A 57301-nucleotide genomic window follows, 5' to 3' on the forward strand; every position below is an offset into this window, starting at 1 on the left:
CCGAGGCGGTCCAGCCCGACCGCATCCTGCGGGTGCCCGAGGTCCCCCGGACGGCCACCGGAAAGATCCTCCGACCGGCCCTGCGGGACCTGCTGGCACCGCCGCCGCGCTGACCCGCACCCGCCCCCACCATCCGTACCCCGACCCTGGATCCCGAGGCCCGACCATGACCCTGCTGACTCCTCACGACCCCCGGACGGGCCGGCCCCGCCCGCCCTACCAGGCCGCGCGCGAGAAGGAGGTCACGGCCGCGGTCGAGGCCGCGGCGGCGGCCCAGCGAGCCTGGGCCGCGCTCCCCCCGGGGCAGCGGTCCCGGCGCCTGCTGCGGCTCGCCGACCGCATCGAGGACCGCGCCGACGCGTACGCCGAGGCCCTGCGGACCGGCACCGGGAAGCCGGCGGCGGAGGCGCGGGGCGAGGTCGAGGGCTGCGCCGACGTCCTCCGCTTCTACGCGGGCGCCGCCCGCACCGAGGTCTCCCCGGCGGCCGGCCGGCGCATGGACGGCCGCGAGAGCTGGGTCCGCTGGGAACCGCTCGGCGTGGTCGCCGCCGTCGTGCCCTGGAACTACCCGCTGATGATGGCGATGTGGCGGCTCGGCCCGGCCCTGGCCGCCGGGAACACCGTCGTCCTCAAGCCCGCCGAGACCACGCCCGAGACCGCGCTCCTCCTCGCCGAGGACGCCGCCGGACTCCTCGGCGAGGACGTCGTCCGCGTGCTCCCCGGCGACCGGGAGACCGGCGTGCTGCTCGTGGAGTCCGCCGTCGACGCCATCGCCTTCACCGGCAGCACCGCCGGCGGCCTGGACGTCGCCTACCGCGCCGGGCTGCGGCCGGTCAGCCTCGAACTCGGCGGCAACTGCGCCGCCCTGGTGCTGCCCGACGCCCCCGCGCACACCTGCGCCTCGCTGGCCGCCGCCTCCGTCTTCAACGCGGGACAGAGCTGCGCCGCCCCCGCGCGGGTGATCACGCTCCCCGAGAACCACGACGCCGTGGTCGAGGGCCTGGCCCGCGAGATGGGCCGCAAGGTCGCCGGCGTCGACTTCGGCCCGCTCAACAACCCCGACCAGGCGGCCCGCCACGACCGCATCCTGGCCGAGAGCCGGGCGGGCGTCCGGCACACGGGCCGGACCGAGCCGGGCCCGGAGCAGGACGGCGGCTACTGGCGCCCGTCCGTTGTCCTCGCCGACCTCGCCGAGGACGACCCGGCCGTGGTGGAGGAGGTCTTCGGGCCGGTGCTGACCGTGCAGCGCGCCCGGGACCTGGCGCACGCGGTCGAGCTCGCCAACGGCGTGCGCCAGGCGCTCGCCGCCAGCGTGTGGTCCTCGGACGTCTCGACCGCCCTCACGCTGGCGGGCGAGCTGGACGCCGGCGAGACCTGGGTCAACTGCCACCTCGACCAGACCCCCGAACTCCCGCACGGCGGACGCAAGTCCTCGGGCCACGGCACCGACCTGAGCACCCTGGCCCTCGCCGACTACCAGCGCCCCAAGTGCGTGACCGTACGCCTGGAATGACCCGGCCGGCACCCGCCGCCATCCGGCGGCCGGCCCTCCTCCGCCGCTCCCCAGGAGCCCTTCTCTCGCCGGCCCCAGCGCCGGAACCCCAGTAAGGAGTACCGATGAACGCGACGATGAAGCACGCCCCGGACGACGAGAACGAGGTCCACGACGTCCTCACGTTCACCGACCCGGGGAACTGCGTCGTCACCCCCGTCACCCAGTTCCCGCCGGAGATCGCGCTCGCCGTCACCGACAGCCTCCGCGGCCTCGTCCAGGACGCGCACCGCTCGGAGGCCGCCACCAAGCCCGACGCGGACGGCATCACCCGCGCCCAGACCTTCGAGGAGGGCGACGTCTACATGCTCGCCGCCCCGTACGAGGCGTACGAGGCGGACCGGTACCTGATGGACTTCTACGACGTCGTCGACCGCGACATCTGCTCCCGCATGCACCTGCACACCGGGCTCCGCTTCGTCCGGATGATGACCGGTCCCGACACCAGGATCCGGGTCTCCTCCCTCGCCCCCATCCGGATCACGGACGTCCCCGGCGTCACCCGCTTCGTCCCCGAGACCTTCGAGGACGACCACCCGGACGTGCCCGAGGGCCACCGGCGGACCCGCTACAACCTCGTCATCCCGCCGAACTCCTGGGCGGACATGCAGGTTCCGCGGGGCGTCTCGCACCAGTTCAACGCCCACGGCCCGCACGCGGTGATCGACTCCGTCCACCCGGAGGAGTCCATCGAGACGTTCCGCGAGCGCATGACCGGCTTCAAGATGATGGCCCAGACGATCTTCCTCGCCGAGGAGCAGCCGGCCTCCGAGTCCTGCGCGCTCTCCTGACCGTGCGTCCCCTCCGGCGCCGCCGCGGCGGCGCCGGAACGGACGGAAGGCGGGGAGGCACCGGTCCGGTGCCTCCCCGCCTTCCGCCGTCCCCGGGGACCCGCCTCAGCGGGCCCCGGCGAGCAGGCCCGCGACGAGCTCGGCCGCCCGGGGCGCCCCGCCCTCCGCGAGCATCGCGTCCCGCAGCCGGGCGCACGCGGCCCGGTGCGCGCCGTCGGTGAGCACCCGGTCCACGGCCTCGCGCAGCAGCTCCGCCGTGACCGTGCCGTAGGGGTTCCGCACGTCCCAGGGCGCCACCGCGGCACCGCCCTCGACCGCCGTCGCCGCGTTCGCGAACTGGTCCCCGACGCCCGGCACGGACACCATCGGGACGCCCGCGAGGATGCTCTCGGTGGTCGAGTTCATCCCGTGGTGCGTGATGAAGGCGTCGGCGTACCCCTCCAGCAGCTCGCGCTGCGGCACGAAGTCCCGCACCAGGAAGTTCGCCGGCCAGTCCGGCTCGTCCCCGGCGTCGAGCAGGGAGCCGACGGCCGTGACGACCAGCAGGTCCTCGCGGCCGCCCAGGGCCGTGACCAGCCGGTCCAGCATCGCCGTCAGGAACGCGCGGCCGGTGTCCGCGCCGCCGACCGGGCTGTGGAAGCGGAAGTCCGTCAGGACCGTGCCCAGCGAGAACAGCACCACGGACCGGCCGGCCCGCCGCGCCTCGTCCAGCACCTCGAAGGGGAAGCCGGAGGAGTCGTGCCGGACCCGCGCCTCGGTGCGCACCGGCCCCGTGAGCGCGCTGCCCGGCGTGTACCGGCCCGCCCCCACGGAGGCGCCGACGTGCACACAGGTGTCCCGGTACGGCTCCAGGGCCGCCGCCAGGCGCGGCGCGTCCGGGCCCGGCTCCCGGGACAGCTCCCGCGCGGCCGTGACCACGGACAGGTCGGGGGACGGGAACAGCACGGGCAGCAGGCCCTCGGCCAGCGGGTCCACCCCGTACCGCTCCCGGTACGTCCCGGACGCCCGGGTCAGTTCCGGGTGCGGGCGGCCGTGCTGCACGGCGAAGTCCTCGCCGAGGGCCCCGTAGCCGGGGAAGGTCACCAGGGAGACGGACGGGACGCCGTGGATCCGGGCCGCGAGCATGCCGTGGACGCCGAACACGTCGTAGAGGACGACGTCCGGCCGGAAGGCCGCCACGGCCTCCTGGTAGGCGTCGCTCACCGACAGCGGGTGGACGAAGCTCTTGAACGGCAGGTCACCGAGCCCTTCGGGCGTCGGCGGCAGGGGCACCGAGGGGACGGTCGCGTAACCGGCCCCCACGGACGCGAAGGCGTCCGCGAGGGGGTCCGGGCCGAAGCCGCGGACCTCGGTCACGTCGGACCGCCGGACCAGCTCCTCCACGATCGCGAGCAGGGGGTTGACGTGGCCGATCGCGTCGATCGGGAGTACGGCGATCCGCATGACCCGCCTCAGCCGACGACGGTCAGCGGCAGCGGGCGGCGGGTCTGGATCGCCGCCTCGATCCGGGGCGTCCGGTAGTCGCGGCCGGCGCAGGAGCCGCAGGCCGTCAGGTGGGTGTCGCGGGCGTACAGCGCGCGGATCTGCTCGCGCAGCTCCGTGCCGGACAGGTCGCCGGTCAGGTCGACCACGTCCTCCGGCGCGTCCGGGACGGCCTTGAGGTTGTGGGCGTTGGCCGAGAACGGGCAGCGGTACAGCTTGCCGTTGAGGAGGGTCACGATGTCGTTCACGCAGCAGTTGCGGAACATGTCGTCCAGCACCTCGGCGCTGCGCTCGACGTACTTGATCCGGCCCGAGTCCGTCCACACCGGTATCTTCGAGAAGTGCGTGACGCCCTCGGCGGTCAGCGTCTCCTGGAGCGCGTCGAGCTTCTTGGAGTGCTCGCCGTAGTTCGTGATCTCGACGACGACCTTCTCGTCGCGCAGGCACTCGAGGTTGGCGCCGCGCGGCACGATCGTGCCGTTGGTGTAGACGACGACCTTCTCGACCACCTCGTAGGAGACCAGCTTCTCGATCACCCGGTGGACCCGCGGGTTGACGAACGGCTCGCCGCCCAGGACGCGGAACTCGTAGATCCCGTCCACGCTGTCCATGATCCGGTCGACGGCGCTCTCCAGCAGGTCCAGGTCGCTGTGGCGCGGCTTGGCGTAGTACTGCATCAGGTTCGAGCAGTCCTGGCACTTCATCGAGCACGCCTCGGTGACCACCACGTCGAGGTACTTGAGGATCAGGGTGTCCTCGGCGTGCTCGCGGTCCTTGCGCGTCTCGTGCTTGTGCAGGGCGGCCTTGCGCTCCATCAGCACCGGGCTCATGCCGGTGTCCGCCCCGGAGTCCGAGAAGTCGAAGCCGTCGAGCAGGTCGACGCAGTCCTGGATGCGGGTGAAGCCCGCCTCGCGGGCCCGGTCGGTCATCGTCTTCAGGTAGTTCCCGCAGAGGAACACCAGGGCGTCACCGGCCAGTTCGGAGAGGTCGCCGATGGCACGGATCGGCAGTCCGCGCAGCTCGGTCCCCTGCTTGGACGCCCGGCCGTCCGCGAAGCAGGTGACGGACACGCCCAGGCGGGTCAGGACGTGGTGGGCCAGGACGCCGATGTCGCCGGCGCCGAAGAGCACGACGGGACGGGGGTCGGCCAGCAGGCTCTCGACCACGGGCGGAGGGGTGTACTCGGTCATGGCGCGCTCTTCCTCACGGCAAGGGATTTGTGGAGGTGCACGAAGCGGCGGCCCGTGTCGTCGGAGTGCACCGGGCCGCATTGCTCGAAACCGAGCGACGCGAGCAGGGCGCGGGTGCTCCGGATGTCCGGGTTGGCCTCGGCCCGCAGGGCGTCGGCCCCGAGCGAGCCGGCGAGGCGGACCGCCTCGCGCACACAGCGGACGCCGACCAGGGAGCCGGCGGCAAGACGATCGGGGGCGACGGCGAGGCGGCTCATGTAGGCGGGGCGCTCGGCGTGCGGGTGGTCCGGGGGCTCCTCGGCGCGCGGCCGGGTGTCGAGGGTGAACATGCCGACGGCCCTGCCGTCCTCGCGCAGCAGCCGGACGTGCCCCCCCGCCACCAGGGCGGCGGTGGTCTCCGGGCGCCGCACCGGCCGGGGGGTGTCCGTGGCCTCGGCCTGGTGGGCGTCGCACGCCTCCAGGAGGGCGTGCACCTCGGCGGCGTCGGCGGCAACTTCCCAGCCGCCGGTCATCCGACGACGGTGCGGGTTTCCCCGTCCACGACGAGCGCCTGGCCGTCCCGCAGGGCGACGAAGGGCACGTGGTGCTCGACGTAGTACTCGACCAGCCGGTCGATCTCCGGGGACTCGGGGTGGTCCGAGCGGTAGTGCGGCGCGAGGGCGAAGGGCAGCAGGCCGAGGCACTCCCAGTCCATCGTGGTGCCCTCGTAGCCGCTCGGCACGAGCTCCGGGTCGTCCACGTCGCCGCGGATGCCGTGCAGGTCGGGGCCGAGCAGGCAGGGGCCCGCGCTGTAACCGGCGTAGACGACGGTCTCCTCGGTGATCAGCCGCTTCAGGACCTCGTCGGCGCCGCTCGCCTGGAAGGCGCGGCGCAGGACGAACACGCTGCCGCCCCGGACGTAGACGCAGTCGGCCGCGGAGAGGACCTTCTCCAGCTCCTCGGCGCGCCCGAAGTAGTCGCGCAGGTCGACCTCGAAGGGGTCGAGGCCGATGCCGGAGAGCTCGTCCAGCTCGCGCTGGAGGGAGGCGGCGCGGCCCTCCTCGTCCTTGTAGTCGTCGGCGTTGAGGATCAGGGCGGTGCGGCGGCCGCCGTCGCCCAGCAGCCGCAGCAGCGCCTCCGGCTCGTTGCCGATCCGGAAGGAGGACAGGTAGAGCTTCATGCGGGTACGTCTCCGATCGTGTGGAACTCGTGACAGGTCCGGTGGCGGTAAGTCTGGCCCGGATCCAGGCGGACCGAAGGGAAGTCCGGACGATTCGGAGCGTCCGGCCAGGCACCCGTCTCCAGGCACAGGCCAGCCCGCGCCTGGCGGAAGTGGTCACCCGAGTAGACGCCGACGCCGCTCTGGTCGGTGCGGACGCGCATGGCCCGGCCGGACGGCCGGTGGACGACCTCGGCGGCCCAGGAGGGGTCGTCGAGGACGAAGAAGTTGTCGAGCCGGGAGCCGTCGAGCCGGCGGGGGGCCGTGTGGTCGAGCGGGGTGCCCGCGACCGGCAGCGGCGGGCCCGCCAGCGGCATCAGGCGCTCGTCGAAGGCCACGTACCGGGTGGAGTTCAGGGTGAGTTCGTGGTCGTCCACGGTCCGGCCCGGACCGCCGAGGTTCCAGAACGCGTGGTTGGTGAACCCGACGACGGTGGGCGCCGTGGTGGTCGCCCGGAAGTCGAAGGTCAGCCGGGACTCGGCGTCGATCTCGTAGCGCGCCTCGGCGGCGAGGGTCCCGGGATAGCCCTGGTCGCCGTCCGGGCTGTCCAGGCGCAGGGACAGCACCAGGCGGTCCGGCAGCACCAGCGGCTCGGCCCGCCAGACGTGCTTGTCGAAGCCCAGCGAACCGCCGTGCAGGTGGTGTCCGTCGTCGTTCCGGTCCAACTCGTGTGTCTTGCCGTCGAGTTCTATGCGGCCGCCGGTCACGCAGCGGCAGTAGCGCCCGACGGTCGCGCCCACGTAGGCGTTCAGGGCCGGGTCCTCGTAGGACCGCAGATCGGGCAGCCGGACCACGACGTTCTCCGAACGGCCTTCCCTGTCCGGCACGTTGACCTCGACCAGGGTGGCCCCGTACGTCCACACCGTGATTGCCAGGCCCCGGCCTGAATCCAGTGTGTAGGCATCCACGTCGGTGGGTCCTTGCGTCGCGTGTCCCGTGGTGGTTCCGACACGCTCGCGCAGAATCCTCAATTCTCCCCCTGGCCTGGACGAACGGCAGCGGTGGTTGATTGGATCACTCAACTCGGGCCAAAGCAAGGGTCTTTCCATGGCTTGCTTGGTCTTGTACGGTTGCCGCCAGCACATGCTGTGGGCCGCGAGGGGGAGCAAGTGATCAGATTCGGGGTCCACTCCGGACAGCAGTACGCGAACTTCGACGAATGCCTGGAACTGTGGACCCAGGCAGAGGACTTGGGCTACGACTGGGTGTCGCTCTTCGACCACCAGCGACCTCCGCTCGGCGGCCCGGACGGTCCCTGCTTCGACGGTCCCACGCTGCTGGCGGCCCTCGCCGCGCGCACCCGCCGGATCCGCTGCGGCATGCTGGTCTCCGCGGTCACCTGGCGGCATCCCGCCCTGGCCGCCTCCATCGCCGCCACGCTCGACCACGTGTCCGGCGGACGCCTGGAATTCGGCGTCGGGGCCGGCGGGGCCGACCTGGCCTACGAGCAGTACGGTCTGCCGTTCCCGCGGACCGGGGACCGCCTGGACATGCTCGACGAGGCCTGCGAGATCATGCGCGGCCTGTGGACCCGCGAGCGCGTCGACCACACGGGCAGGCACTACCGGCTCGCCGGCGCGTGCCTGGAACCCAAGCCCGTGCAGGAACGCCTGCCGCTGGTGATCGGCGGCGGGGGCGAGAAGCGCACCCTGCGGACCGTCGCCCGCCACGCCGACGTGTGGAACACCCTCGTCACCGACGTCGAGACCTACCGCCGCAAGAAGACCGTCCTGGAGACCTACTGCCGTGAGATCGGCCGCGACCCCGGCGAGATCCGGATGTCGATGACCTTCCGGGTCGTCCTCGGCGCGGACGAGGCCCGCGCCGAGGAGCGGAAGCGGGAGCGCCTGGCCCTGCTGCCGGCCGGCTCGCCCGACGTCGGCGAGTACCTGGCCTTCGGCACGGCCGAGCGCTGCGTCGAGGCGCTCCTGCCCTATGTCCGCCTGGGCGTCCGGGACTTCCTCCTCGGCCTGCGTCCCCCGGTGGACCGGGAGACCATGCGGATCTTCGCCGAGCAGGTCGCCCCCGAGCTCCGCCGGGCCGCCGCCGGGACCGACGGCCCCGCACCCGAGGACCGCGTCCGCGGCTGACCCGCGCCCGCAGCCGAACTCCGTCCACACCCGCACGCGCACCCTCCCCGAGGCGTGCCCGTGCGCACCAGCCGAGGAGCGTTGCACCATGCCGCCGAGCCGCCGCGCCGCCCGACACCCCGGGCCGACGCCGTGACCGGGACGGACTTCCGGATCGTGGACCTGACGGATCTGACGGACCTGACGGACTCGCGGGACCTGACGGATCCGGTGGGCCGGACCGACCTGACGGACTCCACGGACCTGACGGAGCTGGCGGACCTCCTGACGGGGACCGGGACGGGGGCCGCCGCGCACACCGCCTGGGACGCCGCCTCCGTCGCCCTCCTGCCGCCCCGCCTCGGCCGCCCGTACCTCCGCCCCGGGCACTGCCGCGTGGTCGTCGCCTCCGAGGCGGGCCGCCCGGTCGGCCTCCTGCCGCTGCTGCGCGGCACCCCCGGCCAGATCCCGCAGGCCCTGCTCGACCCCGGCCCGGAGACCGCCGCCGTCCTGCCCGCCGACCCCGGGGACCTGCTGTTCGTCGGCGGCTGCGTCGACCTGGTCGCCGGTGCGGCCGTGGCCGCCGGGCTGACGGAGGAGCGGCGCCGCGCGGTGCGCCGGGGCCTGGTCGACCGGGCCTGGGAACAGGCCGGACGCGACGGCCTCGTCCCGCTCGCCCTGCACGTCCGGGACGACGAGGTCGCCGACTTCCGGGGCCCCGGCCGGCGGGCCGCCGAGCTCGGCGTGACCTGTCTGCTCCGGCTGCCCGGGGACGGCTCCGACGCCTCCTACCTGGCGGGGCTCGGCCAGAGCGGCCGCCGCACCGTCCTCAAGGACCGCCGCAGGACCGCCGAGGCGGGACTCCGCTCCGAGGTCCGGCCCGCCGGGGAGCTGACGGCCGCGGCCGCGGAGCTCGTCGTCGCCGTCAAACGGCGGTACGGCGTCGAGGAGCACCCCCGGCTGGTGCGCTCCCGGCTCGCCCGCTGGGCCGCCGACCCGGCCGGCGAGCGCGTCGCCTTCGCGGTGTCCGACGAGGCCGGACCCGTGGCCGTCACCTTCGGCTGTGTGCGCGGCACCGGCCTGGAGATCTACGAGACGGGCCTCGCCGACGCGCATCCGCACCGCCACGAGGCGTACGCCGAGAGCCTGTTCCAGGCCCCGGTCGCCTTCGCGCAGGCCCGGGGGATCACCACGATCGACCTGGGCCTGGACGCGACCACCCCCAAGACCCGGCGAGGGGCGACCCTCGCACCGACCTGGGTCGTCAGGCCCGACCAGTGAGGAGACACACCATGGACACGAAGATCGACGACATCGTGCGCGCCGAGTGGTGCGAGGTGCTCGACGTGACCTCGCCCGAACCGGGCGACGACTTCTTCGAGATCGGGGGCAACTCGCTGCTGGCCGTCTCCCTGGTCGAGCGGGTCGAGTCCCGGCTCGGGGTGGAGGTGGCCCTGGAGGACTTCTTCCTCGACGGCCGCCTGGAGACCCTGGTCTCCGCCGCCCGCGCCGCGGCGAAGTGAGCCCGCGCGCCCATGTCTGCCCCCGCCCTGCCCCGGCTCGGGATCTGCCACGCCCCGGACGGCGCGGCCAACCTCCGCGAGGTCTTCCGCGCCGCCCGTGACCTGTGCGTCCCGGTGCTCCTGGTCGACGCGCGGGTCGCCGCCGCGCACCCTGACCTGGTGGCGCTGGCCTCCCGCATCCTGGAGTGCCACGTCCTGCCGGCCACCGACGACCCGGAGAGCGACCCCGGCCCGGTGACCGGCCTCGGCCTGGCCGGCGTCACCACCTTCCACGACGACGAGCTCGAACGGGCCGACGCGCTGGACCGCCTCGTCCGCGGGGCGCCCGCGCCGGCCGTCGAGGCCCCCTGGGACAAGCTGGTGCAGCGGCGGGTGCTGCACGCCGCCGGACTGTCCGCCGTGCGCGCCGCCCCCGTCGAGTCGCCCGACGACCTCCACCGGGCGTACGCGGAGCTCGGCGGCCCCTGCGTCCTCAAGCCCCGGCGGGCCGCCGGCGGCCGGGGGATCGCCTTCCTCGACGGCCCGGACGAGGTCGCCGCGCACGCCGCCGCCCGCCGGGTGTGGGACGGGATGCTGCTGGAGACCCGGATCCCGGCGGCCCCGCACCCCGCCGGCACGCCCTGGCTCGGCAGCCTGGTCTCCGTCGAGACCGTCAGCGCCGGCACCCGCCGGATCCACCTCGGCGTCCTCGACAAGCTGCCCGTCGCCGTCGGCCGCCACGAGGGCCCCGAGGGCACGGACGCGGTGAACGTCCAGGGCGACATCCTGCCCTCGGTGCTCCCCGCCGACCTCCTCGACCGCGCCCGCGACCTCACCGGCCGGGCCCTGGACGCGCTGGGGGTCCGCGACCGGGTCACCCACACCGAACTCCTCCTCACGCCCTCCGGCCTGGAGGTCATGGAGGTCAACGGCCGCCTCGCCGGCCACACCGCCCGCCTGTTCCGCCTGGTCGGCGCCCCCGACCCGGTCCGTACGGCCCTGGCCGCGGCGCTCGGCGCGGAACCGGACGCCCCCTTCGAGCCGGACGGGACGGCCGCCGGGCTCTTCCCCACCTTCCGGCACCGCACGGGCACCGTCCGCACCGCGCTGCGCCCCCGCGACCTGCGCGAACTCCCCGGCGTCCAGGCCGTGGACGAGCTCGCGGGCGACGGCGACGAGAAGGCGGCCCTCCAGTACCGGATGACCAACCTCACCGTGCGCGCCGACGACCGGCCCGGCCTCGACGGGGTCATCACCCGGGTCCTCGCCACCCTCACCGAGGGCTTCGCCGACCCGGCCGGCCTCCCGGACCCGGTCGCCGCCGCCGCGGCCCCGCCGGGCCCCGACCCCACCATGGAGCACCCGACATGCGTCTGAGGCAGTCCCTCGAACCCTTCAGGCACCGCCGGTTCGCCTACCAGTACGCGGGCTTCACCGTCTCCGTCATCGGCAACACCCTCAGCCAGGTCGCCGTCACCGTCGGCCTGCTGGAGGTGACCGGCTCCGGCGCCACCGCCGGCCTCGCCCTCAGCACCTCCACCGTCGCCCTCGTCGTCTGCATCCTCTTCGGCGGCGTCTGGGCCGACCGGCTGCCCCGGCACCTGGTCATGGCCACGATGGACTGCGTCCGCGCCGCCAGCCAGATCGGCGTCGGCGTCATGCTCCTGACGGACCGCGTCCAGCTGCCGCTCCTGCTGTTCCTCCAGGTGTGCTTCGGCGCCGCCCAGGCGTTCCACCTGCCCGCCTCCTCCGGCCTCACCCGCTTCACCGTCCCCAAGGACCAGCTCCAGCGCGCCAACACCCTGCTGTCCTTCGCCCGCAGCATGTCCGGCGTGCTCGGACCGCTGCTCGCGGGCGCGCTGATCGCGACCGTCGGCGCCGGCTGGGCGCTGATCGGCGACGGACTGTCCTTCCTGGTCAGCGGCGCCTGCGCGGCACTGATCAAGCTGCCCCGCCGGGAGACCCCGCGCGAGAAGGACAGCACCCTGCGGGAGCTCGCGGCCGGCTTCCGGCTCGTCCGCACCACCCCCTGGATCTGGACCAGCATCGTCGGCTTCATGTGCACGCACGTGGCCGTCGCCGTCTTCATGGTCGTCGGACCGGTGCTCGCCTCGCAGAACGGCACCGGCGTCTGGCAGTGGTCGCTCCTCATCGCGGCCCTCGGCGTCGGCGACGTCCTCGGCGACCTCTTCCTGCTCCGCTACCAGCCCCAGCGGCCCATGCTCGTCGCCCGGCTCGCCGAACTCCTCCTCGTCCCCATGCTGCTCCTGATGGCCTGGGGCGCCCCGCTCCCGGTCCAGGTCGTGGCCGTGGCCCTGGCCGGCGCGGGGATGACCGCCGCCGACTCCCTGTGGCTGACGACCATGCAGCACGAGGTGCCGGAGGACTCCATGTCGAAGGTCTCCTCCTACGACTGGCTCAGCTCCGTCGCCCTGCGCCCGGTCGGCTTCGCCCTCGGCGCCGCCTTCGCGGGCGGCGGCCTGGCCGTCGTCCTCGGCTGCCTCGCAGTGCTGGTCCTCGCCTCCCGTCTCGTGAGCCTCGCCCACCCGAGCGTGCGGTCCCTGCGCACCCCGGCCGACGCGCTGGTGCACTGACCCCCCACACCCCCGGAGAAACCCATGCATGACGTCGTGTCCGCGATCGAGGAGCAGGCCGGGCGCGGTCCGGACCGGATCGCCCTGCGGGTGGCGGAGCGGGAGCACACCTACGCCGAGCTGTGGCGGGCCGCCGGCGCGATCGCCGCCCGCCTCGGCCCGCGCCCCGGCCGCGTCGGGCTCCTCTTCCGCCGCGATCTCCCCACCTACGCCGCGTACCTGGGCATCCTCCGGGCCGGCGGGGCCGTCCTGCCGATCGGCCCCCGGTGGCCGCGGCAGCGGGTCCGGGACGTCCTGGCCCACGCCGCCCCCGCGACGGTCCTCGCGGACGGCGGGGACCCGGACCCGGAGACGTACGCGGGAACGCGGCTCCTCTCCGCCGCCGACCACCTGGAGGGCGGGGGACGGCCCCCGGCGGGGGAGGCGGAGCCCGGCCAGGAGGCGTACGTGCTGCACACCTCGGGCTCCACCGGCCGCCCCAAGGGCGTCCCGGTGGACCACCGGGCCCTGCGCGCCTACCTCGGCCACGTCGTCGAGCGGTACGAACTCGGCCCCGGCTGCCGGATGGCCCAGGCCGCCGACCTCACCTTCGACGCCTCGGTCTTCGAGATCCTCGCCGCGTGGACGTCCGGCGCCACCCTGGTCGCCGCCGCCGGACACTCCTGGCGCTCCCCGGTCCGCTTCCTCGCCGAGAACGCCGTCACCCACCTGGACACCGTCCCCTCGGTGATCGCCATCGCCCGCCGGATGCGCACCCTCGCCCCCGGCTCCCTCCCGGACCTGAGGTGGAGCATGTTCGGCGGCGAACAGCTCACCTACGAGGCCGCCGCCGCGTGGCGCGCGGCCGCCCCCGGCTCCGTGGTGGAGAACAACTACGGCCCCACCGAACTCGCCGGCGTCTGCGTCAACTACCGCCTGCCCGACGACCCCGCGCTCTGGCCCGACACCGGCAACGGCACCGTCCCCATCGGCACCGTCTACCCCCACCTGGAGGAGATCGTGCTCGGCCCCGACGGCCTCCCCGCCGACGACGGTGAGCTGTGCGTCCGGGGCCCGCAGCGCTTCGCCGGGTACGTCGACCCGGCCGACGACGCGGGGCGCTTCCTGAGCGGCCCGGCCCCCCACGGGCCCGTCGGGGGCCGCCCCGCGCCCGGGGACTGGTACCGCACCGGCGACCGCGTCCGCCGCCAGGACGGCCTCCTCGTGCACTGGGGCCGGATCGACCGGCAGGTCAAGCTCCGCGGCCACCGGGTCGAACTCGACGAGGTGGAGGCGGCCGTCCGCGGCCGGGCCGGGGTCCGGGAGGCCGCGGTCGTCGTCGTGGACTCCCAGCTCGTCGCCACCTACACCACCGACACGACGGACGGCGTCAGCGGCAACGACCTGCGCGCCCACGTGGCCGCGCTGCTGCCCGACTACATGGTCCCCGTCGTCTGGCGGCAGGTCGACGACCTGCCGCTCACCCAGAACGGCAAGCTCGACCGCGCCCTCCTGGAGCGCGCGTGACCGGGGCCGGGGACGTCCGCCTGTCCCACGCCCAGCAGCGGTTCCTGTGGGACGAGGAGATGGCGCCGGGCCAGGACGACAACAACGTCGTCCTCGCCTACCACCTCACCGGACCGGTCGACCCGGACGCGATGGCCGCCGCCTTCGCCGACGTGCTGCTCCGCCACGAGGTGCTGCGCACCGTCTACCTGTGGGGCGATGCCCCCGAGCCCGTCCAGCGGGTCCTGCCGCCCGAGGCCGCCGGGACCGCCCTGGAGCACGTCGCACCGGACGGCCCCGCGCTCCCGCCGGCCGAGCGCGCGGCGCTCGTGTGCGCCGACTGGTGGGACAGCCCCTTCGACCTGGAGCTGCGCCCGCCCGTCCGGGCCCGGCTCGCCGCGCTCGCCCCGGACTCCTGGCTGCTCTGCCTGAACCTCCACCACATCGCCTTCGACGGCCAGTCCGAACTGCTCCTCGCGGCGGACCTGGGCACCGCCTACGGAGCCAGGGCGGCGGGCCGCGCCCCCGCCTGGGACCCCGTCCCCGGCTACGGCACGTACGCCCGCTGGGAGGCCGGCCGCGTCCCGGACTGGGCCGGGACCGACCTGCCGTTCTGGCGGGAGGTCCTCGCGGATCCCGCCCCGGCCCTCCTCGCCCCGGCCGAGACCGACCAGGGCGGGCGCGGCGAGCACGAGATCGCGCTGGACGCGCCCGCCACGGACCGGGTCAAGGGGGCGGTCAGGGCCGCCCGGTCCATCGTCCTGTCGGCGCTGCTCCACGAGACGTCCGCCGCCGTCGGCGACGTCTTCGGCGTGGACGCCGTCAACCTCACGACGGTCTCCTCCGGCCGGTTCGAGAAGGCCCACGCCCCGATCCTCGGCTGCTTCGTCAACCCCCTCGTCCTGCCCCTGCGCGGACTGCGGACGACGGATCCCGGCACCCGCCTGACCGAGGTCAACCGGCTGGTGCTCCAGGCGCTGCGGCGGGCCCGCCTCCCCTTCGACCTGGTCGCCCGCGACCTGGGCGTCCGGGCCGCCGACTCGGGGCTCTTCGACGTGATGGTGGCCCTCCAGGCCCCGGAGCCCGGCGGCGCCTTCGCCCCCGGGGTGACCTGCCGCCCGCTGCGCGTCCCCGCGCCCCGCGCCGGCTTCGGCCTCGTCGTGGAGCTCGAACAGCACCTGGAGGGCCACTGGTCGGTGGCCGGCCGCTGGCGCACCGACCTCGTCGGGGAGGAGACCGGCCGCGGGGTCGTGGAGTCCCTGACGGAGCGCCTGCTCGCCCTCCCCGGGCCGGAGGGCGGCCGGTGACCGGCCGGGACGACGCCCCGCGGGTGGTCGCCGTCGACGGCGACACGGTCCTGCTGAGGGACGGCGCGGGGGGCCCGGAGCTCGCGGAGCTGACGCCCCCGCCCCCGGCCGAGGGCCAGGTGGCGGGGACGGACCCCGGGGGCAGGCCCTACCTGGCCGTGCCCCGCGCCGACGTCCCGCCGGGGACCCGCCGGGCCCGTCTGATGGACGTCCTGGACGAGCTCCCCCCGGTCCAGGCCGCCGCCGCGCTCCGCGCCGTCGGCTTCCACCAGTGGGTGCGGGCCTCGCCGCACTGCCCGCGCTGCGGCGCCCCCGCCGCGCTCCGCGCCGACGGCCGCTCCCGCCGGTGCGCCTCCTGCGCGGCCGAGCACCATCCGCGCACCGACCCGGCCGTGATGATGTCGGTCACCGACGACCGGGGCCGTCTCCTGCTGGCCCGCAGGACCGTGGCGCCGCCGGGCCGGATGTCGCCCCCGGCCGGTTTCGTCGAGCCCGGCGAGACCGCGGAGGAGGCGGCGGTCCGCGAGCTCCTGGAGGAGGTCGGGGTGCGCGCGGCGGTCGCCGGCTACGTCACCAGCCAGGCGTGGCCCTTCCCCGGCAGCCTGATGCTGGCCTTCGACCTGCGGGCCGCCTCGCCGCGGATCACCGTCGACGGCGAGGAGATCACCGCCGCCCGCTGGTTCACCCGGGAGGAACTGGCGGCCGCCGTGGGCGACGGGACCCTGGTCCCGCCGCCCCGCGGCTCCCTCGCGGACCGGCTGGTCGGACGCTGGTACGGCCCCGGCTACGCCGGTCTCACCGGCCGCCCCGCACAAGGTTTCTGACGACGGGTCAGTCGGTCAGGATCCCCGGGTCGGACTGGCTGGGGGTGCCCGTCTCGACGTGCCCGGCCAGCCGGCGGACGTAGTCGGGGAGGGACGGGGAGGTGACGGTGACGTCGTACCAGTGGTGGGCGGCGGAGACGTCGAGGGAGAGGGACGTGGTGCCCGCCGGGAGGGTGAGGGTCCGCGTCGTCCCGTAGGCGTCGGCCAGGGTCACCGTCGTCGGGGCGCCGGTGTGGGCGAGGACGAGGTCCAGGGCGCCCGTGGCGGCGTTGTGCCGGGCGGTGACCTCGGGCACGGCGGTCTTCCCCGGGGAGCGGAAGCGGCGCAGGAAGCCGTTGGGTCCGTGCACGGTGAGGTCGGTGACGCCCTTGGAGTACTTGGTGTTCCAGGTGTCGGACACCGAGGCGCCCGCGCCGGTGGTGTACGTCCACGGGACGTCCGTGCGGTTGGCGGAGGTCACGTAGAACTGGGCGCCCGCCGAGGGCCCGGAGCCGAAGGACAGCCGGAAGGTGCCGGCCGTGGTGTCGGCCGAACCATCCACGTACGGCGCGTACTTGAGGGGACGGGTGGGCTTGGCGCCCGGCTCCTGGCGGGGCATGGTGCCGACGGCCGGGGCGGTGGCCGGGAAGTCGGGGTGGCGGGCGCGGTCCGGCGGGTAGTAGCCGGCGGTCGGCGGCAGCGCGGCCGGCGCGCTCTGGCTGCGGGTGAAGTCGAAGGCGGAGGTGAGGTCGCCGCAGACGGTCCGCCGCCAGGGCGAGATGTTGCTCTCGCGCACCCCGAAGCGGGCCTCCATGAAGCGGATGACCGAGGTGTGGTCGAAGGTCTCGGAGCAGGTGTAGCCGCCGGTGGACCAGGGGGAGACGACGAGCATCGGGACGCGCGGGCCGAGGCCGTAGGGGCCCGCCGCGTAGCCGGCCCGGCCGGGGAACCAGTCGAGGGCGGTGGGGACGGTGGACTTCCCCCAGGAGGCGTCGGCGGGGACGAACGGCGGCACCACGTGGTCGAAGAAGCCGTCGTTCTCGTCGTAGGTGATGAAGAGGGCGGTACGGGCCCACACGTCCGGGTTCGAGGTCAGCGCGTCCAGGACCTGCGAGATGTACCAGGCGCCGTAGTTGGCGGGCCAGTTGGAGTGCTCGGAGAACGCCTCGGGGGCGGCGATCCAGGAGATCTGCGGCAGCCGCCCGGCCTGCACGTCGGCGCGCAGGACGTCGAAGTACCCGTCGCCCGCCTTGGCGTTCGTGCCGGTGCGGGCCTTGTCGTACAGCGGGCTGCCCGGCTGCGCGCTGCGGTAACTGTTGAAGTACAGCAGGGAGTTGTCGCCGTAGTTGCCCCGGTAGGCGTCGTTGATCCAGCCCCAGGAGCCCGCCGCGTTCAGGCCGTCGCCGATGTCCTGGTAGACCTTCCAGGAGATCCCGGCCGCCTCCAGGCGCTCGGGGTAGGTGGTCCAGCCGTAGCCCGCCTCGGCGTTGTTGAGCACCGGGCCGCCCCCGGTGCCGTCGTTGCCGGTGTGCCCGCTCCACAGGTAGTAGCGGTTGGGGTCGGTGGAGCCGATGAGCGAGCAGTGGTAGGCGTCGCAGATCGTGAAGGCGTCGGCGAGGGCGTAGTGGAAGGGGATGTCCTCGCGGGTGAGGTGCGCCATCGTGGCCTTGGTCTTGGCCGGTATCCAGTTGTCGTACTTCCCCTTGTTGAAGGCGCTCTGCCCGCCCGCCCAGTCGTGGTTGAGCCCCTGGAGGAACTCCATGCCGAGCCGGCTGCTCTCGGGCCGGAAGGGGAGGGTCACCTTGGAGCCGTCGGACTGGTGGAAGACGGGCTTCCCGCTGGGCAGGGTGACCGGGCGGGGGTCGCCGAAGCCGCGCACGCCCTTCATCGTCCCGAAATAGTGGTCGAAGGAACGATTCTCCTGCATGAGGACGACGATGTGCTCGACGTCCTGGAGGGTGCCGGTGGAGCCCTGCGCGGGAATGGCGGCGGCCCGCGCGATGGACTCGGAGAGCGCGCTGAACGCGACGGCCCCTCCGGCGAGCTGAAGGAACCGGCGGCGGTCGAGATCGGCCATGGGTGGGTTCTCCTCCGGGTGGGGTGGGACGGAGCGACGGGCCGGGCCGGGCCGGGACGGGGCGCGGACGCGGGCGCGGGCGCCCCAAGGAGAGCGCCCGCGTGCCACGTTCCGGCGGCCGTGCCGTGACTACCCGCCGTACGGCGGACGAACTCACGCCCGGTCCGGAAGCGTCGGCCGTGACCCCCACCGGGCCCACACCCGGGGCCGTACGAGGGAACGGGCCGTACGAGAGCTCGGAGCCGTACGAGGGCCCGGTGCCGTACGAGGGAACGGGCCGTACGAAGGCCCCGGCCGCCGAACCGCCGTCCGCCCCCGGTCCGGCGCGCCCCTCAGCCGGCCGGCCCGCTCCCCGCCTCGTGGTGGACCAGGGCCCCGCCGAGCGCGTCGGCCGCACGCCGGGCCTCGGCCGGGTCGCAGTACACGGCCGTCCACCGGCCCGCCGTCACGATCTCGGCCGGCACCAGCCCGTTCCGGATGTGGAGCCGGAGGGCGTCGTCCCGCTCCCGCACGCTGTCGTACCGCTTCAGGAGCGAGCTCCGGGGGCACGACGGGTCCCCCTTCGGGAGCCGGGTCCCGCAGTACGCCGTCTCCTCGTCGACCTCCTTGCGCCCCACGCACAGCCCCGCCCCCTCCAGCGCGTCGGCGAGGGCCCCCACCGTGGCGTAGGCGGGCTCCTCCGGGATGTCGGGGAGGGGGTAGGGAGGTGGGAGGACGACGGCACCGAGGGCCTCGGCGATCCGCTGCGAGTAACGCGCCTCCTGGTTCGGCAGGACGCGGACGAACCAGTTGCCCGCCGCCACGATCGTGGTGCCGCCGCTCCGCCAGCTGTCGATCGAGTCGCCGACCTCGTCCCGGCTGAAGTCGGTGGTGTTCAGCACCTGGATCTGGTTCTCGACGCCCGTCCCGCCGATCTCGGTGGTGCAGTCGGCGGTGCTCGTTCCGGGCTGCCGGATCACCTCGCACGGGAGCCCGGCCCGCTCCAGCGCCGCCACGACCTCGTCGGCCGAGGCGTACACGGGCCCCTTCGGCACGTGGTCGGGCATGGGCACCAGCGGCTCGCCCCCGCGCGGCTCGAACCGGTCGCATCCGGTGACGGCGAGCAGCAACAGCACCGGCACGAGGGCGCGCAGCGTCTTCTTCATGGTCAGCCGTTCCCTGGAGGGGTCGGGGCGGGCCCGGGGCTGGGCGACGGCGTGCCGGGTTCGGGCTCACCGGTTCCCGTCCCCGTGGTCTGGCCGGAGCGGTAGAGGGTTTCGAGCGAGACGTGGTGGCCTGCGGGCGTCTGCGACTCCAGGTGCCGGATGGCCTCCAGCCGTTCCTCGTCGGTCAGGGCCTCCCAGGCCATGGCGTCGTCGAGGTGCGGCTCGATCGCGTCCCAGTTCCTGCCCCGGGCCTTGATGTCGCCGCCCCGGTGCTCCGACTCGTCACCGTACTGCTCGTTCTTCTCCCGCACGTCCGGGGTGTCGGCGGCGTAGAGGGTGAAGAGCTGCTTGTCGGTGTCGGAGCCGTGGTCGTCCTCCCGGAGACCCTTCAAGTGGTAGGCGCTGAGCCGGACGTCCAGCTCGGGCTGGTGCTCGATCAGCGCCGCGAGTTCCGCATCGCCGAGATCGGCCAGGTGGCGGCCGTCCTCCAGCTGGAACTGTTCCCGGTATTTCTCGACGACCGCCCTGGCCGTGTCGGTCTTCATGTGCGTGATGCCCAGGGACTTGTCCGGCTTCGGCCCGAGGGTCAGGCTCCAGTCGAAGAAGCGGCCGAACTCGGAGAGGGGGCCGCGCAGGCTGGGGTTGTGGTTCTGGTACCACTGCTGTTCCTGCCAGAGGATGGACAGGAGCAGCTTGCGGCTGATCCCGGTCTCGGCGGACGCGAGGTTGACGGCCGACAGGACGTTGGGCGGGACGTTGATGGGGTGGAGCCCGTCCAGGCCGCCGGAGAGGCGCAGCGCTATGCCGAGCGGACTGTTCGGCAGCAGCGCCGCCTGGGCGAGCTTCGCGTCGCCGAGCGCCGTCATGCCCTCGACGGTCCGCAGGGAACGGGCGGCGTCCGTGTCCGCCCGCCCGGCCCGCCGCAGCGCGTCGGTGATGACCTCCTGGGCGTGGGACCGCTCGGCCTCCTTGCCGGCCGCGTCCTCCCCGCTCGGTCCGGAGGCGTTGACCCGGCCGCTGTCGTCGACCCCGAACCCCCGCCGGTGCGCGTAGTCCAGCGCGCTCGTCAGGTCGCGCTGCGCGGCGGCGATGTCGTCGGCGAGGTCGTCGTACGTCCGGGCCATGGCGCGGAGTCCGACCGCCGCGGCCTCGTAGTCGCCCGCGTGCTTGACGAACTTCTCACGGGCGGCCCGCCCGGCGTCGCCCGCCCAGCACTGGCGGAGCGTGGCGGCGACCTCGTCGCGCGCGTAGGAGGCCAGGGCGTCGCACTGCTTGGCCGCGGCGACGGCGTCGTCCGCAGCCTCGCGCCACTGCTGGGGCCTGGCACCGGTGAGTTCGGGTACGGAGACCATCAGGCTTCCTCCAGCCAGTCGGCCGCCGCCCGGAGCTGGGCGGCGACGGATCCGTCCTCGCTGATCTGGGTGTCCATGCCCTTCGTCAGGGCGTCGGCGGCGTCGTCGACGAGGTCGCCGAGCGAGCGCAGACGCCGCTGCCAGGCGGCCACGCAGCTGTTGCTGGCGCCCCCGGCCTCCCAGCCCGCGTGGATCCCGCCGACGGCGGCCGCGTCGTCCAGCTTCGTCTTTCCCTTGGCTTCGCCGTTCGCGACCCGTAATCCCGACGCCTTCGCGCGGACGGGGTCCTCACGGAGCCCCAGGTCGGACCCCGGTATGCCGCCTCCGCCCCCGCCCCCATCGGCCGACGCGAGCGTCATGCCCGTCTCGCGCCTGCGCAGCGCGTCGGCCTTGAGCTGGGTCCATTCCTCTTCGAACGTCATGGCTTCCCCCTTCGCGGCCGTGCGGGCACGGCGTTCCTTCCACCGTACAAGTCGCCTCGGACAGATGTTCCCTGACGTGTCGTCGGGTTCAGGAGGGGGCCGTGATGAGCCAGCGGGCCAGCCGTGCGGGGTCGGGCGGGACGCCGAGGGCGCGCAGTTCGCGGTGGAGGGGGCGGAGCAGTTCGGGGTGGTGGAGGAGCGGGCGGGCCGCGCGGGAGGCGGTGGCGAGGGACAGGACGAGGCCGGTCCAGGTCTCGGGGGACTCGGGATCCCCGGCGAGCAGCCGGGCGTAGGCGTCGGCGGCGGACGGGTCGCCGGCGACGAGGGCGCGGTCGGCGGCGGAGGGCTCGGGGCCGCCGTCGGGCGAGGCGGTGAGCAGCCGGCGGATCAGCCGGGTGCGGGCGTGCGACCAGGGGAGGGCCGGGTCGGGGACCACGGCGGGGGCGGCGGTGCGGGGCACGGGCGGGGCGCCCGCGGCGAAGGCGCGCGCCAGGGCCCGGACGTCGTCGGGGGCGGGGGCCAGGTGCCGGATCCGCCACTCGGTGCGGTGGTCGGTGGCGGCGAACGCGGCCAGTGCGTCGGCGCCGGGCCGGATCCGGGGGCCCGTCTCCCAGGCGGCGAGCCGGGCGGTCATGCCGGCCACGAAGCGGCGTCCGTGGCCGGTCAGCGCGGGATCGGCGGCGAGGGTGCGGACCGCCTCCCCGGTCTGCCGCCTGCCGAGCGCGAACTCGAACTCGGCCGCCGCCCGCCGGTCCGCCGGGGCCCTCTCCAGGTGCCGGGACCAGAAGTCGGTGATCCCCAGGAAGGCGTACGCCCCCTGGAGCAGCCCGCCCAGCGGCCGGGGGTCGTCCCGCCAGGGGGCGTGGTGCCGCTCCTCGCCGCCGTCCCGTTCCAGCGTCAGCAGGTGGAGCAGCGCGCCCAGTTTGGTGTGCTGGAACTCGTGGACCAGGGTGACCGCGAAGGAGACCGGGTCCGGCGGCAGCGAGGTCAGCACCCCGCCGAAGGCGTCCCCGGAGGAGGCGCTGAGCACCGGCCCGCCCGGCACCGGCGGGACCGCCGTCAGGCTCCGTAACCCCTCCGCGAGCGCCGCGGCCATCTCCGGGTCGGCCTCCTCCAGGACGGTCAGCCCGCGCGCGAAGCGGTCCTGCCAGCGGGCCGTCTCGGCCGGGCCGAGACGGTCGGGCGGCAGCGGCTCGCCCAGGTCCCGGTACGGGTCGACGTCGTCCAGCCGGCACTCCACCGGCCGGCCGGCGGCCCGCGCGGTGAGCCGGTGGAGGCCCAGCCAGCCCGGGGCCGTCCCGCCGGGCGCGGCGGGCGGCCGCACCCGCTCGCGGTGCGGCTCGACCGTCAGGCCGCCCGCCTCCACCACCACCTCCGCCGTGCCCCACCGGGGCCGCCCCGGCAGCCGGGCGAGCCCGAGCGTGGGGAAGGCGGCGGCGCCGTCCCGCAGCGGCACGGTGGTCCGCAGCGGCAGCCCGGCGCGCAGCGCGGCGACCGCGCACACCGCGTGCAGGTGCCCGAGGTCGGTCCACAGCGGCCCGTCGCCCCAGGCGGTGCGGTGCAGCCGGCGCAGCCCGTGCCCGAGCCACACGCCGACGTGCGGATGGAGCAGCAGCTCCCGGAACTCCTCCGGCGCCCGCTCCTGGGCCGCGGCCAGCACCCGCCACGCCTCGTCCACGGACGGCAGCGGCCCCAGCGCGCCGGGCGTCGTCGCGGCCGTGTCGAGCAGGGCGCGCAGCAGCAGGAGCCGTCTGCTGTGCTCGGTGGTCCGCAGGAAGCGGACCGTCCCGGGGCCGCCCCGGCCCGCGGCCAGCGCGTCGAAGTGGGCCGAGGGCACGAGGTGGTGCGCGGTGCGGGAGGGCTCACGGCCTCGGTCGGTCTGCACGGGTCTCCTCCCGGGGGACCGTCAGTCGAATCGCTGGGGTCCTCCGTCGCCGCCGCCCGGGGAGAGGTTGATCCGGGGCCGGTCGACCTGGCGGAGCAGCCGCTCCAGCGCCTGCGCGTACGTCCTCGGGTCCCGCGCCCGGAGGTCGGTCAGGGGGACGTCGCTGAGGTCGACCAGTTCGGACCGGACGGCCGTGGCCCCCGGGGGCCCCTGCGGGCCGGCGAAACCCGTCGGAGGGGTGGATCCCGTGGACGTCTCGTACGTGTGCATCGGCATCCCCCTTGCCCCGCTGAACCCCGTCGGACTGCCATGATGACGCAGGCCGAGGGGTTGCGGAAGGGCGTGATCAGCCGGGTGCGCCCCCCTGTTCCGGCACCAGCCAGCGTGCGGCCCACTCCTCCAGCGCGTGCTGTTCCACCGAGCCCGGTTCGAGCAGCGCGAGCGCGTCCACGAGGGCGGCCAGGCCGCCCGGGTGGCGCCGGCAGGTGCGGACGATGCTGATGATGTCGGGGCGCGCGGCGCCCAGCCGGGGGATGGAACCGGCCAGGTCGGAGGGGAGCATGCCGAGGACGAGCTGCCGCTGGTTCTGGTCCGTCATGCCGGGCCACCCGGCGAGCAGCCCGATCAGTTCCCGCAGCCCCGCGTCCGGCACCGGCTCCTCCGGCCGCCGGGCGGCGGGCACGGCCGGTGCGGGGGGAGCGGCGGGCGCGGCCGGGGCGGCGGGAGCGGGGGCGTCGAGCCGTCGTACGTCGCCCGCCCAGGAGCGGTACCAGAGCGAGGTGGGCCGCTGCCCGCCCCCGCCGGGTCCTGCGGGCCCCCCGGCGGTCCCCGAGGTGAACTCCCCGAGGACGCCGTCCGCGAGGGCCGTCATGTCCGGCGGCCACGGCCCGCCGTCCGTCCCCGCCAGCGCGTCCAGGACGGCCCGGGAGAACGCCCCGGTCCGCCGCACCGGATCGTTGGCCGCCCGCTGCCCGGGACCCGAGGCGAGCAGCACCAGCTGCTCGCGGCCCGGCAGCCGGTCGCCGCCCGGCGGGATCTCGGCGGGCAGCGTCCGGGCAAGGTTGAGCTCCTCGACGAAGGTCTGGCAGGAGTCCACCAGCCAGATCTGCCGGGGGAAGCCCGGCACCAGATCGGTGGTGAAGGCGGTCAGCCAGGCGTCCAGGTCCAGGTTCCGCCGGTCGTCGGGACCGGCGTCGGCGTAGAAGAGCCTGCGGTGCCCCTGCGGGTCGGTGACGCCGTGCCCGCCCCAGAACACCCAGAGCAGATCGCCCTCCAGGGCGGGCAGCCGGCGCGTCAGCACCTCCTGCACGGCCTCCCGCCCGGCCCCGGCCGCGGGCACGTCGACCTCGGGCCCGCCCGTCCCCGGCAGCGGCTCCAGCAGCAGCGAGACGTGCGGGGCGGGCACCCCGCGCCCGCGCAGCCAGGCGGTGAAGCGGCGGGCGTCGGCGGCGGGCCCCGGCAGGTCCCAGGCCGGGCCCGCCGCGTAGCGCTCCACGCCGACGACGACCGCGTGCGTCCGCTCCGGGCGGGCCGCCGTCACGGCAGCTCCGCGGCGAGGAGGCGGTACAGCTCCGGATTGCCGAAGTAGGCGCTGTGCGCCAGCGGGAACGGCTGCCGGCCGTCCAGCGCCACGTCCTCCACCCGCCCGGGGAAGACCCCCGCGCCGACGTAACCCAGCAGGTCCCGCCGGTCGTAGACGTTGATCCAGCGCGGCACCCGGGCGGGCAGCGGGACGCCGTGCTCCAGGCCGGGCAGCGCCCCCAGCTCGTACAGGAACGGCGCCTGCGAGCCGACGGTGACGAGCAGTTCGACCTGCGGCAGGTCCCGCGTCGCCAGCAGGTCCAGCGAGGCGATGCCGCCGAGGCTGTGCGCGAGCAGCACGACCGGCGGTTCGGCGGCCCGCACCGCCTCCGCGACGGTCTCGCGGAGCGCCTCGCCCCGGGCCAGGTAGAGCAGGACGTCCCCGGCGGCCGGGTGGGCCGCGTCGGTGAGGGCGGACCGCCGCTTCACCGCCTGCGCCGAGGCCAGGCCCAGCGCCAGCCGCCCGGCCAGCCGCCCGATCCGCCGGGTCACCGGGCCCCGGTGCGTCCCCGCCCCCGCGTCCCCGCCGGGGAGCAGGGCGCGGGCGCGGTCCACCGCCGCGTCGCGGGCGGCGCCGTCGAGGGCCGGCGGTGCGCCCTCGGACCCGGTCCGGCGGCGCACCGCCTCGGCCGTGAACGCCCGGGCCAGCTCCTCGGCCCCGTCCGCGGCGGCGGGGGAGCGCAGGAACCGCCGCCCGTCCGGCGAGGTGAGCACGGCGGCCACCGCCCCGGCGAACTCCGCGCCGATGCCCGCCGCGTCCAGCAGCTCCCGCAGCCGGTCGTCCCCGCCGAGCGCGAGGGCCGCCGCCGACAGGGCCTCGCCGGGCGGCACCGCCCCCGGCGCCAGCTCCGGCCGGGGCCCGGACTCCGGGGCGAGCAGACGGAGTTCGAACAGCGGGTCGAGATAGAGCAGGCCCCACAGCTCGACGTCCCCGTCGGTGCCGTCCGGCTCCGCCCCCGGCACGTCCCGCGCGGACCCGTACCCCGGCACCGAGAGCCCGCCGGACCGCAGCGCGGAACCCGCCCGTCCGCCCCAGTAGCAGGGAGTGACCGCGACGTCGGGCCGCAACGGCCGCAGTCCTTCCCTGACCCGTTCCAGGCTCTCGCCGTAACCCGGCTCCCGAACCCCTGTGCCGTGTACGAACAGCACCGTCGTCACCGCTGACCCCCGTCCACATCGGCATAGGCCAAATGGCTTTCACGATAGGGCACTTGCCCTCCCGGCGGCTACACTGCGTAGGGATGTGCCACCAGGTCGGGCACATGCCGGAAGGGGTATGCCGGTGAGCACGGACTCCGTCATCACGCACGTCGTCGCGGCGCTCGCCATGGTCGTCGCGCTCTCCCACGCGGCGGGCACCCTCGCCCGCAGACTCGGCCAACCCCCGGTCGTCGGACAGCTGTTCGTGGGCATCGCGCTCGGTCCCAGCCTGCTCGGCCTGCTCCCCGGCCAGGTGCACGAGCACCTCTTCCCGCCGCAGATCCAGCCCGTCCTGACCTCCCTGGCCCAAGTGGCCCTGGTCTTCTTCCTCTTCGCGGTCGGATACGAGCTGGACCTCGGGATGCTGCGCCACCAGAAGGCCGTCACCTCGGTCTCCCTGAGCGGCTTCGCCCTCCCCATGCTGCTCGGCGCGGGCATCGTCCTGCTGCTCCCCGGCAGCTTCTCCGCCGTCAACGACGGCCGTCCGGTCGACGCCACCTTCGTCCTCTACATGGCGGTCGCCCTCTCCATCACGGCCGTGCCCGTCCTCGCCAGCATCATCAAGGACCAGGGGCTCTCCGGCACCCGGCCCGGCACCATCGCGATGGCCTCGGCCGGCGTCATCGACGCGCTGAGCTGGCCCGTCCTCGCCGTCGTCCTGGTCGGCGGCGCGCACGGCTCGGCCCGCTCCTGGGCGGTCCGGATCGCCCTGCTGATCGTCCACGTCCTGGTGATGGTCCTCGTCGTCCGCCCCCTGCTCGTGTGGTGGACGAACCGCCCGGGGCTCTCCGCGGCCCACCGGGTCCCGGTCGCCGTCACCGTGGCCCTCGCCTCCGCCTGGGCCACCAACGCGCTCGGCCTGCACGTCATCTTCGGCGCGCTGCTGGCCGGGGTCGTCATGCCCCGGCTGCCCGACGGCTCCCCGGACGAGCGGCTGCTGCGCCCGCTCCAGGACATCGGCGGACTGCTGCTCCCGATGTTCTTCGCGATCTCCGGCATGGCCGTCGTCCTCGACGGACTGCACGCCTCCGACCTGCTGATCCTCGCGGTGATAGTGCTGGCGGCGGTGGTCGGCAAGGTCGGCGCGGGCGCCCTCTCGGCGCGCGGCGCCCGCCAGCCCTGGCGGGACTCGCTGCTGATCGGCGTCCTGCTCAACACCCGGGGTCTGACCGAGCTCATCGTGCTCAACGTCGGCCTCCAGGCCGGGGTGATCGGCCCCCGTCTCTACGCGCTCCTCGTCGTGATGGCCCTGCTCACCACGGCCGCCACCGGCCCGCTGATCCGGCTCCTGCGCCGCCCCGGAACCGGTGCGCAGCCGCCCGGGATCCCGGACGTCCGCACCGGAGCCGGAGCCGGTGCGGGGGCCGAACCGGCCCCCGCACCCGCCCCGACCCCCGCCCCCTGACCGGACCCGCCGCCCGCCCCGTCTAGAACGGCACCGGCGCGATGTCGACCTCCGCCCGCTTGCCCGCGGCGGAGGCCGCGACCGCCGGGTGGCCCTCGCCGAGCCGCTCGCGGTAGCGCGCCAGCGTCTCGGTGTGCAGGGCCGTCGCCTCCGCGTCCCGGCCCAGCGCGCGCAGGTCCAGCACGACGTTCGTCGCACAGGCCAGCGTCGTCGGGTGGTCCTCGCCGTGGTCCCGGGCCAGCGCCTCCAGGGTCGCCCGGTCCAGCTCCAGCGCCTCCTCGTGCCGCCCCTCGGCGGCGTGCTGGCTGGCCGTGCCGAGCGCCGCCGTCAGGGTCAGCACGTGGTCCTCGCCCAGCGCCGCCCGCAGCCCCGGCAGCGCCACGCCGAGGTGCTCCCGGGCGCCGTCCTGGTCCGCCATCTGCCGCAGGGTGATGGCCAGGTTGACCCGCGCCGAGAGCGTGTACGGGTGGTCGGGGCCCAGCTTCGCCGCGTACCGCCCGAGCGTCGCCTCGCCGAGCTCCCGGGAGCGCCGCAGCTGGCCGTCCTGCCGCAGGTCCACGACGAGGTTGGCCGAGCAGGCGACGCTGTCCGGGTGGTCGGGGCCGTACCTGCCCTGGAACTTCGACCAGGCCGTCTCGCAGAGCTCCAGCGCCCCGTCGTGGTCGCCCGCGCGGCGCCGGGCCACCGCGAGGACCCGGGCGCAGCCGAGGGTGGCCGGGTTGTCCTCGCCGTAGGTGGTGAGGTGGCGGGCGTAGACCTCCTCCAGGTGGGCGGCGCCCGCCAGGTAGTCGCCGGTCTCGCGGATGTCGATGCCCAGGCCGATCCGGGTGTTCAGGGTCTCGCCGTGGGTCTCGCCCAGGTGCAGGGCGCGGAGCCGGGCGGTCTCCGTGTCGTACGCGCGGGCCTCCCGGTACCGCCCCATCAGCCGCAGGCCGACGCCCAGGCTGTGGGCCGCGCGGAGCGTCACCGGGTCGTCCTCGCCGAAGGCCCGCAGCGCGCGCTCGTACACGGTGCGGTTGACCTCCAGGGCGCGCCCCATCTCGGCCCGCAGCCGCAGTCCGCTGGTCAGCTGGATGAGGGCGTCGATGGTGCCCTCGTCGTCCTCGCCCACCGTCCGCAGGTAGATGTCGGCGGTGCGCTCCATCATGGCGGCGGCCTCCTGGTACTCGCCGAGCACCCGCAGGATGAAGGCCAGCCACTTCGCCATCTCCAGCGTCAGCTGGTCCTCGGCGCCGAACTTCCCGGTCCAGATCTCCAGCGCCTCGCGGGCCATGGCCGCGGAGCCCGCGTGGTCGCCCCAGGCGAAGAGGAACTCCACCATGCCGCGGACCAGGCGGCGCACCCACGGGGACTCGCACTCCACCGCCCGGGACACCACGACGTGCGGCAGCAGCTCCTGGTAGCGGGGCCACAGCGGACGCGAGCCGGGGGAGCCGGGGTTGGCGTCGGCGAGCAGCAGGTGCGCGCCGTGCCGCATGTCCGCCTGCTGCTGCGGGGACATGCGGTTGATCAGCACGGCCTGGACCAGGCGGTGCAGCTGGACGGTGTTGTGCCGGTGCTCGATCCGCGCCAGGGCGTAGACGTTGATCTCCCGGATGGCCCGGCCCAGCTTGATCGGGTGCCGCAGGGCCTCGTCCAGCTCGGGCGCGATGGTGGTGGACCGGGCGTTGTTGAAGAGGGTGCGGGAGATCGGCTCGGGGGCGAAGAAGGAGCAGACCTGGAGGAGTTGGAGCGCCGCCGGGTTGCGCTGCTCCAGCTGGCGCAGCGAGACGTCCCAGGCCGCGGCCACCGACATGGGGTAGTCCGGCGAGGGGACGAGTTCGAGCATCAGCTCGGCGATCTTCTCGTTGATCAGCCGCAGGTAGTCGGGGACGGTCATGCCGGTGACGGCCTGCCAGGCCGCCGCCTGCTCGATGGCGAGCGGCAGGTCGCCCAGGGCCTCGGCGAGCCGGTCGGCGTCCGCGTCGCTGAGGTCGCGGGCCCGCCGGCGCAGCAGCGCCTTGCTCTCCTCGCGGGTGAAGACGTCCACGGAGAGGGTCCGCGCGACCCGGTCCCACTCCTGGTTCCGGGAGGTGATGAGGATCTTGCCGGTGCCGCCGGTGGGGAAGTAGGGGCGGACGGCCTCCACGTTCTCCGCGTTGTCGAAGACCAGCAGCCAGCGGCCGTACGGCTCGCCGCGGCGCAGCGCCTCGCGGACGGCGGGGACGGCCTGGTTGGCCTCGTTGGTCACGTTCAGGCCCAGCCGCTGGGCGAGTTCGGTGAGCGCGGTGAGGATCATCGCCGGCTGCTCGGAGGGGATCCACCAGACGACGTCGTACTCGGAGGCGTAGCGGTAGACGTACTCGATGGCGATCTGGGACTTCCCGACGCCGCCCATGCCGTGCAGCGTGTGCGGCAGCACCGCCGAGGTGTCGCCGGTCAGCAACTGCTCCCGGATCTGCGCGAGCAGGTCCTCCCGGCCCACGAAGTTGGGGTTGTTCGGGGGGACGCTGCCCCAGACGGCGGGCACGGACGACCGGGTCCCGGGGGGCGAGTGCGGAGGGGCGGCCTGCCCGGGGAAGGACGGGGGACCGGCCGGGGCCATGACGCCGGACACGGGGATGGGGGTGCCGCCCGCGGGGGTCGGCGTGTCGGATGCCGGGACGGGGTGCCGGTTCACGGCCTCTCCGTTCTTGCGCTCGTGCTGGCTGGCGGTGGTCTCGGTCATGGCAGGGCCGTCCGTGTCGGGAGGTACGGGGTCATCGCGGCTATCGTCGGGCAAAGGGTCGGTTCCGGGCGTGACCGAATCGCCCTCCAGGGCGGCACTGATCCGATGGGCCCGCAGCAGATAGGGCCCGGACAGGGCGCGGAGGATCGCCAGTTCGACCCGGACGAAGGGCAGGCTCTCGGGCGTCGTCGGCGGATCGGGTACGTCCTCCGGGGCGAGCAGGGCCCGGTGGAGGCCCCGGGCCGCCTCGGAGCTGTCGCCGAAGAAGTCGGAGACGGACCGCGCCACCCGCGCGGTGTCCGCCCGCATCGCCCCGGCGAGCAGCGCCTCGCGGGCCCCGTCGACGAACTCCAGCGGGGTCGGCGTCGCGGTGCCGGGGCCCGGCCCGGCCGGCGGCTCCTCGACCAGCCCGCTCAGGAACAGCTCGGCCACGTGCGCCGGTTGGGCCTCCGGGACGAGCCGCTGCCGCACGTCCCTGACCAGCCGGGGGTCGAGGACGGCGGCGGCCAGGTGGGTCGCCAGCCGGAAGGCGGTGGGGGTGGCGTGGCTGCGGAAGCGGCGGACGCGCTCCTGGAGGCTGGGCGCCCCGGGCTCCCCGGCCGGTCCGGGGTCCTCGTCCGCCTCCGGGCCGGGCGCGCCGAGCAGCAGGACGGAGGCGTCCGTCGTGCCGCCCTCGCCCGCGACCAGCGCGGCCCAGCGGCCCAGCCAGTCGGCGTCCAGCTCCAGGACCGGCACGGGCGCGGTCCAGGCGGTGGGCGGCGGGTCGAAGGGGTCGTACTCCTCCGGCGCGAAGGAGACGGCCAGTTCGGTGTTGGGGGCGCCGGAGCGGGGGCTGCTCAGCCGCACCCGCCGCGGGGTGAGGGCGGTGCGGTGCCAGTCCCGGTGGGAGAGCAGGTGCACGACGGCCGTCGGACCGGCCGCCGACCACAGCTCCAGCGCCTCCGGTCCGGCCCGGCCCCGCCACAGCGGCCCGAGGGCGTCGGTGAGGACGAGGACGATGCGGCGGCCGGTCCGGTCGAGGAGTTCGGCGGGGGAGCCGGCCGGTCCCCGGTCCGCCACCGCGCCGTGGAGCACCGCCCGGTCGCCGCCGGGCCCGGCCCGGACCCCCATGCGGCGGATCCGCACGTCCCGGAAGGCGCCCAGCTGTTCGAGCACGGCGGCGAACTCGGCGACCGTCTGTTCCCAGATGGCCATGGTGGGGTGGTCGTCGACGACCAGCACCAGGTCGAAGCGGCGCTCGTCGGCGGCCCGGGTGTAGGGCAGCCACAGGCCGTCCTCGGCGGCGTGCTCGGCGGTGGACTCCTCGTCCAGCTCGACCTCGACGGGGGAGGGGACCACCTGCTTGAGCGGCCGCAGCCGGCGGCCGATGCCCGGGGCGTCGCGCAGGTCCGGCAGCGGCTCGGCCCGCGCGGGCGCGCCGTGGAGCTCCCGGAAGAGCGCGTACTCCCGGGCGAGGAGCCCCGCCGTGCCGGCCGGGGAGAGGCCGCCGTCGCCGGCGGTCCCGGGAGCCCCCGGGGTCCCCGGAGGCCCGGTGGACCCGGCGGGTCCCGGCGGTCCGGTGGGACCCGGCGGTCCGGTGGGTCCGGTGGGCGCGGTCGGCCCGGTGGGTCCGGTCGGCCCGGTGATCCCGGGCAGCGTCCCCGGCCGGGTGCGCGGCGGGGCGGACGACAGGGGGAGCCGGGCCGCGAGCGTCTGGTACGCGTGCAGCCACAGCGCCTCCGCGACCTCGAAGGGCTCCGGGAGCGAGCGGTCGTCGTCGCCCATCAGGGTGCCCCCGACAGCTGCCGCCAGAGGGCGTCGAGCAGCTCGCCCCAGGTCTCGTCGTCGTCCCGGACGCCGGCCGTCCGCAGGTAGACGGCGTTCAGGAGCTGGTCCGTGGCGAGTCCGCCGCTCTCCCGGCTGCGCTCCAGGAACGCCTGGATCATGGCCGTGTGGCGGCCGTCCTGGTCCCGGAAGTGGGCGGCGATCATGGCGGCGAGCTGGTCCTCGCGCGGCGGCGAGACGTCCAGCCGGACGCAGCGCCGGAGGAAGGCGGCGGGGAACTGCCGCTCGCCGTTGCTGGTGATGACGACGAACGGGAAGGCCCGGCACCGCACGAGCCCGTCGTCCACCGGGGCCGTGCCGTCCGGGTCGTCGGTGAACACCCGCGCCCGGCCCTCCTGGTGGCGGGCGCGGACCAGCTCGGGGATGGCGTAGGAGCCGTTCTCCAGGACGTGGAGGAGGTCGTTGGGCAGGTCGATGTCGCTCTTGTCCAGCTCGTCGATGAGCAGGACGCGCGGCAGCTCGTACGGCAGCAGGGCGGTGCCCAGCGGGCCCAGGCGGACGAAGTCCCCGATCCGGGGGGCGACTCCCGCCCCCGGCGGCTCCCCGGACCCCCCGGACGCCTCCCCGGGAGGGCCGGGCGCCGGTGCGGCGGGCCGGGGGTGGCCGAGCGAGGCCTGGGCGCGGCCGATGGCGTCGTACTCGTACAGCCCGGAGCGCAGGGTGCTGCGGGAGGTGATGCCCCAGTGGAGCACGCGGCCGAGGCCCAGTTCGCGGGCGACGAGGTAGGCGAGGGTGGACTTGCCGATGCCGGGGCGGCCGGTGACGAGCAGCGGCCTGCGCAGCAGCAGGGCCGTGTTGATCAGGTCGATGTCGTGCGGGTCCTGCCGGGGGGTGGCGCGGCCCACGGCGCCGAGCCTGCGGTCGGTCTCGGCGCTCTCGGCCGGGACGGGGGGCAGGACGGGGCCGCCGTCGAAGTTCCGCCAGCCGGGCGGCGGCGGCAGGATGTCGCCGAGGCGGATGTCGGCCAGCGGCCGGCCGGTGCCCCGGTAGATCCACCAGCTGCGGCTGCTGACGTGCCCTCCGTTCAGGCCGCTCTCGACCGGATGATGGACACCGCTCATGTTTCCCCCTCGTCGTCGTGTCCGCCGCGCGCGCTCCCGGCGGCCGGTCCCGGCGACCCGGACCAGTCGACGAGGCGGTTGGGGTCGTCGAAGAGGACGGCGAGGTGCCGCCCCGGGTGGACGTCCCGCTGCCTCGCGGCGGCGGTGGCGGCCTCGCTCCGCAGTTCCTTGGCGCGCTGCGGGAGTTCGACGGCCTTTCCCTTCAGGAGCTTCCTGGCCCGGCGGCGGAAGTCGGGGGACGGCGCGGGCCTGCGGTCCCACACGGCCAGCGGCACGCCGACGCGCAGCGCGGTCTCCAGGAAGGCGCGGCTGCCGGCCCCGTCCCGCAGCGGGGGGACGTCGAAGCCGACGGAGGCGAGGCCCTCGTCGGAGGCGAGCTTGCTGCTCCAGCGGACGGCGTCGTGGTCGCGCTGCCCGGTGGTGTCCCAGTGGCAGACGGTGTCGGGGGCGTCGAGCATCCGCTGCCAGCGGTTGTGCCACTGCCGGTGGTGCCGGGGGGCCCGCATCCGGTCCAGGCTGCGCAGGACCACCGGGTAGGTGAGGCAGAGGGGGGTGGTGAGGCCCGAGCCGGAGGCGAACCACTCCACGGGGTGGTCGAGCAGGTGGAAGGGGAGGAAGAACTCCAGGACGGGGCGGCCGGGGCGGCCCGCCCACTCCTCCTCGGTGCGGCCGACCAGTTCGCCCACGGCGGCGGGGACCTCGGCCAGGGTGACGAGCCGGTCCTCCCCGCGGGCGGGCCGCCAGGGACCGGGCCGGATCTGGCGCCAGTGGGACAGCGTGTACCGGTCCGGGTCCATTCCGCTTCTGCACAACTGGAGAACGAGGCAGGCGGGCGCCGGTCGCGCGGCGGCCTCGCGGGCGATCTCGGCGCGGACGGCGGCGAGCTGCCGGGTGAGGAGGAGCTTGGCGGCCTGCGCGTCGTTCCACTCGCGCAGCGCGGTGACGGTGGGCCGGTGGGGCTCGGAGCCGTCGAGCTCGTTGATCACGTGCTCGACGAGGACGGACACCGGGAGGAGCCCGTCGGGGCGGGCGTTGACCCGGGTGAGCAGGTCGAGGACCTCGTCGAGGCCGGTCACCGGGCGGGCGGGGAGGGGGAGTTCGTGTGCCGCGGCGTGGAGCAGGCCGAGGGCGTCGAGGTGCCGGAGCGGGGCCAGCAGGGCGCGGACCTCGCGCAGTTCGGCCTCGGGGAGGACCGGGAGGAGGTCGGGGAGGGGCGGGGGTGCGGTGGCGGCGGCGTCGGCGAGCCTGCGGATCTCCCGGACGGGGGTGGCGCCGGGGGCGTAGTCGCTCAGGGTGTCGGCCAGTTCGCGCAGGCCGTGGGGTTCGCGCAGGCAGCTCCGGACGATCTCCAGGATGTCCAGCCGGGTCCGTCCGTGCTGCGGGACGTCGCGCACCTCGGGTAACCGCTCCGCGAGCATGCTGATGAGGAGGCTGCGGCTGCCGGGGGCTTCGAGGCCCGGGACCGCGCACAGCTGCTCGACCAGCTCACGCCTGAGGTCCGGTGCGTGAGTGCCGTGCCCCTCGTCGAACGAAAGACCCCCCGTCACGGCTCTTGCGCTCCCAACTCCCGATCGGACATGGGCAGTACGGGCTCCGCGGCCCCGTCGTCCAGGGTATGGCTCGGGCCGGAGCCGTCGCCACCCCGTACGGGGGTTCCTTCCCCCGGAAGAGGACGTACCACGCGGAGCCCCGCCCGCCGCGGGTCCGTCCGGGGCTGCCGGGGCTCCCGGGGGAGCGCAGGGGACTACTCGACGACGAGGTCCACGGCGATGTTGCCGCGGGTGGCCTTGGAGTACGGGCAGAAGGCGTGGGTCTTCTCCAGGAGGACGCGGCCGGCCTCGCCCTGGAGGTGGTCGGGGAACTCGGCGCGCATGACGACGGCGAGCCCGAAGCCGCCGTCGGCGGCGTCCTTGCCGATGGAGACCTCGGCGGTGACGGACGCCTCGGAGATGTCGATCTTCTCCTGGCGGGCGATGACGCCCATGGCGCTGGCGAAGCAGGCCGCGTAACCGGCGGCGAAGAGCTGCTCGGGGTTGGTGCCCTGCCCGTTGCCGCCGAGGGCCTGCGGGTGGGCGAGGGGGAGGTCGAGCAGGCCGTCGGAGCTGACGGCGCGGCCCTCGCGGCCGTTGGCGGTGGCGACGGCGGTGTAGATGGCGTCCATGGGGGTCCTTCCCTGAGGGGCGGTGCGGGCTGGGGGGCCGGTGGCCCGGCCCGTGGAACCATTAGTAGCGCACTATTCAGTTGTGCACAACTCAATGGCGTGCGAGTGGCCTCCTTGTATCCTGGACCCATGGACGCGCTCGACACCCTCCCCGACGAGGAGTTCCTCCGGCTCGACCGGCAGATCTGCTTCTCGCTCCACGCCGCCGCCCGCGCCTTCAACGGCGTCTACCGCGAGGCGCTCAAGGAGCTCGGGCTCACCTACCCCCAGTACCTCGTCATGCTCGTCCTCTGGGAGCACGGCGAACTGCCCGTCAAGGGGATCGGCGAGCGGCTGCGGCTCGACTCCGGCACCCTGTCGCCGCTGCTCAAGCGGCTGGAGGCGGCCGGACACGTCGAGCGCAGGCGCAGCGCCGAGGACGAGCGGTCCGTCACCGTCCGCGTCACCGCGGAGGGCGCCGCCCTGCGCGAGCGGGCCCTCGGGGTGCCCCGCCGGATCGGCGCCGCCACCGGTCTCGACCTCGCGGACATCACCGACCTGCGCGAACGGCTCACCGCCCTCGCCGCCCGCCTGGACGGCCTCGACCCCGACGAGCTGCGCCCCTCCTGCGGCTGACGGCGGCGGGGCGTGGCGCCGGCCCCGGGTCCGCCTCCCTTCATCAAAATGTAAGGGTCGAATAAAAAGAGCACTCCTATACTCGGGTCATGTCCGAGATCACCATCCGCCGCGCCACCGCGGCCGACTCCGCCCGCCTGACCCGGCTCGTCCGCGGTTCCGGCGCCTACCGGGGCCCGTACGCCGTCATGGTCGACGGCTACCGGGTCGGGGGCGCCTACGTCGAGCACCACCCGGTCCACGTCGCCGTCGACGCCGACGGCCGCGTCCTCGGCTTCTACGCGCTCCTCCTCGACGAGGCCGAGCTCGACCTCGCCTTCGTCGCCGACGACGCCCAGGGGCTCGGCATCGGACGCCGGCTGATGGAGCACATGACCGGCGAGGCCCGCGCCGCCGGGCTCACCGCCGTCCGGGTCGTCGCCCACCCGCCCGCCGAGGAGTTCTACCTGCGCACCGGCGCCCGCCGCACCGGCACCGTCGCCGCCTCCGGCCGCGTCTTCTGGGACCGCCCCGAGCTGAGCTACGACCTCACCGGACCCGACGCCCCTGCCGCCCCCGCCGGACCCGGCGCGGACGCCGCGTGACCGCCGTCGAATCGCCGCAGGAGGAGAAGCGGCGGATCTTCGCCGACCTCACCCCGCTGCGCACCTCCGCCGACTACCGCCGCCTCTGGTTCGGGAACACCGTCTCCTGGATCGGCCAGGGCATGACCGCCCTCGCCGTCTCCCTCCAGGTGTACGACATCACCGGCTCGGCCTTCTCGGTCGGCCTCGTCGGCCTCTGCTCCCTCGTCCCGCTCGTCGTCTTCGGCCTGTACGGCGGGGCCATCGCGGACACCGTCGACCGCCGCGCCCTCGGCCTGGCCGGCGCCACCGGCTCCGCCGTCCTCTCCGCCGCGCTCGCCGCCGCCGCCTTCGCCGGCTTCCACCGCGTCTGGTTCCTCTACGCGATCGTCGCCCTCCAGGCCGTCTGCGCCGCCCTCAACTCGCCCGCCCGCAGCGCGATGATCCCCCGCCTGATCCCGCCGGAGCAGCTGCGCGCCGCCAACGCGCTCAACTCCATGGTCATGACCTTCGGCACCCTCGTCGGCCCCAGCCTCGGCGGCGTGATCGTGGGCCTCGCCGGCTACCAGACGGCCTACACCATCGACGCCCTCGCCTTCTCCGCGAGCCTGTACGCGATGTGGCGCCTGCCCGCCATGCCGCCGGAGCACACCGGGGCCAGGCGCGCCTCCGTCCTCGACGGGCTGCGTTTCCTCGGCACCCGCCCCAACCTGCGCGCCACCTTCGTCTCCGACCTCTTCGCGATGATCCTGGCCCAGCCGAAGGCGCTCTTCCCGGCCGTCGCCGCGCTCTGGTTCGGCGGCGACGCGAAGACCACCGGACTCCTCGTCGCCGCGCCCGCGTTCGGCGCGCTGATGGGCGGGGTGGTCTCCGGCTGGCAGGGCCGGATCCGCCACCACGGGCAGGCCATCCTCGTCGCCGTCGCCGCCTGGGGCCTCGCGATCGCCGCGTTCGGCCTCAGCCGGAACCTCTGGATCGGGCTGCTCTGCCTGGCCGCCGCCGGCTACGCCGACACCTCTTCGATGATCTTCCGGAACACGATGATGCAGGTCGCCGCCCCGGACGAGATGCGCGGCCGCCTCCAGGGCGTCTTCATCGTGGTCGTCGCGGGCGGCCCCCGGCTCGGCGACTTCGTGGCCGGCTCCGTCGCCGGCCTCACCTCGCCGGCGGTCGCCATCACCGGCGGCGGACTCGCCTGCGTCCTCGCCATCGCCGTCTTCGCGCTGTACGCCCGCGGCTTCCGGCGCTACGACGCCCACGACCCGAAGCCCTGAGCCCGGCCGGGGGCGGTTACGGACGTTACCGTCCCGAACCACCCCCGGCAGACTGGCGGTTGGCCGCCACGGCACATAGCCGCCAGCCGGAACGGGAGTCAACTCCCGCCCCACGGACCAGACTCCTCGCGGATCCGGAACCCACACCCCCGAGCCCCGGGCCCGCGAGGAGTCGTTCGATGACCGCACCGCCGACCAGAGGAAGGGCCGGGCTGATCGCCGTCGGCGTCTCCCTCGTGATGCTCTCGGCCGGGCAGACCGCCGCCGCGCCGGGCGCCGCGGCCGCCGCCGTGCCCGGCACCTCCACGGGTCCGGCCGCGTCCACCACCGTCACCCTCGTCACCGGCGACCGGGTCACCCTCACCGGCCTCGACGGCGGGCGGCGGACCGTCACCGTCGACCGGGCGAAGGGCGCCACCGGCGCCGTCCGCACCCGGGTCGCCGACGGCCGGATCACGGTCGTCCCCGACGAGGCCCGCCGCTACCTCGACTCCGGCGCCCTCGACCCGCGCCTCTTCGACGTCACCGGCCTCGCCGAGCAGGGCGTCACCGGCGCGCTCCCGCTGATCGTCACGTACGGCGGGAAGAACGCCCGGACCGCGCCCGCCGCCGCCCCGCGCGGCACCGAGACCGTCCGCGCGCTGCCCAGCGTCGGCGGCGCCGCCGTCACCGCCACCGACCCGGCCGCCTTCTGGCAGTCCTTCACCGGGAGGGCCGCCGCCCGCACGGCCGCCCCCGCCAAGGTGTGGCTGGACGCCCGGGTGAAGGCCGCCATGGCCGACTCCAACGCCCAGATCGGCACCCCGAAGGCATGGGAGGCCGGACTCACCGGCAAGGGCGTCAAGGTCGCCGTCCTCGACACCGGCGTCGACGCCTCCCACCCCGACCTCGCCGGCCGGATCACCGAGTCGAAGTCCTTCATCGCCGGCCAGGAGGTCGCCGACCGCAACGGCCACGGCACCCACGTCACCTCCACCGTCGGCGGCAGCGGCGCCGGTTCCGGCGGCAGGGAGAAGGGCGTCGCCCCCGGCACCACCCTCGCCGTCGGCAAGGTCCTCAGCGACGAGGGCTACGGCTCCGAGTCGGAGATCATCGCCGGCATGGAGTGGGCCGCCGAGGACGTCGACGCGAAGATCGTGTCGATGAGCCTCGGCTCCCCGGAGGGCAGCGACGGCACCGACCCGATGGCCCAGGCCGTGAACACCCTCTCGGCCGAGACCGGCGCCCTCTTCGTCGTCGCCGCGGGCAACTCCGGCGCCCCCGGCAGCATCGGCTCGCCCGGCGCCGCCGACTCCGCCCTCACCGTCGGCGCCGTCGACTCCGCCGACGAGGCCGCCTACTTCACCAGCAAGGGCCCCCGCCACCGCGACCAGGCCCTCAAGCCCGACCTCTCCGCGCCCGGCGTCGGCATCCTCGCCGCCCGCTCCGGGCTCACCGCGGGCACCGGTCTCTACACCTCGATGAACGGCACCTCCATGGCGACCCCGCACGTCGCCGGAGTCGCCGCGCTCCTCGCCGAGAAGCACTCCGACTGGACCGGCGCCCAGCTCAAGGACGCCCTCATGTCCACCTCGAAGACGCTGGCCGACTCCGCGTACGACCTCGGCGCGGGCCGCGTCGACGTCGCCGCCGCCGTCACCGCGGACGTCACCGCCACCGGCTCCGCCGACCTCGGCTTCTTCTCCTGGCCGTACGAGGCGAACCGGCCGGTCACCCGGACCGTCACCTACGCCAACTCCTCCGGCGCCCCGGTCGAGCTGACCCTCGCCGTCGAGGGCATGCCCGCCGGCACCGCCACCCTCGCCGACACCGTCCTCACCGTCCCCGCCCGCGGCACCGCGTCCACCACCGTCACCGGCGACGGCACCGGCGCCCCGGTCGGCACCAGCTCCGGCCGGATCACCGCCGCCGCCGGCGGCGTCCCCGTCGCCCACACCGCCCTCGGCCTGGTCAAGGAGGAGGAGCGCCACACCCTCACCGTCCACGTCAAGGACCGCGACGGCGCCCCCGCCGCCACGGGCCTCGGCCTGCGGAACCTCACCTCCGGCGACGACCCCTTCCCGGCCTCCGTCGGCGGGTCCGGCACCCTGGAACTCCGCCTGAAGCCCGGCACGTACACCGTCGACACCTTCCTCGACGTGCGCGGCTCCCACGGCGCCGACTCCCTCGGCCTCGGTTTCCTGACCGCCCCCGAGGTCGTCCTCGACCGCGACCGCGAGATCACCCTCGACGGCCGGAAGCTGCGCGAGATCCGCGCCGAGGTCGAGAGGCGCACCGAGACCCGCCAGCTCCTCATGGAGTACGACCGCGAGGCGAACGGCGTCTCCTACACCGACATCGTGCAGGTGCCCCTCACCTACGACTCGATCTTCGCCGCGCCCACCGCGCCCGTCACCACCGGCTCCTTCGAGTACCGGACCGCCTGGCGGCTCGGCAAGCCCGTCCTGGAGGCGAGCGTCGACGGCGTCCGCCTCGCCGACCTCCGCCCGCAGGCGGGCGCCGGCCTCCTCGAAGGCCGCCACCGCCTCGGCCTCGCCGACGCGGGCACCGGCACCCCCGCCGAGTACGCGGGCACGGACGTCACCGGCAAGGCCGTCCTCGTCCGCCTCGCCCCCGGCGCGGACCCGGCCGAGGTCGCCCAGGCCGCGCAGGACGCCGGGGCGAAGGCCCTGGTCGTCACCGACGACGCCGCGGGCCGGCTGATGAAGTGGTTCGGCACCGCCGACTACGAGGACCGCCCGCTCGCCGTCGCCACCGTGAACCGCGCCGACGCCGCCCGGCTCGCCGCCGGCGCCGCCCGCGGCACCCGCCTCGACCTCACCGGCACCCGCTTCACCCCGTACACCTACGACCTCTCCGAGGGCCACCCCGGCAGCATCGGCACCGACCTGGCGTACCGCCCCGGCGAGCGCGACCTGGCCACCGTCCGCTCCGCCTTCCACGCGCCCACCGGGCGGAAGGAGGACGGCGGCGAGTTCCGCTACTCCCTCACCGACGCCTTCCCGGTCGGCGTCGGCTTCAAGGAGCGGATCGCCTTCCCCGCCGAGCGCACCGAGTACGTCTCCACCGGCACCGGCCAGCAGTGGCACGAGTCCGTCGACCTCGGCACCTCCCTGGAGGAGCGCGGCGGCCGCTCCGTGTACCGCGGCGGCTCCACCGTCCGCCTCGACTGGTTCGGCCCCGTCTGGCACCCCTGGCTCGGCACCGGCCTCGGCTGGGGCCAGCAGCGGAGCGGCGACACCGTCCGGTTCAACACCCCCGGCTGGGGCGACTCCGGCCCCGACCACACCGGCTTCGGCGACGTGTGGGGCGACGACACCATGACCCAGACCACCGAGGTGTTCGTCGACGGGGTGTCGCAGGGCCGCAGGACGGGCTCCGGCTACACCATCTGGGACGCGCCCGCGCAGGAGGCCACGTACCAGGTCGTCACCGAGACCGCCCTCGACCCCGCCCGCTGGCGCCTCGGCACCGAGGGCCGCAGCGAGTGGACCGTCCGCTCCGCCGAGACCCCGGCCGACCGCTTCACCTACCTGCCGATGCTCAACCTCGGCCTCGACCTCGACACCGACCTGTACGGGAACGTCCGGGCCGGCGCCCGGGTCCCCGTCGGCGTCTCCGCCGAGTACGTGAAGGGCGCCACCGGCACCGGCACGATCACCGGCGGCCGCCTGGAGGTCTCCTACGACGACGGCGCCACCTGGAGGGGGGTCTCCCTCCGCAAGGGCCGCGGCGCCTCCTGGACCGGTGAGCTCCGCGTCCCGTCCGGCGCGGCGGCCGTCTCGCTGCGGGCCGGGGCCACCGACGACCGGGGCGGCTCCGTCGCCCAGGAGCTGATCCACGCGGTCGGCGTGAGGTAACCCGCCGCGCGGGGGAGGGCCGGATCCGCACGGGTCCGGCCCTCCGCCGTCACCCCTGCGGCAGCCGCTTCTTCAGCACCTTCCCCAGGTCGTTGCGGGGGAGCGCGTCGAGCAGCCGCACCGCCCGGGGCCGCTTGTGCGGGGCGAGCAGCCGGGCCACGTGGTCCGCCAGCTCCGCGTCCGCCGGCGGGTCCGCCGGATCGGCCGGGACGATCCACGCCACGATCCGCTCGCCCAGGTCCGGATCGGGCTCCCCGGTCACCGCGGCCTCCCGCACCCCCGGGTGGTCGAGCAGCGCGTTCTCGATCTCGCCCGCCCCGATCTTGTAACCGCCGCTCTTGATCAGGTCGGTGGCCTTCCGGCCCACCAGCCGGATCGTGCCGTCCGCCTCCCGGACCGCCATGTCGCCGGTGCGGAACCAGCCGCCGGCCGGATCCCCGTCGAAGGCCTCCGCCGTCGCCTCCGGCCGGTTCAGGTACCCGGAGAAGAGGTTCGGGCCGCGCACCTGCACCTCGCCGACCGCCTCCCCGTCCGACCCGGCGAGCACCGAGCCGTCCTCCTCCACGAGCCGCACCTCCACGCCCGGCAGCGGCGTCCCCACCGTCCCGGGCCGCGGCGGCCCGCCCGGCCGCACGCTCGTGTTCATCAGCGTCTCGCTCATGCCGTACCGCTCCACCACCGTCCGCCCCGTCGCCGCCGCGATCCGCTCGTGGTCGTGGACCGGCAGCGCCGCCGAACCCGACACCAGCAGCCGCGCCCCCGACAGCGCCTCCACCAGCGCCGGGTCGCCGGGGAGGGCGTCGGCGAGCCGGTGGTACATGGTCGGCACGCCGAACAGCATCGTGCCGCCGTCCCCCAGCTCCCGGACGACGCCCTCCACGGAGAAGGCGCCCAGGTGCCGGACCTCGCCGCCGCGCCGCAGCGGACCCAGCACCCCCAGGACCAGGCCGTGCACGTGGAACAGCGGGAGCCCGTGCACCAGGACGTCGTCCGCCGTCCAGGACCACACCTCGGCGAGCGCGTCGAGGGAGGCGGCGACCGCCCGCCGGGAGAGCAGCACGCCCTTCGGCGGGCCGGTGGTGCCGGAGGTGTAGACGACCAGGGCGGTCGTCTCGGGGTCGGGGTCCGGGAGCACCGGGCTCCCGGCCGGCCCCGCCGGCTCCACGTCGATCCGGGGGAGGCCGCCGAGCGCGGCCGGCAGCTCGTCCCCGGGCCCCGCGAGCACCGCGTCCGGCGCGCTGTCCCCGAGGACGTGCGCCAGCTCCCGCTCGCCGGAGCGGGGGTTGAGCGGGACGGCGGGGACGCCGGCGAGCAGCGCCGCCACCACCGCGACCGCCGTCCGGGCGGTCGGCACGGCCCACACGGCGACCCGCCGGGACCCGGCGAGCCGGGCGGCGAGCGCGCCGGCGGCCCGGGCGAGCTCCCCGTAAGAGAGGACGTCCGGGCCGCAGCGCAGCGCGGGCCGGTCGGAAGGACTGCTCAGGGCCGGGAAGAGCGCACTCACCGGTCGTACTCCTCGGGTCGCGTCGGAACCGCTGCCGAGGGGCATTCTGCCGGGCCGTCAGGACGTCCCGGCCGTGACCTTCGTCGCCTCCGGCGCCGCCCCGTCGCCGTCCGGCCGGATCCCGCGCATCCGCCCGTACGCGTACACGCAGCCCGCGAGCGCCAGGTCGGACAGGAGCATGAAGCCGATCGAGTACGAGTCCTTGGCGCTGTAGATCCCGCCCATGACCAGCGGCGGGACGAAGCCGCCGAGGCCGCCCGTCGCGCCGACGATGCCGGTCACGGAGCCCACCTGGGCCTGCGGGGTGACCTGCGAGACCAGTGCGAAGACCGAGCCGCTCGCGGTGCCGAGGCCCGCCGCCATGATCAGCAGGGCGATCGTGCCGACCGGGTTCAGCTCCGGGTCGAAGGCCTGGACGACGGCGAGGAGGGCGACGACGCCGAGCGCCCACGCCGTCACGATCGCCGGATGGACCCGGTCCGACAGCCAGCCGCCGAGCGGCCGGAAGACGACCGTCACCAGGGCGAACCCGGCCGCCTTGGTGCCCGCGTCGGTCGGGTCCAGCTCGTACCAGTTCTTCAGGTACGTCGGCAGGTAGACGCCGAAGGCCACGATGCCGCCGAAGCCGATCGCGTACAGCGCCGACAGCTCCCACGTCACCCGCAGCCGCCCCGCCGAGCCCAGCCGGGTCGCCAGCGAGGCGGTCGGCACCGGGCGGTCGGGGCGGTCGGTGATGAGGACGGCGGCGAGCACCGCGTACACGGCCAGCGCGACGGCCACCACGAGGAACGGCAGGTTCTCGCCGTGCTTGGCGATCCGCGGCGTGAAGTAGCCGGAGAGCGCCACGCCGCCCATGCCCATGCCGAACACGCCGAGCGCCAGGCCCCGCTTCTCCGGCGGGAACCACGAGTTGACCAGCGGGATGCCGATGGCGAAGGTCGTGCCGCCGAGGCCGAGGAGGAAGCCGACCACGAGCATCAGGCCGTAGGAGTCCTTCACCACGATCAGCAGCAGCACCGGGACGATCGTCAGCGCGGAGACCAGCGGGAACATCAGCTTCGCGCCGTACTTGTCGGTCAGCGCGCCCGCAGGGATGCGGCCCAGCGAGCCGACGATCACCGGCACGGCGACGAGGAAGGACTGCTGGAAGGAGCTCAGCCCCAGCCGGTCGCCGTACCAGCTGCCGAGGGGGGCGATCAGGTCCCACGCCCAGAAGGTCAGCGTGAAGCCGATGGTGGCCATCACCAGGTTGCGGTAGGCCGCCGCGGTCGGGGTCTTGGCGTCGGGGTTCACCCCTCCAGTCAAGATCCGGAGGAGGACCCCGGCGCGCGGGACTGCTCCGTCCGGGGGCACGGTCGTCACGGGGGCACGGACGCCGTGGGGGTACGCGTACGGCGCGGGGGCACGCGTACGGCGCGGGGGCTGCGCGTACGGCGCGGGGGCGCGCGTGCGGCGCGGGGGCTGCGCGTGCGGCGCCCGGTCCGTCGTGCGTACGGGCTACGGCCAGGTCACCGTCGCCGGCGGGGTGCCGTCGTCCTCGACGCGCAGCCACGCGCCCCCGTCGCCGACGCCGACGTCCACGGTGATCCGCCCGATCCCGGGCCGCCGGTGGGCCGCCGCCAGCGCCCCGCGCAGCGCGGCCAGCAGCTTCCGCGCGGCCGGCTCGTCGACGAGGGTGTCCACCGCCCCGGCGAACCGCACCGAGGGCTGGAAGCCGAGCAGCACCCCCGCCCCGCCGGTCTCCCGCAGCACCCGGCCCCGGAAGGTCGTCGGCGCGTCGGCCGGCGGCTGCTGGAGGGCGAAGATCGCCGTCCGCACCTCCTGGATCGTGGAGTCCAGCTCGTCCACCGCCCGCCCCAGCAGCTCGTCCTCCGCGGCGGAGCAGCCGCCCCTGCGGCGGGTCGACTCCAGCATCATCTCGGTGGCGAACAGCCGCTGGACGACGAGGTCGTGCAGATCGCGGGCGATCCGGTCGCGGTCCTCGAAGACGGCCAGCCGCTCCCGGTCGTGCCGGGCGTCCGCGAGGACCAGCGCGAGCGCCGCCTGCGAGGCGAACTGCGAGGCGAGCAGCCGGTCCACCGCCGAGTACGGCTCGTCGCCCTGGCGGCGGGGGAGGGCCAGCGTGCCGATCAGCCGCCCGCCGCTGCGCAGCGGCAGCATCATCGACGGGCCGAAGCGGGAGCGGACGGGCGTGGTCATCCGGGGATCGGTGGCCGAGTCCTCGATGAAGACCGGTTCCCCGCCGAGGAGCTGGACGAGGACGGCGGAGCCGGGCCGGATGGTGGTGCCGACCAGCTCGCCGGGGTCCTCCGTGGTGGACGCGGTGACGATCTCCATCCCGCCCTCGGGGGTGGGCTGGAGGATCACCCCGGCCGCCGCCCCGGCGAGGATCCGGGCCTGTTCGGCGACGGTCATCAGGGCGTCCTCGGCGGACTCGCCGGTGAGCAGGGCCGTGGTGACGGCCGCCGCGCCCTCGATCCACCGCTCGCGCTGGCGGGCGGTCTCGTAGAGCCGGGCGTTGCCGATGGCGATGCCCGCCTGGGCGGCGAGGACCCGCAGCAGCGCCAGGTCCTCCCCGGAGAAGCCGCCCGCCTTGCCGGAGAGGTGCAGATGGCCGAAGACCTGCGTGTGCACCCGGATCGGGACGCCGAGCTCCCCGTGCGGGCCGTCCGGGAGCCGCCGGACGAGGGCCCGCTCCTCCTCGGTCATCCCGGTGGTGAAGAGGCCGGTGAGCCGGGGGCGTTCGGGGTCCAGGACCCCCAGCGCCCCGCGGCGCGCCCCGACGAGCCCGGTCGCCGAGTCCACGATGTGCTGGAGCGTGGCCCGGAGTTCGAGGTCCGTGCCGACGCCGAGGACGGCTTCGAGCAGCATCGGCAGCCGGGCCCGCTCGCCTTCCGGCTCCCGCTCCCCTTCCCGCTCCGCTTCCTCGTCCTCAGCCATGAGCACCATGGTCTCATCCACGTACGAATCGGGTGATGTCGGGATTGGTCACTCCGTCAGGTCGTCGGCGAACGCGCGGTCCCGGTCGTTCTCCCGGCCGTCCTCCCTGGCGCGGTCGGTGAAGTCGTCCGCGAGCCCGCGGTGGTCGCCCAGCGGGTCGAGGACCATCGGCTGGACCTTGCCCTCCAGCATCGCGCCCAGGCCCAGCACGGCGCAGACGTCGGGCCGTTCGGCGATGTGCACCGGCATGCCGGTGGCGTCCCGCAGCATCTGGTCCAGGCCCGGGAGCAGCGCGCTGCCGCCGACCATCATGATCCCGCGGTCGGCGAGGTCGGCCACGAGGTCCGGCGGGCAGTCCCGGAGCACCTTCCCGATGCCGTCGAGCACCGCCGTCAGCGGGGTGTGGATCGCCTCCCGCACGGCCGCCGTGTCGACGGTGACCGAGCGGGCCAGGCCGGTGGCCACGTCCCGGCCGTGGATCTCGGTGGAGACCGGCCCGCCCGGGGTGAGGCCGTTGCCGCTCAGCGCGAGCTGGAGCGGGCGCACCGACTGGCTGGGCAGCATCAGCTCGTGGTGGTGGCGCAGGTGCTGGATGATCGCGTGGTCGATGGCGTCGCCGCCGACCGGGATCCGCTCCGCCGTCACGATCGCGCCGAGCGAGAGCACCGCGACCTGGGTCGTCGCCGCCCCGCACACCATGATCATGGTCGCGGTCGGCTGCTCCACCGGCAGCCCGCAGCCCACGGCCGCCGCGATCAGCGTGTCGACCAGCTCGACCCGGCGCGCCCCGAGGCCCACCAGGGTCTCCACGGCGGCGCGCTGGGCGAGCGGGTCGCTGTCGTGCGGGGTGCAGGCGGCGGCGCGCAGCCGGGGCTTGCGGCGCAGCTGGCGGCGCAGCTTCTCGCCGAGGAGGTGGCGGAGCATCCGCTGGGCCATCTCGATGTCGACGACGGTGCCGCCGGAGACCGGGCGCACGACCCGGATGTAGTCGGGGGTCCGGCCGGTCATCTTCTCGGCGAAGGCGCCGACCGCGATCAGCGCTCCGGTGCGGGTGTTGACGGCGGCGACGCTCGGCTCGTCGACGACGAGCCCGGCCCCCTTGACGAAGACCCGGGTGCGGGCGGCACCCAGGTCGACGGCGACGTGGCAACGGCGCAGTTGCTCAAGGCTGACGGTCACGGCGGATCCTCCGGGGTGCGGTGCTGACACGGGCGAGGTGTCGCGGTTCGGGTTCCCTGTTCGCATCGTGCGACCGCCGGGCCCGCCGCGCGCGCTGAGCTGAGCCGCCCGGGGTGGGGCGAGGGGGCCGGGGAGGGGTGGAGGAAGGGGCGAGGGGGTGGTGGAGGAAGGGGCGAGGGAAGGGGCGAGGAGGGGGGGGAGGAAGGGCCGGGGGAGGGCGGCGGAGGCGGGTCGGGGGAAGCGGCGGAGGGAGGGGCGGAGGAGGGTCGGGGGAGCGTGGCGGAGTCGGGGCCGGGACAGGGTCGGGGTGGGTACGGGGTCGGGCCGAACCGGGAGAATCATGACGGCACGGCGCTCACCTGCGGTTTCCTCACAAGATCCTCACGTCCTCGCCTCCCCGGGGCCGCCCCGGCCGTCCTAGCCTGCGAGCCCCATGGACTACTGCCACGCGTGCCGGAGGCATCTCAACGGGGCCCTCGCCTGTGCCGGGTGCGGAACTCCCGTCGAGCGGCTGCGGTACGACGCCCCCCACCCCCCGTCCCGTCCGGCGCCCCACGAGGCCGCCGCGACACCGGAGCCGTACGCGGAGCCCCACCCGGCCCCGTACGCCGAAGGACCCCTCGGCTCCCCCGAGCCTCTCCACTCCCCGGAACCTCTCCACTCCCCGGGCCCCCTCCGCCCTCCCGGCCCCCTCGGTGCCCAGGACCCCTTCTCCTCCCCGGACCCCCTCGCCCCGCTCGCTCCCGAGCACGTCCACGAGCTGGACCCGGTCGTGCCGCCGAGGTCCGCCGGGCGGGTGCGCCGCCGGAGGCGGTCGCGCGGCCGGCCGGTCGTGCTGGGGACGCTGGGCCTCGTGCTCGCGGCCGGTTCGCTGGGCCTGGCGCAGGCGGCCTTCGAGGACCCGGAGGAGAAGGGCGGCTCCGCGACGGCGGTGGAGGAGCTGGAGGTCACCGAGACCCCCCTGCCGCCCGCCCTGCCGAGCCGCAGCCCGGACGGGGAGGAGTCCCGGGAGGAGCGGGCGGGCGACGGCGACCGCCTCGCCGGGACCCCGTCGGGCCCGGCCGCGCCCACCGGCCGCCCCCGCCCCGCCGGCACGGGCTCGGGGGCCGGCTCCGGCACGGGCGCGCCCCGCGGGGAAGCTTCCGGGACGGGCGGGGGCACTGGGACGCGTACGGGCGCAGGCGCGGGCGCAGGTACGGGTACGGGCGCAGGTACGGGCACGGGTACGGGGACCGGCGCGGGGCGGGGCGGCGGCGCGTCCGCGACGGCCGCGTCCCCGTCCGGCACTCCCGCGCCCTCCTCCACGACGCCGGTCGCACCGACGCCCACCGCCGCCCCGCAGGGCGAGCGGCCCGGCGGGGCGCCGAGCGCGTCGGCCCCGCCCACCGCCCCGGCCCCGTCCGGCTCGGGCGGCGCCCGGCCCACCGCGACGGCCCCGGCGCCGACGACACCCGCGCCGGAGCCCTCGGAGACCTGCACCCGCTTCCTGTGGTGGTGCGTGTAGGGGCTCGTCCCGCCCCTCGGGGACGTCAGGCCGCGTCCTCGCCCAGCATCCGGCGCAGCAGGTCCCGGAGCAGGGTGCGCTCCACGCCGGTCAGCTCGCCGAGGGGCTCGCGCGCGAAGCGGAGCGAGTCCCGCAGGCGGCGGGCGGTGTCCCGGCCCTCGTCGGTGGGGGCGGCCAGTTTGACCCGGCGGTCGGCCGGGTCGGGGCGCCGCTCGACCAGGCCCCGGGACTCCAGGCGGTCGATGATCCCCGTGACGTTGGACGGCTCGCACTTGAGCTTCTCGGCGATCTTCCGCATCGGCGTGGGCTCCAGGGCGAGCAGCCCGAGGACGCGGGCCTGCGCGCCGGTCAGCGAGTGCGAGGCGGCGGCCTCCTCGTACTCCTGGTGGTAGCGCGCCACGACCGTGCCGATCAGCTCGACGACTTCGAGGGTCACGGGGTCGCTGTGTGAGGTGGGCATGGGCGCCATCGTACTCCGATGCTTGACAACATGAAATATTCAGGCGCATGGTTGTTTCATCAAGTGAAGCTTTTCCCCTCCGGAGGTCCCGCCGATGACCGCTCTGCCCGCCACCAGCCGCGAATGGCACCTCGTCGCCCGCCCGAACGGCTGGCCCGCCCCCACCGACTTCGCCCTCCGCGAGGTCCCGGTCGAGGCGCCCGCCGAAGGCCGGATCCTGGTGCGGAACCTCCACTTCTCGGTCGACCCGTACATGCGCGGCCGGATGAACGACGTGAAGTCCTACGTCCCGCCGTTCAAGCTCGACCACCCGATGGACGGCGGCGCGGTCGGCGTCGTCGTCGCGTCGAACGCGGAGGGCTTCGCCGAGGGCGACCACGTCCTGCACGGCCTCGGCTGGCGTGAGTACGCCGCCGTGCCCGCCCAGCACGCCACCAAGGTGGACCCGGAGCTCGCCCCGCTCTCCACGTACCTCGGCGTGCTCGGCATGACCGGCCTCACCGCCTACGCGGGCCTCTTCGAGACCGCCTCTTTCAAGGAGGGCGACGCCGTCTTCGTCTCCGGCGCGGCCGGCGCGGTCGGCAGCCAGGTCGGCCAGCTCGCCAGGCTGAAGGGCGCCTCCCGCGTCATCGGCTCGGCCGGCTCCGACGAGAAGGTGAAGTGGCTGGTCGAGGAGCTCGGCTTCGACGCCGCCTTCAACTACAAGAACGGCCCCGTCCGCGACCAGCTCCGCGAGGCCGCCCCGGACGGCATCGACGTCTACTTCGACAACGTGGGCGGCGACCACCTGGAGGCCGCGATCTCCTCGCTCAACGTGCACGGCCGCGCCGCCATCTGCGGCATGATCGCGCAGTACAACGAGACGGAGCCGGTCCCCGGCCCGCGCAACATGGCGCTGATCATCGGCAAGCGGCTCCGCCTCCAGGGCGTCCTGGTCGGCGACCACTACGGCCTCCAGCAGAAGTTCGTCGAGGAGGTCGGCGGCTGGCTGCGCTCCGGCGAGCTGAAGTACCGCGAGACCTTCGCCGAGGGCATCGAGAGCGGCGTGGACGCCTTCCTCGGTCTGCTCCGCGGCGACAACACCGGAAAGATGATCGTCTCGCTGGACCGGTAGGCTTCCCCCAGCCGTCGCGATCGTGGGCGCGAGTCGAGACGGGAAGAAGAAAGCGGAAACCAGCATGTCCATCCAGCACTCCGAGGTTCTCTACACCGCCGTCGCCACCGCGGAGAACGGCCGTGACGGCCGCGTCGCCACGGACGACGGCAAGCTCGACGTCGTCGTCAACCCGCCCAAGGCCATGGGCGGCTCCGGCGAGGGCACCAACCCCGAGCAGCTCTTCGCGGCCGGCTACAGCGCCTGCTTCCAGGGCGCCCTCGGCGTCGTCGCGCGGAACGAGAACGCGGACATCTCCGGCTCGACGGTCACCGCCGAGGTCGGCATCGGCAAGAACGATGACGGCTTCGGCATCATCGTCAAGATCTCGGCCTCCATCCCGAACGTGGACGCCGAGACCGCCAAGAGCCTGATCGAGAAGGCCCACCAGGTCTGCCCGTACTCCAAGGCGACCCGCGGCAACATCACGGTCGAGCTCGCCGTCTGAGCCACGCCGGACGCACGGCGTGCGGGCCGCACCCCCACCGACCGGGGTGCGGCCCGCACGTGCGTGCGGACCGGGCGATCTGTCCCGATAGGCTGCCCGCATGCGTGATTTCGGGGTGGGTTTCGGTCATCTGGTCCAGGGCCAGAAGTGGGTGGCGCAGCACGGACGCCGGTTCGGCTTCGGGCTGTTGCCCGGTCTGGTGGCGCTCGTCCTCTATGTCGCCGCGCTGGGCCTCCTCGCCTTCAACGCGACCGAGCTGGTGGCCTGGGCGACCCCCGTCGCCGACGACTGGTCCGACCTGTGGCGGGACATCTTCCGCAACGCCATGACGGCCCTCCTCGTCGGCTTCGGCGTCTTCCTCGCCGTCGTCACCTTCACCGCCGTCACCCTCCTCATCGGCCAGCCCTTCTACGAGACCCTCTCCGAGGACGTCGACCGCAGCCAGGGCGGCGAGGTCCCCGAGTCCGGTCTGCCGCTCTGGCGCGAGCTGCTGATCTCCGCCCGCGACAGCCTGCGGGTGCTGCTCCGGGTCGCCTTCTACGCGGTGCTCCTCTTCGCCTGCGGCTTCATCCCCGTCGTCGGCCAGACCGTCGTCCCCGCCCTCGGCTTCTGCGTCTCCGGCTTCTTCCTCACCGAGGAGCTGACCGCCGTCGCCCTCCAGCGCCGGGGCGTGGAGCTCAAGGAGCGCCTGGCGCTGCTGCGCGGCCGGCGCGGGGCCGCCCTCGGCTTCGGCGTCCCGCTGGCCCTCGTCTTCGTCGTCCCCTTCGTGGCCGTCTTCCTGATGCCCGGCGCCGTCGCCGGCGCCACCCTCATGGCCCGCGACCTGCGCGGCGAGACGGGCGACGGGACCGGCGAAGAAAACGATCAAGAACACGGCAACCTTTCCTCCCCGGGCGGCGACCAGGGGGTGCACCACATCCCCCACGGAGGAAGTCACCCATGACGTCACACAAGCGCAGGACCGGCCGCCGCAGGGCACTCGTCGGCGGCCTGGCCGCCTTCGGGATCACCGCCGGCGCCCTCGTCGCGAGCGACCTGCTCGCCCCGGCGGGCGCGGCCCCCGCGGCCCCCGCCGCCGTCCCCGCCTGGCCCGCGGCCAAGGGGGACAGGCCGGTCCCCGCCACCATCGAGGTCTCCGGCACCTACGACGGCAGGCTCAGGCGCTTCTCCGGCACCGGCGACCTCGGCTCCGACGGCCAGGACGAGAACCAGCCGCCGCTCTTCGTCCTGGAGGACGGCGCCACCCTCAAGAACGTCGTGCTCGGCACCCCCGCCGCCGACGGCGTCCACTGCCTGGGCAGCTGCACCCTCCAGAACGTCTGGTGGGAGAACGTCGGCGAGGACGCCGCCACCTTCAAGGGCACCTCGGCGAACGCCGTCCACACCGTCTACGGCGGCGGCGCCCGCGGCGCCTCCGACAAGGTCTTCCAGTTCAACGGCGCCGGCAAGCTCGTCGTCACCAAGTTCCAGGTCTCCGACTTCGGCAAGCTCGTCCGCTCCTGCGGCAACTGCAAGAAGCAGTACAAGCGCACCGTCGTCGTCAGCGACGTCGACATCACCGCCCCCGGCAAGTCGATCGTCGGCGTCAACGCCAACCACGGCGACACCGCCGCCCTCCGGAACGTCCGGATCCACGGCGACACCAAGAAGAAGATCAGGCCCTGCACCCGCTTCACCGGCAACAGCACCGGCAAGGAGCCCGTGGAGACCGGCACCGGCCCCGACGGCACCACCTGCCGCTACACGGCCTCCGACGTCTCGTACGACTAGAGCGGTCCGCCGGGTCGGTCCGCCGGGTCAGTCCCCCAGGACCGGATGCAGTTCCGGTCGGGCGTCCCACCAGTCCTGGTGGAAGGCGTTGTTGGCGACGTTCGCCAGATAGGCCTCGGCCGCCGCCCGGTACAGCAGCTCCGCGTGCCGGGCGGAGACCGCGGAGCGGTTCCAGGCGAGGCGGATGCGGCCGGTGACCGGGTCGCCCTCCAGGGGGCGGAGGACCGTGCCCTCGGTGGGCGGGGCGGTCGGCTGGCTGAGGGAGATCGCGCGGCCCGAGGCGATCAGGTCGTAGTGGATCTTCCGGTCGGCGACCCGGTGCCGCAGGGCCGGGGTGAAACCGGCCCGTTCGCAGGCGGCGACGAGCGCCTCCGGCCCCCCGTCGTCGTCCTCCACCAGCGTCATCCAGGACTCGTCCGCCAGCTCGGCCAGCGCGATCCGCTCCTTCGCCGCGAGCCGGTGCTCCGCCGAGAGCCGCACGCAGAACGGCTCCTTGGCCACCAGGGTGCGGGCCGTCGTCCCCTGCGGCAGCGGCACCTCGTGGTCGTTGACCTCGCCGTACAGCACCGCGTCGTACCGGCCCGCGCCGAGCTGCCGGGTCAGCGTCGTCGCGGACTGCTCCACGGTCACCGAGATCTCCCGGCCCGCGACGACCTGGTCGAGCCGCCCCAGCAGCTTGTCGACGAGGACGAGCAGGATGCAGCCGAGCCGCAGCGGGGTGTCCGGGTCGACGGCCCGCGCCCCGGCCGCCAGGGCGTCCATCTCGCCGAGCACCAGCCGGGCCTTGGAGAGGACGAACTCGCCCAGCGGAGTGGGCTCCACACCGTGCCGGCCGCGCAGGAAGAGCTCCCCGCCGGCGACCCGCTCGATCCGCTTCAGCTGGGCCGAGAGCGCCGGCTGCGAGACGCCGAGCCGGAGTGCCGCCCGGCCCAGACTGCCCGCCTCCGCTATCCGGCAGACGGCTTCCAGATGCCTCAACTCCAGCTGCATCTCAGCAGCGTACGCAGCGCCGCGCGACCGCACCATAACCCGCGTCTTATGCCGGATGAGATGTCCCGAACCAGTCATGTCCACGCCCATACTCGGCGCGACGATCCGTCTCCCCCACCCTTGAACGGAGCACGACGTTGCACCCCACCAGACTCACGGCGGCCGTGGCCGCCCTGGCCCTCTCCGCGAGCCTCGCCACCGCCCTCGCCGGGACCGCCGCCGCCGCTCCCCAGGCGCAGCCGGTCCCGCCGGGCCACGGCAAGTCCCTGGCGCTCGCCGCCGCGGACACCGCCGCCGCCAGCGGCCTCGACGAGCTGCGGCACGGCGCCGACGAGGACCTCGTCCGGACGTCCGTCACCCCCTGGGCGAACGGCCTCTACTACGCCGCCTACCAGCGGACGTACAAGGGCCTCCCGGTCCACGGCGGCGGCGACGCCGTCGTGCTCACCGACTCCGCGGGGAAGGTCCGCGACGTCACCGGCTCCGCCGCCCCGGCCATCTCGGTCCCCACGACCGCGAAGGTCACCGCGGCCGCGGCCCTCGCCACCGCGCGCGGCCAACTGGCCGCCGTGGAGAGCGCGGACGCCCCCGAGCTGACCGTGCTCCTCAAGGACGGCAAGCCCGTCCTCGCCTGGCACACCCTGGTCGTCGGCCGCACCGCGAAGGGCCTGCCCAGCTCCCTCGACACCTACGTCGACGCCCGCACCGGCAAGGTCGCCCGGGCCACCGACAAGGTGATGCACGCCGAGGGCCGCGGCTACCACAACGGCAACGTCACCATCGACACCGCCGCCTCCTCGATGACCGACACCAGCCGCGGCGGCTTCAAGTGCGGCGGCCAGAACGGCAGCGCGTACACCGGCTCCTCCCCGTGGGGCAACAACGGCGCCAACGACCTGGTGACCGCCTGCGTCGACATCATGTACGCGGCGCAGAAGGAACACTCCATGCTCAAGGAGTGGTTCGGCTACAACGGCCAGAACGGCCAGGGCGGCATGGTCCCGGCCCGCGCCGGCCTCTCCGAGGTCAACGCCTACTACGACGGCACGAAGACGACCTACGGGCGGGCCCAGACCGGCTCGAACCAGCTCACCGGCATCGACGTCGTCGCCCACGAGTACGGCCACGAGATCTTCGACCGCACCCCGGGCTCCGCCGGCTCGTCCAACGAGAACGGCGGCATGAACGAGTCGACCGGCGACATCTTCGGCGCGCTCACCGAGCACTACGCCAACAACCCGAACGACACCCCGGACTACACGGTCGGCGAGAAGGTCAACTTCTTCGGCGACGGCAAGCCGATCCGGAACATGTACAACCCCTCGCTGGTCGGCGGCGACCCCAACTGCTACCCCCAGCTGACCTCCGGCACCGAGGTCCACGCCGCGGCCGGCCCGCAGAACCACTGGTTCTACCTGCTCGCCGAGGGCTCCAACCCGGGCGGCGGCAAGCCCTCCAGCCCCATATGTTCCGGCGGCCCGTCCTCCGTGACCGGCATCGGCATCCAGAAGGCCGGAAAGATCTTCATGGGCGCCCTGCTGATGAAGACCTCCTCCTGGAACCACCCCGCGGCCCGCCGCGCCACCCTCACCTCCGCGAAGAACACCTACGGCTCCGCCGAGTGCAACGCGGTGAAGGCGGCCTGGAACGCGGTCGGCGTCCCCGCCCAGTCCGGCGAGACCGACTGCGGCGGCACCTCCACCCCGGACTTCACGCTCTCCCTGAACCCGTCCTCGGGCTCGGTCCAGCCGGGCGGCTCGGTCACCTCGACCGTCGCCACCAGCACCACCGGCGGCAGCGCGCAGACCGTGCAGCTCTCCGCGAGCGGCGCCCCGAGCGGCGTCACCGTCTCCTTCAGCCCCTCCTCGGTGACCTCCGGCGGCTCCTCGACGATGACCGTCCAGGTCGCCGCGGGCACCGCGAACGGCACGTACCCGATCACCGTCACCGGTACGGGCTCCGCCACGCACACCGTCACCTACCAGCTGGCGGTCGGCACCACCGTCCCGGAGCCCACGGGCTGCGACGCCACCGAGTACACCTACCAGGGCAGCCTGACCTCCGGGCAGGCCGCGGTCCAGCCGAACGGCTCGTACTACTACTCGGCGACGGCCGGCACCCACGTCGGCTGCCTGCGCGGCCCGGCCGGCACCGACTACGACCTCTACCTCCAGAAGTGGAACGGGTCGGCCTGGGCGGACGTGGCCGTCGGCGGCACCGCCGGCGCCGACGAGGACACCAGCTACTACGGCACCGCGGGCTACTACCGCTACGTCGTGCACGCCTACAGCGGCTCCGGCGCCTACACGCTGGGCCTGAGCGCCCCGTAACGGGCGAAGAGCACCCGGGGGCGGGGCCCTGACCCCCGTCCCCGGGCGGGCGGGCCGTGCGGGGGACCGGGGGTTCCGCCGCACGGCCCCCCGGGCCGGGCCGCCTCGTCCCGGGCGGTCCGGCCCTTTCCCGTACCCCCGGCTCCCGCCGGGCTCAGCCCGCCTCGGCCAGGACGAAGCCCGGCTCCCGGGGGCCGGCGGCGGCGAGAACCCCTCCGTCGGGGCCCCAGATCCCGGACCGGCCGCCGCCCTCGCCGGCCTCGCTCGGCCCGAGGGAGTTGCCGAGCACCACGAAGAGGCCGAAGTCCCGGGCCCGCACCGGGTAGACGGTCTCGAAGGAGTCGTTGCCGTCCTCCAGCATCGAGCTGGCCAGGTAGACCGCGCAGCCGTCGGCGGCGGCCCGCCCGGCGAGCTCCGGGAAGCGGTTGTCGTAGCAGGTGGCGAGCGCGAACCGCACCCCGTCGAGCGTGAACCGCCCGTCCTCGGTGCCCGCCGTGAAGGTGTCCTGCTCGGGGCCGTGGAAGAGGTGCCGCTTGTCGTAGCGGGCGAGCGTCGCGCCGTCCGGGCCGATCACCAGCGAAGCCAGGCCGGGGAGCGGACCCCCGCCCCGCACCGGCCCGTTGACCACCGCGGCCGTCCCCGCCGCCCGGCAGGCCGCCCGCAGCGGCGCGAGCCGGGGGTCGTCCTCGGCCAGGACCAGCGACGGGTCCTGCCGGATCAGGGCCGGCTCGTAGCCGGTGAGCGACAGCTCCGCGAAGACGACGAGCCGGGCCCCGGCGGCCCCGGCCTCCCGGACCGTCCCGGCGATCGTGCGGACATTGGCCTCGACGTCCCCGGCGACCGGGGCGAACTGGGCGGCGGCGATCAGCATGGCCCCATGGTCTCAGTCCCGCCGCGGCCCGGGGGGAGGGGGCTGTGTCCCCTCGTCCCCGCGCAGCAGCCGGACGAAGTCCCGGAAGGCGCCGGGCATGTCGACCGAGGACGGATCCAGGAGCCACTGGTACTGGAGGCCGTCCATCACGGCGGTGAGCAGCGGCGCCGCCCGCTCCGGGGTGAGCCCGCCCGGCAGCCGCTCGCCGAACTCCAGCCGCAGCACGTCCGCCATGTTGGCCCGCACCTGCGCGTACCGCTCGGTGAAGAAGGCCCGCGCCGGATGCCCGTCCGTGACGCTCTCGCCGAGCAGCGCCGAGAAGGTCTGGACGATCCCCGGCCGCATCGCGTTGTACTCGACCAGCGAGTCCAGCAGGTCGAGCCGCCAGCCCTCGCGGTCCCGGCCGCCGCTGGTGTCCCAGCGGTCGCGCTCCTCCAGGACGGCGACGAGCAGCGCCTCCTTGGTGGGGAAGTAGTGCAGCAGGCCCTGCTGGGTCAGCCCCACGCGCTCGGCGACCGAGCCCAGCGTGGCGCCCCGGTAGCCGCGCTCGGCGATCACCTCCAGGGCGGCGCGCAGGATCTCCGCGCGGCGCTCCTCGCTCCTGGTCCGTGCCATCGTCGGCCCCCTTTCCGCAGGTCCCCGTCCCGAGGACCGTACGCCATGGTGTATATAACGAAAAAGTAACATCACCTACCGATCTACAGGTAGGTGTGCCCATCATGGCGGCACCAGCACTTCAACGCGGAGGTACGGACGTGAACGACGACGCCCTGCGCGAGGCAGCCGTCGAGGCCGCGCTCGCCCAGCTCGACCTGGACGCCAAGACCCGCCTGCTCGGCGGCCGGGACATGTGGTCCCTGCCCGCCCTGCCGGAGATCGGCCTCGCCCCGCTCGTGATGTCCGACGGCCCCATCGGCGTCCGCGGCGTCCGCTGGACCGCCGACGACCCGTCCGTCGCCCTCCCGTCCCCGACCGCCCTCGCCGCCACCTGGGACCCCGCCCTCGCCCGCCGGGCCGGCCGCCTCCTCGCTCAGGAGGCCCGCCGCA

At 74.9% G+C, this 57301-nt stretch carries 47 protein-coding genes and 1 pseudogene (2 of these 48 cut by a window edge); 23 read left to right on the forward strand and 25 right to left on the reverse strand.

What is annotated here, in order from left to right; translation table 11 throughout:
* From IE326_RS18375 to IE326_RS18385, 3 genes are all read left to right on the forward strand, one after another.
* Positions 1-113: the 3' portion of a class I adenylate-forming enzyme family protein gene (locus IE326_RS18375; RefSeq protein ID WP_150228047.1), read on the forward strand. The gene continues 1489 nt to the left of window position 1, outside the view; 113 of the gene's 1602 nt are visible here — the last part of the coding sequence; its start codon lies off the left edge, out of view; its stop codon occupies positions 111-113.
* A 53-nt stretch (positions 114-166) separates the two neighbouring features.
* On the forward strand, positions 167-1513 hold the full coding sequence (locus tag IE326_RS18380) for an aldehyde dehydrogenase family protein (RefSeq protein ID WP_150228046.1): 1347 nt from the start codon (positions 167-169) through the stop codon (positions 1511-1513).
* Positions 1514-1617: 104 nt separating this feature from the next.
* Positions 1618-2343, forward strand: a complete 726-nt coding sequence (locus tag IE326_RS18385; protein WP_229915391.1) for a hypothetical protein — start codon at positions 1618-1620, stop codon at positions 2341-2343.
* A gap of 105 nt (positions 2344-2448) precedes the next feature.
* Here IE326_RS18385 and IE326_RS18390 read toward each other — a convergent pair whose 3' ends face one another.
* Genes IE326_RS18390 through IE326_RS18410 form a run of 5 tightly spaced genes read right to left on the reverse strand, consistent with a single transcriptional unit; the run spans position 2449 to position 7121 of the window.
* Positions 2449-3786, reverse strand: a complete 1338-nt coding sequence (locus IE326_RS18390) for a nucleotide disphospho-sugar-binding domain-containing protein (protein ID WP_190042054.1) — start codon at positions 3784-3786, stop codon at positions 2449-2451.
* Positions 3787-3794: 8 nt separating this feature from the next.
* Positions 3795-5015: a radical SAM family protein gene (locus IE326_RS18395; protein ID WP_190042055.1), complete on the reverse strand. Its 1221-nt coding sequence runs from the start codon at positions 5013-5015 to the stop codon at positions 3795-3797.
* Positions 5012-5527, reverse strand: a complete 516-nt coding sequence (locus IE326_RS18400; protein WP_150228043.1) for a GNAT family N-acetyltransferase — start codon at positions 5525-5527, stop codon at positions 5012-5014. The genes IE326_RS18395 and IE326_RS18400 overlap by 4 nt, the downstream gene beginning before the upstream one ends.
* On the reverse strand, positions 5524-6174 hold the full coding sequence (locus IE326_RS18405) for a Type 1 glutamine amidotransferase-like domain-containing protein (protein WP_229915392.1): 651 nt from the start codon (positions 6172-6174) through the stop codon (positions 5524-5526). The genes IE326_RS18400 and IE326_RS18405 overlap by 4 nt, the downstream gene beginning before the upstream one ends.
* Complete coding sequence (locus IE326_RS18410; protein ID WP_229915393.1) at positions 6171-7121, reverse strand: aldose epimerase family protein; 951 nt, start codon at positions 7119-7121, stop codon at positions 6171-6173. Before IE326_RS18410 ends, IE326_RS18405 begins: the two co-directional genes overlap by 4 nt.
* A gap of 201 nt (positions 7122-7322) precedes the next feature.
* Here IE326_RS18410 and IE326_RS18415 point away from each other — a divergent pair, with 201 nt between their 5' ends.
* Genes IE326_RS18415 through nudC form a run of 8 tightly spaced genes read left to right on the forward strand, consistent with a single transcriptional unit; the run spans position 7323 to position 15994 of the window.
* Positions 7323-8303: an LLM class flavin-dependent oxidoreductase gene (locus tag IE326_RS18415; protein ID WP_150228041.1), complete on the forward strand. Its 981-nt coding sequence runs from the start codon at positions 7323-7325 to the stop codon at positions 8301-8303.
* Between the two features lie 60 nt (positions 8304-8363).
* Positions 8364-9563 carry a hypothetical protein gene (locus IE326_RS18420; RefSeq protein WP_190042057.1) on the forward strand — a complete coding sequence of 400 codons (1200 nt, stop codon included), beginning with the start codon at positions 8364-8366 and terminating at the stop codon, positions 9561-9563.
* An 11-nt stretch (positions 9564-9574) separates the two neighbouring features.
* Entirely contained in the window at positions 9575-9805 is a 231-nt protein-coding gene (locus tag IE326_RS18425; protein WP_030757649.1) for a phosphopantetheine-binding protein, read from the forward strand.
* Positions 9806-9817: 12 nt separating this feature from the next.
* On the forward strand, positions 9818-11161 hold the full coding sequence (locus IE326_RS18430; RefSeq protein ID WP_190042058.1) for an ATP-grasp domain-containing protein: 1344 nt from the start codon (positions 9818-9820) through the stop codon (positions 11159-11161).
* Positions 11152-12378 carry an MFS transporter gene (locus tag IE326_RS18435; protein ID WP_150228038.1) on the forward strand — a complete coding sequence of 409 codons (1227 nt, stop codon included), beginning with the start codon at positions 11152-11154 and terminating at the stop codon, positions 12376-12378. Before IE326_RS18430 ends, IE326_RS18435 begins: the two co-directional genes overlap by 10 nt.
* A gap of 24 nt (positions 12379-12402) precedes the next feature.
* Positions 12403-13884, forward strand: a complete 1482-nt coding sequence (locus IE326_RS18440) for an AMP-binding protein (protein WP_190042059.1) — start codon at positions 12403-12405, stop codon at positions 13882-13884.
* A complete protein-coding gene (locus tag IE326_RS18445; protein WP_190042060.1) occupies positions 13881-15170 on the forward strand; it encodes a condensation domain-containing protein in 1290 nt (429 codons plus the stop codon). The genes IE326_RS18440 and IE326_RS18445 overlap by 4 nt, the downstream gene beginning before the upstream one ends.
* Complete coding sequence (gene nudC, locus IE326_RS18450; RefSeq protein ID WP_190042061.1) at positions 15167-15994, forward strand: NAD(+) diphosphatase; 828 nt, start codon at positions 15167-15169, stop codon at positions 15992-15994. The genes IE326_RS18445 and nudC overlap by 4 nt, the downstream gene beginning before the upstream one ends.
* Before the next feature lie 7 nt (positions 15995-16001).
* Here the strand turns inward: nudC and IE326_RS18455 are convergent, their stop codons facing one another.
* From IE326_RS18455 to IE326_RS18490, 8 genes are all read right to left on the reverse strand, one after another.
* Positions 16002-18050, reverse strand: a complete 2049-nt coding sequence (locus IE326_RS18455) for a phosphocholine-specific phospholipase C (protein WP_190042062.1) — start codon at positions 18048-18050, stop codon at positions 16002-16004.
* A gap of 332 nt (positions 18051-18382) precedes the next feature.
* The gene (locus tag IE326_RS18460) at positions 18383-19195 is read right to left on the reverse strand and encodes a hypothetical protein (RefSeq protein ID WP_190042063.1); all 813 of its coding nucleotides are present in this window, start codon (positions 19193-19195) and stop codon (positions 18383-18385) included.
* A gap of 2 nt (positions 19196-19197) precedes the next feature.
* Positions 19198-20547: a hypothetical protein gene (locus tag IE326_RS18465; protein ID WP_190042064.1), complete on the reverse strand. Its 1350-nt coding sequence runs from the start codon at positions 20545-20547 to the stop codon at positions 19198-19200.
* Entirely contained in the window at positions 20547-20969 is a 423-nt protein-coding gene (locus IE326_RS18470; protein WP_190042065.1) for a hypothetical protein, read from the reverse strand. Before IE326_RS18470 ends, IE326_RS18465 begins: the two co-directional genes overlap by 1 nt.
* 88 nt (positions 20970-21057) lie before the next feature.
* The gene (locus IE326_RS41470) at positions 21058-22854 is read right to left on the reverse strand and encodes an HEXXH motif domain-containing protein (protein WP_190042066.1); all 1797 of its coding nucleotides are present in this window, start codon (positions 22852-22854) and stop codon (positions 21058-21060) included.
* Positions 22855-22875: 21 nt separating this feature from the next.
* Entirely contained in the window at positions 22876-23124 is a 249-nt protein-coding gene (locus IE326_RS18480; RefSeq protein ID WP_190042067.1) for a hypothetical protein, read from the reverse strand.
* Between the two features lie 76 nt (positions 23125-23200).
* Positions 23201-24394, reverse strand: a complete 1194-nt coding sequence (locus IE326_RS18485; RefSeq protein WP_190042068.1) for an effector-associated domain 2-containing protein — start codon at positions 24392-24394, stop codon at positions 23201-23203.
* Positions 24391-25503 carry an RBBP9/YdeN family alpha/beta hydrolase gene (locus IE326_RS18490; protein ID WP_308440319.1) on the reverse strand — a complete coding sequence of 371 codons (1113 nt, stop codon included), beginning with the start codon at positions 25501-25503 and terminating at the stop codon, positions 24391-24393. The genes IE326_RS18485 and IE326_RS18490 overlap by 4 nt, the downstream gene beginning before the upstream one ends.
* A gap of 214 nt (positions 25504-25717) precedes the next feature.
* Between IE326_RS18490 and IE326_RS18495 the strand changes: the two genes are divergently transcribed.
* The gene (locus IE326_RS18495) at positions 25718-27040 is read left to right on the forward strand and encodes a cation:proton antiporter (RefSeq protein WP_190042070.1); all 1323 of its coding nucleotides are present in this window, start codon (positions 25718-25720) and stop codon (positions 27038-27040) included.
* A gap of 22 nt (positions 27041-27062) precedes the next feature.
* Here the strand turns inward: IE326_RS18495 and fxsT are convergent, their stop codons facing one another.
* From fxsT to IE326_RS18515, 4 genes are all read right to left on the reverse strand, one after another.
* A complete protein-coding gene (gene fxsT, locus IE326_RS18500) occupies positions 27063-31511 on the reverse strand; it encodes an FxSxx-COOH system tetratricopeptide repeat protein (protein ID WP_190042071.1) in 4449 nt (1482 codons plus the stop codon).
* A complete protein-coding gene (locus IE326_RS18505; protein WP_190042072.1) occupies positions 31511-32632 on the reverse strand; it encodes an AAA family ATPase in 1122 nt (373 codons plus the stop codon). The genes fxsT and IE326_RS18505 overlap by 1 nt, the downstream gene beginning before the upstream one ends.
* Positions 32629-34179, reverse strand: coding sequence for a VMAP-C domain-containing protein (locus tag IE326_RS18510; protein WP_190042073.1), 1551 nt, complete (start codon positions 34177-34179; stop codon positions 32629-32631). Before IE326_RS18510 ends, IE326_RS18505 begins: the two co-directional genes overlap by 4 nt.
* Positions 34180-34376: 197 nt before the next feature.
* Positions 34377-34793, reverse strand: coding sequence for an organic hydroperoxide resistance protein (locus tag IE326_RS18515; protein ID WP_150228023.1), 417 nt, complete (start codon positions 34791-34793; stop codon positions 34377-34379).
* A gap of 129 nt (positions 34794-34922) precedes the next feature.
* Between IE326_RS18515 and IE326_RS18520 the strand changes: the two genes are divergently transcribed.
* From IE326_RS18520 to IE326_RS18535, 4 genes are all read left to right on the forward strand, one after another.
* Positions 34923-35408: a MarR family winged helix-turn-helix transcriptional regulator gene (locus tag IE326_RS18520; RefSeq protein ID WP_190042074.1), complete on the forward strand. Its 486-nt coding sequence runs from the start codon at positions 34923-34925 to the stop codon at positions 35406-35408.
* 89 nt (positions 35409-35497) lie between these two features.
* Positions 35498-35992, forward strand: a complete 495-nt coding sequence (locus IE326_RS18525; RefSeq protein WP_190042075.1) for a GNAT family N-acetyltransferase — start codon at positions 35498-35500, stop codon at positions 35990-35992.
* A complete protein-coding gene (locus IE326_RS18530) occupies positions 35989-37245 on the forward strand; it encodes an MFS transporter (RefSeq protein WP_150228020.1) in 1257 nt (418 codons plus the stop codon). Before IE326_RS18525 ends, IE326_RS18530 begins: the two co-directional genes overlap by 4 nt.
* A gap of 179 nt (positions 37246-37424) precedes the next feature.
* Positions 37425-41105, forward strand: a complete 3681-nt coding sequence (locus tag IE326_RS18535; protein WP_190042076.1) for a S8 family serine peptidase — start codon at positions 37425-37427, stop codon at positions 41103-41105.
* Between the two features lie 49 nt (positions 41106-41154).
* On the opposite strand, the gene IE326_RS18540 is transcribed toward IE326_RS18535, so the two are convergent.
* From IE326_RS18540 to IE326_RS18555, 4 genes and pseudogenes are all read right to left on the reverse strand, one after another.
* Positions 41155-42609 (reverse strand): acyl-CoA synthetase, encoded by a 1455-nt coding sequence (locus IE326_RS18540; RefSeq protein ID WP_190042077.1) that lies wholly within the window; start codon positions 42607-42609, stop codon positions 41155-41157.
* Positions 42610-42666: 57 nt separating this feature from the next.
* Positions 42667-43851: an MFS transporter gene (locus IE326_RS18545; RefSeq protein ID WP_150232664.1), complete on the reverse strand. Its 1185-nt coding sequence runs from the start codon at positions 43849-43851 to the stop codon at positions 42667-42669.
* A gap of 255 nt (positions 43852-44106) precedes the next feature.
* Positions 44107-45549, reverse strand: coding sequence for a sensor histidine kinase (locus tag IE326_RS18550; protein WP_229915394.1), 1443 nt, complete (start codon positions 45547-45549; stop codon positions 44107-44109).
* 150 nt (positions 45550-45699) lie between these two features.
* A pseudogene (locus IE326_RS18555) lies at positions 45700-46728 on the reverse strand (rod shape-determining protein); the annotation flags it as partial.
* Positions 46729-47161: 433 nt separating this feature from the next.
* Here IE326_RS18555 and IE326_RS18560 point away from each other — a divergent pair.
* Complete coding sequence (locus IE326_RS18560) at positions 47162-48232, forward strand: SCO2400 family protein (protein WP_190042079.1); 1071 nt, start codon at positions 47162-47164, stop codon at positions 48230-48232.
* 25 nt (positions 48233-48257) lie between these two features.
* Here IE326_RS18560 and IE326_RS18565 read toward each other — a convergent pair whose 3' ends face one another.
* Positions 48258-48692: a MarR family winged helix-turn-helix transcriptional regulator gene (locus IE326_RS18565; protein WP_150228015.1), complete on the reverse strand. Its 435-nt coding sequence runs from the start codon at positions 48690-48692 to the stop codon at positions 48258-48260.
* Positions 48693-48786: 94 nt separating this feature from the next.
* Here IE326_RS18565 and IE326_RS18570 point away from each other — a divergent pair, with 94 nt between their 5' ends.
* From IE326_RS18570 to IE326_RS18585, 4 genes are all read left to right on the forward strand, one after another.
* Entirely contained in the window at positions 48787-49806 is a 1020-nt protein-coding gene (locus tag IE326_RS18570; RefSeq protein ID WP_150228014.1) for an NADP-dependent oxidoreductase, read from the forward strand.
* Between the two features lie 64 nt (positions 49807-49870).
* Positions 49871-50293, forward strand: a complete 423-nt coding sequence (locus IE326_RS18575) for an organic hydroperoxide resistance protein (RefSeq protein ID WP_150228013.1) — start codon at positions 49871-49873, stop codon at positions 50291-50293.
* A gap of 100 nt (positions 50294-50393) precedes the next feature.
* The gene (locus tag IE326_RS18580) at positions 50394-51236 is read left to right on the forward strand and encodes an EI24 domain-containing protein (RefSeq protein WP_150228012.1); all 843 of its coding nucleotides are present in this window, start codon (positions 50394-50396) and stop codon (positions 51234-51236) included.
* Positions 51233-52063, forward strand: a complete 831-nt coding sequence (locus IE326_RS18585) for a pectate lyase (protein ID WP_190042080.1) — start codon at positions 51233-51235, stop codon at positions 52061-52063. Before IE326_RS18580 ends, IE326_RS18585 begins: the two co-directional genes overlap by 4 nt.
* Positions 52064-52090: 27 nt before the next feature.
* On the opposite strand, the gene IE326_RS18590 is transcribed toward IE326_RS18585, so the two are convergent.
* Entirely contained in the window at positions 52091-53053 is a 963-nt protein-coding gene (locus IE326_RS18590; protein ID WP_150228010.1) for a LysR family transcriptional regulator, read from the reverse strand.
* Positions 53054-53190: 137 nt separating this feature from the next.
* Between IE326_RS18590 and IE326_RS18595 the strand changes: the two genes are divergently transcribed.
* Positions 53191-55383, forward strand: a complete 2193-nt coding sequence (locus tag IE326_RS18595) for a M4 family metallopeptidase (RefSeq protein WP_229915395.1) — start codon at positions 53191-53193, stop codon at positions 55381-55383.
* Positions 55384-55537: 154 nt separating this feature from the next.
* Here the strand turns inward: IE326_RS18595 and IE326_RS18600 are convergent, their stop codons facing one another.
* Together IE326_RS18600 and IE326_RS18605 are read right to left on the reverse strand one after the other, a co-directional pair.
* Positions 55538-56254 (reverse strand): carbon-nitrogen hydrolase family protein, encoded by a 717-nt coding sequence (locus tag IE326_RS18600; RefSeq protein ID WP_190042081.1) that lies wholly within the window; start codon positions 56252-56254, stop codon positions 55538-55540.
* A gap of 12 nt (positions 56255-56266) precedes the next feature.
* On the reverse strand, positions 56267-56869 hold the full coding sequence (locus IE326_RS18605) for a TetR/AcrR family transcriptional regulator (RefSeq protein WP_150228008.1): 603 nt from the start codon (positions 56867-56869) through the stop codon (positions 56267-56269).
* Between the two features lie 104 nt (positions 56870-56973).
* On the opposite strand from IE326_RS18605, the gene IE326_RS18610 reads away from it, so the two are divergent.
* A protein-coding gene (locus IE326_RS18610) for a glycoside hydrolase family 3 protein (RefSeq protein ID WP_190042082.1) crosses the window boundary here: on the forward strand, positions 56974-57301 show its 5' portion. Its footprint extends 2135 nt past the window's final position; 328 of the gene's 2463 nt are visible here — the first part of the coding sequence; it begins with the start codon at positions 56974-56976; its stop codon lies beyond the right edge, outside the window.

It is taken from the genome of Streptomyces filamentosus, assembly GCF_014654895.1.
Taxonomy (GTDB): Bacteria; Actinomycetota; Actinomycetes; order Streptomycetales; family Streptomycetaceae; genus Streptomyces; species Streptomyces filamentosus.

Excerpts from the sequence above, each read along its gene's own strand:
- IE326_RS18430 (WP_190042058.1), top strand. The coding sequence starts at position 9,818 with ATGTCTGCCCCCGCCCTGCCCCGGCTCGGGATCTGCCACGCCCCGGAC.
- IE326_RS18570 (WP_150228014.1), top strand. The coding sequence starts at position 48,787 with ATGACCGCTCTGCCCGCCACCAGCCGCGAATGGCACCTCGTCGCCCGC.
- IE326_RS18605 (WP_150228008.1), bottom strand. The coding sequence starts at position 56,869 with ATGGCACGGACCAGGAGCGAGGAGCGCCGCGCGGAGATCCTGCGCGCC.
- IE326_RS18425 (WP_030757649.1), top strand. The coding sequence starts at position 9,575 with ATGGACACGAAGATCGACGACATCGTGCGCGCCGAGTGGTGCGAGGTG.
- IE326_RS18460 (WP_190042063.1), bottom strand. The coding sequence starts at position 19,195 with ATGAAGAAGACGCTGCGCGCCCTCGTGCCGGTGCTGTTGCTGCTCGCC.
- IE326_RS18385 (WP_229915391.1), top strand. The coding sequence starts at position 1,618 with ATGAACGCGACGATGAAGCACGCCCCGGACGACGAGAACGAGGTCCAC.
- IE326_RS18525 (WP_190042075.1), top strand. The coding sequence starts at position 35,498 with ATGTCCGAGATCACCATCCGCCGCGCCACCGCGGCCGACTCCGCCCGC.
- IE326_RS18405 (WP_229915392.1), bottom strand. The coding sequence starts at position 6,174 with ATGAAGCTCTACCTGTCCTCCTTCCGGATCGGCAACGAGCCGGAGGCG.
- IE326_RS18390 (WP_190042054.1), bottom strand. The coding sequence starts at position 3,786 with ATGCGGATCGCCGTACTCCCGATCGACGCGATCGGCCACGTCAACCCC.
- IE326_RS18440 (WP_190042059.1), top strand. The coding sequence starts at position 12,403 with ATGCATGACGTCGTGTCCGCGATCGAGGAGCAGGCCGGGCGCGGTCCG.
- IE326_RS18465 (WP_190042064.1), bottom strand. The coding sequence starts at position 20,547 with ATGGTCTCCGTACCCGAACTCACCGGTGCCAGGCCCCAGCAGTGGCGC.
- IE326_RS18600 (WP_190042081.1), bottom strand. The coding sequence starts at position 56,254 with ATGCTGATCGCCGCCGCCCAGTTCGCCCCGGTCGCCGGGGACGTCGAG.
- IE326_RS18535 (WP_190042076.1), top strand. The coding sequence starts at position 37,425 with ATGACCGCACCGCCGACCAGAGGAAGGGCCGGGCTGATCGCCGTCGGC.
- IE326_RS18395 (WP_190042055.1), bottom strand. The coding sequence starts at position 5,015 with ATGACCGAGTACACCCCTCCGCCCGTGGTCGAGAGCCTGCTGGCCGAC.
- IE326_RS18545 (WP_150232664.1), bottom strand. The coding sequence starts at position 43,851 with ATGGCCACCATCGGCTTCACGCTGACCTTCTGGGCGTGGGACCTGATC.
- IE326_RS18380 (WP_150228046.1), top strand. The coding sequence starts at position 167 with ATGACCCTGCTGACTCCTCACGACCCCCGGACGGGCCGGCCCCGCCCG.
- IE326_RS18470 (WP_190042065.1), bottom strand. The coding sequence starts at position 20,969 with ATGACGTTCGAAGAGGAATGGACCCAGCTCAAGGCCGACGCGCTGCGC.
- IE326_RS18565 (WP_150228015.1), bottom strand. The coding sequence starts at position 48,692 with ATGCCCACCTCACACAGCGACCCCGTGACCCTCGAAGTCGTCGAGCTG.
- IE326_RS18515 (WP_150228023.1), bottom strand. The coding sequence starts at position 34,793 with ATGGACGCCATCTACACCGCCGTCGCCACCGCCAACGGCCGCGAGGGC.
- IE326_RS18400 (WP_150228043.1), bottom strand. The coding sequence starts at position 5,527 with ATGACCGGCGGCTGGGAAGTTGCCGCCGACGCCGCCGAGGTGCACGCC.
- fxsT (WP_190042071.1), bottom strand. The coding sequence starts at position 31,511 with ATGGGCGACGACGACCGCTCGCTCCCGGAGCCCTTCGAGGTCGCGGAG.
- IE326_RS18480 (WP_190042067.1), bottom strand. The coding sequence starts at position 23,124 with ATGCACACGTACGAGACGTCCACGGGATCCACCCCTCCGACGGGTTTC.
- IE326_RS18435 (WP_150228038.1), top strand. The coding sequence starts at position 11,152 with ATGCGTCTGAGGCAGTCCCTCGAACCCTTCAGGCACCGCCGGTTCGCC.
- IE326_RS18575 (WP_150228013.1), top strand. The coding sequence starts at position 49,871 with ATGTCCATCCAGCACTCCGAGGTTCTCTACACCGCCGTCGCCACCGCG.
- IE326_RS18520 (WP_190042074.1), top strand. The coding sequence starts at position 34,923 with ATGGACGCGCTCGACACCCTCCCCGACGAGGAGTTCCTCCGGCTCGAC.
- IE326_RS18590 (WP_150228010.1), bottom strand. The coding sequence starts at position 53,053 with ATGCAGCTGGAGTTGAGGCATCTGGAAGCCGTCTGCCGGATAGCGGAG.
- IE326_RS18560 (WP_190042079.1), top strand. The coding sequence starts at position 47,162 with ATGGACTACTGCCACGCGTGCCGGAGGCATCTCAACGGGGCCCTCGCC.
- IE326_RS18550 (WP_229915394.1), bottom strand. The coding sequence starts at position 45,549 with ATGGCTGAGGACGAGGAAGCGGAGCGGGAAGGGGAGCGGGAGCCGGAA.
- IE326_RS18455 (WP_190042062.1), bottom strand. The coding sequence starts at position 18,050 with ATGGCCGATCTCGACCGCCGCCGGTTCCTTCAGCTCGCCGGAGGGGCC.
- IE326_RS18505 (WP_190042072.1), bottom strand. The coding sequence starts at position 32,632 with ATGAGCGGTGTCCATCATCCGGTCGAGAGCGGCCTGAACGGAGGGCAC.
- IE326_RS18585 (WP_190042080.1), top strand. The coding sequence starts at position 51,233 with ATGACGTCACACAAGCGCAGGACCGGCCGCCGCAGGGCACTCGTCGGC.
- IE326_RS18580 (WP_150228012.1), top strand. The coding sequence starts at position 50,394 with ATGCGTGATTTCGGGGTGGGTTTCGGTCATCTGGTCCAGGGCCAGAAG.